This window comes from Mycolicibacterium insubricum (assembly GCF_010731615.1).
In the GTDB taxonomy this organism is placed as follows: domain Bacteria; phylum Actinomycetota; class Actinomycetes; order Mycobacteriales; family Mycobacteriaceae; genus Mycobacterium; species Mycobacterium insubricum.
In genome coordinates, this window is the sequence record NZ_AP022618.1 from 2,738,096 (window position 1) to 2,795,766 (window position 57,671).

General features: G+C 68.9%; 50 protein-coding genes (2 of these 50 running past the window's edge). 31 read left to right on the forward strand and 19 right to left on the reverse strand.

The annotated features are described in order from the left end of the window. Together G6N16_RS13045 and uvrA are read left to right on the forward strand one after the other, a co-directional pair. Positions 1–705: the 3' portion of a hypothetical protein gene (locus tag G6N16_RS13045; protein ID WP_083030984.1), read on the forward strand. Its footprint begins 126 nt before the window's first position; 705 of the gene's 831 nt are visible here — the last part of the coding sequence; the start codon falls outside the window, past its left edge; its stop codon occupies positions 703–705. Positions 706–859: 154 nt separating this feature from the next. Next, on the forward strand, positions 860–3,889 hold the full coding sequence (gene uvrA, locus G6N16_RS13050; protein WP_083030983.1) for an excinuclease ABC subunit UvrA: 3,030 nt from the start codon (positions 860–862) through the stop codon (positions 3,887–3,889). 14 nt (positions 3,890–3,903) lie between these two features. On the opposite strand, the gene G6N16_RS13055 is transcribed toward uvrA, so the two are convergent. Genes G6N16_RS13055 through G6N16_RS13065 form a run of 3 tightly spaced genes read right to left on the reverse strand, consistent with a single transcriptional unit; the run spans position 3,904 to position 6,927 of the window. Further along, entirely contained in the window at positions 3,904–4,968 is a 1,065-nt protein-coding gene (locus G6N16_RS13055; protein ID WP_083030981.1) for a prenyltransferase, read from the reverse strand. Continuing rightward, the gene (locus tag G6N16_RS13060; protein WP_083030980.1) at positions 4,958–5,695 is read right to left on the reverse strand and encodes a class I SAM-dependent methyltransferase; all 738 of its coding nucleotides are present in this window, start codon (positions 5,693–5,695) and stop codon (positions 4,958–4,960) included. Before G6N16_RS13060 ends, G6N16_RS13055 begins: the two co-directional genes overlap by 11 nt. Further along, complete coding sequence (locus G6N16_RS13065) at positions 5,689–6,927, reverse strand: MMP alpha-(1->4)-mannosyltransferase (RefSeq protein ID WP_083031008.1); 1,239 nt, start codon at positions 6,925–6,927, stop codon at positions 5,689–5,691. Before G6N16_RS13065 ends, G6N16_RS13060 begins: the two co-directional genes overlap by 7 nt. Before the next feature lie 123 nt (positions 6,928–7,050). Between G6N16_RS13065 and G6N16_RS13070 the strand changes: the two genes are divergently transcribed. Then, positions 7,051–7,848, forward strand: a complete 798-nt coding sequence (locus tag G6N16_RS13070) for a ketosteroid isomerase family protein (protein ID WP_083030978.1) — start codon at positions 7,051–7,053, stop codon at positions 7,846–7,848. Between the two features lie 75 nt (positions 7,849–7,923). Here the strand turns inward: G6N16_RS13070 and G6N16_RS13075 are convergent, their stop codons facing one another. The 4 genes from G6N16_RS13075 to G6N16_RS13090 are packed head-to-tail and all read right to left on the reverse strand — an operon-like array spanning position 7,924 to position 11,808. Continuing rightward, positions 7,924–8,703: an ABC transporter permease gene (locus tag G6N16_RS13075; RefSeq protein ID WP_083030977.1), complete on the reverse strand. Its 780-nt coding sequence runs from the start codon at positions 8,701–8,703 to the stop codon at positions 7,924–7,926. Then, positions 8,700–9,578, reverse strand: a complete 879-nt coding sequence (locus G6N16_RS13080; RefSeq protein ID WP_083030975.1) for an ABC transporter permease — start codon at positions 9,576–9,578, stop codon at positions 8,700–8,702. Before G6N16_RS13080 ends, G6N16_RS13075 begins: the two co-directional genes overlap by 4 nt. Before the next feature lies 1 nt (position 9,579). Next, positions 9,580–10,752, reverse strand: a complete 1,173-nt coding sequence (locus G6N16_RS13085) for a polyamine ABC transporter substrate-binding protein (RefSeq protein WP_083030973.1) — start codon at positions 10,750–10,752, stop codon at positions 9,580–9,582. 33 nt (positions 10,753–10,785) lie between these two features. After that, on the reverse strand, positions 10,786–11,808 hold the full coding sequence (locus G6N16_RS13090) for an ABC transporter ATP-binding protein (protein WP_083031006.1): 1,023 nt from the start codon (positions 11,806–11,808) through the stop codon (positions 10,786–10,788). Positions 11,809–12,143: 335 nt separating this feature from the next. Here G6N16_RS13090 and G6N16_RS13095 point away from each other — a divergent pair, with 335 nt between their 5' ends. The 7 genes from G6N16_RS13095 (at position 12,144) to G6N16_RS13125 (ending at position 18,845) form a co-directional block, all read left to right on the forward strand. Further along, on the forward strand, positions 12,144–12,983 hold the full coding sequence (locus G6N16_RS13095) for an SDR family oxidoreductase (RefSeq protein ID WP_083030972.1): 840 nt from the start codon (positions 12,144–12,146) through the stop codon (positions 12,981–12,983). Positions 12,984–12,992: 9 nt separating this feature from the next. Next, positions 12,993–13,820, forward strand: a complete 828-nt coding sequence (locus G6N16_RS13100) for an acyl-CoA thioesterase domain-containing protein (protein WP_083030970.1) — start codon at positions 12,993–12,995, stop codon at positions 13,818–13,820. After that, positions 13,820–15,208: a purine-cytosine permease family protein gene (locus tag G6N16_RS13105; RefSeq protein ID WP_083030969.1), complete on the forward strand. Its 1,389-nt coding sequence runs from the start codon at positions 13,820–13,822 to the stop codon at positions 15,206–15,208. Before G6N16_RS13100 ends, G6N16_RS13105 begins: the two co-directional genes overlap by 1 nt. A gap of 66 nt (positions 15,209–15,274) precedes the next feature. Then, on the forward strand, positions 15,275–15,838 hold the full coding sequence (locus tag G6N16_RS13110) for a hypothetical protein (RefSeq protein WP_083030967.1): 564 nt from the start codon (positions 15,275–15,277) through the stop codon (positions 15,836–15,838). A 10-nt stretch (positions 15,839–15,848) separates the two neighbouring features. Beyond that, complete coding sequence (locus G6N16_RS13115) at positions 15,849–16,403, forward strand: YceI family protein (protein WP_083030965.1); 555 nt, start codon at positions 15,849–15,851, stop codon at positions 16,401–16,403. A gap of 1 nt (position 16,404) precedes the next feature. After that, the gene (gene deoC / locus G6N16_RS13120; protein ID WP_083031003.1) at positions 16,405–17,058 is read left to right on the forward strand and encodes a deoxyribose-phosphate aldolase; all 654 of its coding nucleotides are present in this window, start codon (positions 16,405–16,407) and stop codon (positions 17,056–17,058) included. Continuing rightward, positions 17,055–18,845, forward strand: a complete 1,791-nt coding sequence (locus G6N16_RS13125; RefSeq protein WP_110810841.1) for a phospho-sugar mutase — start codon at positions 17,055–17,057, stop codon at positions 18,843–18,845. The genes deoC and G6N16_RS13125 overlap by 4 nt, the downstream gene beginning before the upstream one ends. A 53-nt stretch (positions 18,846–18,898) precedes the next feature. Here the strand turns inward: G6N16_RS13125 and G6N16_RS13130 are convergent, their stop codons facing one another. Next, positions 18,899–19,516, reverse strand: a complete 618-nt coding sequence (locus G6N16_RS13130) for an NHL repeat-containing protein (RefSeq protein WP_163787877.1) — start codon at positions 19,514–19,516, stop codon at positions 18,899–18,901. 1,240 nt (positions 19,517–20,756) lie between these two features. On the opposite strand from G6N16_RS13130, the gene G6N16_RS13135 reads away from it, so the two are divergent. Continuing rightward, entirely contained in the window at positions 20,757–21,038 is a 282-nt protein-coding gene (locus G6N16_RS13135; protein ID WP_083030962.1) for a hypothetical protein, read from the forward strand. A gap of 8 nt (positions 21,039–21,046) precedes the next feature. On the opposite strand, the gene G6N16_RS13140 is transcribed toward G6N16_RS13135, so the two are convergent. Further along, positions 21,047–21,847 (reverse strand): siderophore-interacting protein, encoded by an 801-nt coding sequence (locus G6N16_RS13140; RefSeq protein ID WP_083030961.1) that lies wholly within the window; start codon positions 21,845–21,847, stop codon positions 21,047–21,049. 551 nt (positions 21,848–22,398) lie between these two features. Here G6N16_RS13140 and G6N16_RS13145 point away from each other — a divergent pair. After that, positions 22,399–24,357, forward strand: a complete 1,959-nt coding sequence (locus G6N16_RS13145) for a flavin-containing monooxygenase (RefSeq protein WP_083030960.1) — start codon at positions 22,399–22,401, stop codon at positions 24,355–24,357. 31 nt (positions 24,358–24,388) lie between these two features. Then, positions 24,389–25,165 carry a glucose 1-dehydrogenase gene (locus tag G6N16_RS13150; protein ID WP_083030959.1) on the forward strand — a complete coding sequence of 259 codons (777 nt, stop codon included), beginning with the start codon at positions 24,389–24,391 and terminating at the stop codon, positions 25,163–25,165. A 1-nt stretch (position 25,166) separates the two neighbouring features. On the opposite strand, the gene G6N16_RS13155 is transcribed toward G6N16_RS13150, so the two are convergent. From G6N16_RS13155 to G6N16_RS13165, 3 genes are read right to left on the reverse strand one after another with little or no spacing between them, the layout of a single operon-like run. Then, on the reverse strand, positions 25,167–26,090 hold the full coding sequence (locus G6N16_RS13155) for an amidohydrolase family protein (RefSeq protein WP_407663692.1): 924 nt from the start codon (positions 26,088–26,090) through the stop codon (positions 25,167–25,169). Further along, positions 26,087–28,312, reverse strand: coding sequence for a 6-phosphofructokinase (locus G6N16_RS13160; protein ID WP_083030958.1), 2,226 nt, complete (start codon positions 28,310–28,312; stop codon positions 26,087–26,089). The genes G6N16_RS13155 and G6N16_RS13160 overlap by 4 nt, the downstream gene beginning before the upstream one ends. A 21-nt stretch (positions 28,313–28,333) precedes the next feature. Beyond that, positions 28,334–28,780 (reverse strand): DoxX family protein, encoded by a 447-nt coding sequence (locus tag G6N16_RS13165; RefSeq protein ID WP_407663646.1) that lies wholly within the window; start codon positions 28,778–28,780, stop codon positions 28,334–28,336. A 103-nt stretch (positions 28,781–28,883) separates the two neighbouring features. Here G6N16_RS13165 and G6N16_RS13170 point away from each other — a divergent pair, with 103 nt between their 5' ends. After that, the gene (locus G6N16_RS13170; protein ID WP_083030956.1) at positions 28,884–30,917 is read left to right on the forward strand and encodes a heavy metal translocating P-type ATPase; all 2,034 of its coding nucleotides are present in this window, start codon (positions 28,884–28,886) and stop codon (positions 30,915–30,917) included. Positions 30,918–30,922: 5 nt separating this feature from the next. Here the strand turns inward: G6N16_RS13170 and G6N16_RS13175 are convergent, their stop codons facing one another. Further along, positions 30,923–32,206: an acetyl-CoA hydrolase/transferase family protein gene (locus G6N16_RS13175; RefSeq protein WP_083030955.1), complete on the reverse strand. Its 1,284-nt coding sequence runs from the start codon at positions 32,204–32,206 to the stop codon at positions 30,923–30,925. Positions 32,207–32,386: 180 nt separating this feature from the next. On the opposite strand from G6N16_RS13175, the gene G6N16_RS13180 reads away from it, so the two are divergent. From G6N16_RS13180 to G6N16_RS13205, 6 genes are all read left to right on the forward strand, one after another. Then, the gene (locus tag G6N16_RS13180; RefSeq protein WP_083030954.1) at positions 32,387–33,832 is read left to right on the forward strand and encodes an aldehyde dehydrogenase family protein; all 1,446 of its coding nucleotides are present in this window, start codon (positions 32,387–32,389) and stop codon (positions 33,830–33,832) included. 4 nt (positions 33,833–33,836) lie between these two features. After that, positions 33,837–34,862, forward strand: a complete 1,026-nt coding sequence (locus G6N16_RS13185; protein ID WP_083030953.1) for a TIGR03617 family F420-dependent LLM class oxidoreductase — start codon at positions 33,837–33,839, stop codon at positions 34,860–34,862. Further along, positions 34,859–35,656, forward strand: a complete 798-nt coding sequence (locus tag G6N16_RS13190; RefSeq protein WP_083030952.1) for an enoyl-CoA hydratase/isomerase family protein — start codon at positions 34,859–34,861, stop codon at positions 35,654–35,656. Before G6N16_RS13185 ends, G6N16_RS13190 begins: the two co-directional genes overlap by 4 nt. 55 nt (positions 35,657–35,711) lie before the next feature. Further along, on the forward strand, positions 35,712–35,951 hold the full coding sequence (locus G6N16_RS13195; RefSeq protein WP_083030951.1) for a hypothetical protein: 240 nt from the start codon (positions 35,712–35,714) through the stop codon (positions 35,949–35,951). An 88-nt stretch (positions 35,952–36,039) separates the two neighbouring features. Continuing rightward, a complete protein-coding gene (locus tag G6N16_RS13200) occupies positions 36,040–37,050 on the forward strand; it encodes a phosphotransferase (protein ID WP_083031000.1) in 1,011 nt (336 codons plus the stop codon). 203 nt (positions 37,051–37,253) lie between these two features. After that, positions 37,254–37,580 (forward strand): hemophore-related protein, encoded by a 327-nt coding sequence (locus G6N16_RS13205; protein ID WP_083030950.1) that lies wholly within the window; start codon positions 37,254–37,256, stop codon positions 37,578–37,580. Positions 37,581–37,614: 34 nt separating this feature from the next. Here G6N16_RS13205 and G6N16_RS13210 read toward each other — a convergent pair whose 3' ends face one another. Genes G6N16_RS13210 through G6N16_RS13220 form a run of 3 tightly spaced genes read right to left on the reverse strand, consistent with a single transcriptional unit; the run spans position 37,615 to position 42,078 of the window. Next, positions 37,615–40,275: a multicopper oxidase domain-containing protein gene (locus G6N16_RS13210; RefSeq protein ID WP_083030948.1), complete on the reverse strand. Its 2,661-nt coding sequence runs from the start codon at positions 40,273–40,275 to the stop codon at positions 37,615–37,617. Continuing rightward, on the reverse strand, positions 40,272–41,372 hold the full coding sequence (locus G6N16_RS13215; RefSeq protein ID WP_083030947.1) for a DUF8744 domain-containing protein: 1,101 nt from the start codon (positions 41,370–41,372) through the stop codon (positions 40,272–40,274). The genes G6N16_RS13210 and G6N16_RS13215 overlap by 4 nt, the downstream gene beginning before the upstream one ends. Further along, the gene (locus G6N16_RS13220; RefSeq protein ID WP_083030945.1) at positions 41,365–42,078 is read right to left on the reverse strand and encodes a helix-turn-helix transcriptional regulator; all 714 of its coding nucleotides are present in this window, start codon (positions 42,076–42,078) and stop codon (positions 41,365–41,367) included. The genes G6N16_RS13215 and G6N16_RS13220 overlap by 8 nt, the downstream gene beginning before the upstream one ends. 60 nt (positions 42,079–42,138) lie before the next feature. On the opposite strand from G6N16_RS13220, the gene G6N16_RS13225 reads away from it, so the two are divergent. Both G6N16_RS13225 and G6N16_RS13230 read left to right on the forward strand, forming a co-directional pair. After that, the gene (locus G6N16_RS13225) at positions 42,139–42,954 is read left to right on the forward strand and encodes a DUF2249 domain-containing protein (RefSeq protein ID WP_083030943.1); all 816 of its coding nucleotides are present in this window, start codon (positions 42,139–42,141) and stop codon (positions 42,952–42,954) included. 69 nt (positions 42,955–43,023) lie between these two features. Further along, a complete protein-coding gene (locus G6N16_RS13230) occupies positions 43,024–44,529 on the forward strand; it encodes a GMC family oxidoreductase (protein WP_083030942.1) in 1,506 nt (501 codons plus the stop codon). Here G6N16_RS13230 and G6N16_RS13235 read toward each other — a convergent pair. Beyond that, positions 44,521–45,690, reverse strand: coding sequence for a MalY/PatB family protein (locus G6N16_RS13235; protein ID WP_083030940.1), 1,170 nt, complete (start codon positions 45,688–45,690; stop codon positions 44,521–44,523). The genes G6N16_RS13230 and G6N16_RS13235 overlap by 9 nt on opposite strands. A gap of 185 nt (positions 45,691–45,875) precedes the next feature. On the opposite strand from G6N16_RS13235, the gene G6N16_RS13240 reads away from it, so the two are divergent. Then, positions 45,876–47,471, forward strand: coding sequence for a cation:proton antiporter domain-containing protein (locus tag G6N16_RS13240; protein WP_083030938.1), 1,596 nt, complete (start codon positions 45,876–45,878; stop codon positions 47,469–47,471). Between the two features lie 4 nt (positions 47,472–47,475). Here G6N16_RS13240 and G6N16_RS13245 read toward each other — a convergent pair whose 3' ends face one another. Further along, a complete protein-coding gene (locus tag G6N16_RS13245) occupies positions 47,476–48,006 on the reverse strand; it encodes a TetR/AcrR family transcriptional regulator (RefSeq protein WP_083030998.1) in 531 nt (176 codons plus the stop codon). Positions 48,007–48,184: 178 nt separating this feature from the next. On the opposite strand from G6N16_RS13245, the gene G6N16_RS13250 reads away from it, so the two are divergent. Genes G6N16_RS13250 through G6N16_RS13260 form a run of 3 tightly spaced genes read left to right on the forward strand, consistent with a single transcriptional unit; the run spans position 48,185 to position 50,608 of the window. After that, complete coding sequence (locus G6N16_RS13250) at positions 48,185–49,015, forward strand: mycofactocin-coupled SDR family oxidoreductase (protein ID WP_083030937.1); 831 nt, start codon at positions 48,185–48,187, stop codon at positions 49,013–49,015. After that, a complete protein-coding gene (locus G6N16_RS13255; RefSeq protein WP_083030935.1) occupies positions 49,012–49,824 on the forward strand; it encodes a mycofactocin-coupled SDR family oxidoreductase in 813 nt (270 codons plus the stop codon). The genes G6N16_RS13250 and G6N16_RS13255 overlap by 4 nt, the downstream gene beginning before the upstream one ends. Then, complete coding sequence (locus G6N16_RS13260) at positions 49,802–50,608, forward strand: carboxymuconolactone decarboxylase family protein (protein WP_083030934.1); 807 nt, start codon at positions 49,802–49,804, stop codon at positions 50,606–50,608. The genes G6N16_RS13255 and G6N16_RS13260 overlap by 23 nt, the downstream gene beginning before the upstream one ends. Here the strand turns inward: G6N16_RS13260 and G6N16_RS13265 are convergent. Next, complete coding sequence (locus G6N16_RS13265; protein ID WP_163787878.1) at positions 50,605–51,888, reverse strand: cytochrome P450; 1,284 nt, start codon at positions 51,886–51,888, stop codon at positions 50,605–50,607. The two genes, G6N16_RS13260 and G6N16_RS13265, sit on opposite strands and share 4 nt — an antisense overlap. Before the next feature lie 258 nt (positions 51,889–52,146). On the opposite strand from G6N16_RS13265, the gene G6N16_RS13270 reads away from it, so the two are divergent. The 5 genes from G6N16_RS13270 to G6N16_RS13290 all read left to right on the forward strand — a co-directional run. Beyond that, entirely contained in the window at positions 52,147–52,986 is an 840-nt protein-coding gene (locus tag G6N16_RS13270; protein WP_083033963.1) for a mycofactocin-coupled SDR family oxidoreductase, read from the forward strand. Between the two features lie 148 nt (positions 52,987–53,134). Next, the gene (locus G6N16_RS13275; RefSeq protein WP_083033965.1) at positions 53,135–54,340 is read left to right on the forward strand and encodes a DUF1214 domain-containing protein; all 1,206 of its coding nucleotides are present in this window, start codon (positions 53,135–53,137) and stop codon (positions 54,338–54,340) included. 96 nt (positions 54,341–54,436) lie between these two features. Beyond that, complete coding sequence (locus G6N16_RS13280) at positions 54,437–55,597, forward strand: cytochrome P450 (RefSeq protein WP_163787879.1); 1,161 nt, start codon at positions 54,437–54,439, stop codon at positions 55,595–55,597. 17 nt (positions 55,598–55,614) lie between these two features. Then, positions 55,615–57,249, forward strand: coding sequence for an AMP-binding protein (locus G6N16_RS13285; RefSeq protein WP_083032810.1), 1,635 nt, complete (start codon positions 55,615–55,617; stop codon positions 57,247–57,249). 56 nt (positions 57,250–57,305) lie between these two features. After that, on the forward strand, positions 57,306–57,671 hold the start of the coding sequence (locus G6N16_RS13290) for a sulfotransferase family protein (protein ID WP_083032812.1). 780 nt of this gene lie beyond the right edge of the window; only the first 366 of its 1,146 coding nucleotides appear in the window; it begins with the start codon at positions 57,306–57,308; the stop codon falls past the right edge of the window.

The window sequence follows — 57,671 nt, forward strand, 5'->3', positions numbered from 1 at the left end:
GACTTGTCGCTGGCGACACCGACTGAGCAGCGCGCCGACGCGGTGATCACCTTGCATGACGAGACGGGCGCGACGGCGCTCGGGATCGTTGCCGAGGTCCAGTTGGCCCGCGACATACGAAAACCGACCCGCTGGCTGAGCTACCTGGCCTCTTTGCATGTTCGGCTGGGTTGCCCGGTGATCCTGCTGATCATCTGTACCGACGACGCAACCGCGCGATGGGCGGCGGGCTGTGGTGATCTCGGCGGTTCGGTACTGCTGAGGCCGGCGGTTGTGGGCCCGTCCGACATACCGGTTATCACCGATCCCGATATTGCCCGCGCGGACCTGGAGATGGCGATGCTCTCTGCGTTCGTTCATGCCGATGAGCACCGGACGCTCGACGCTGTGTTCGCCGCTTTGACCCCCGATGACGACCGCAGCCCGCTGTACACTGACTTTCTACAGTCAGCGCTGCCGCCGGCCGCCTTGACCCACCTGGAGCACCTCATGACCGCCACCGACTGGCAGTACAAAGGCGAGTTCGCCCGCACCTACTTCGACCAGGGTAAAGCCGAAGCCCTGTTGGCCGTCCTGACCGCCCGGGGAATCACCGTCCCCGATGATGAGCGGGACCGCGTGCGCCGATGCACCGACCCGAACCTACTGGACACCTGGCTGGTCAAGGCGGCCACCGCTACAACCCTCACCGAAGTCTTCGGTTAGCTCTTCGCGGCTCGTTGCTCGCCGCTCGACTTGTCGGTGTCCTCCGGCCCGCCAAGCTCTTCGTGGCTCGTTCCTCGCCGCTCGACTTGTCGGGGCCGCCACCTACGATGGACGCTGGCCTGTTTTCGGCCCGACAAGAATCGGAGAGTGACCGGTGGCTGACCGCCTGATCGTCAAGGGCGCGCGCGAACACAACCTGCGCAGCGTCGACCTTGACCTGCCCCGCGACGCCCTGATCGTCTTCACCGGGCTGTCCGGCTCGGGCAAGTCCTCGCTGGCGTTCGACACCATTTTCGCCGAGGGCCAGCGCCGGTATGTGGAGTCGCTGTCGGCCTACGCGCGCCAGTTCCTCGGCCAGATGGACAAGCCCGACGTCGACTTCATCGAGGGCCTGTCACCGGCGGTGTCCATCGACCAGAAGTCCACCAACCGCAACCCGCGCTCGACGGTCGGCACCATCACCGAGGTCTACGACTACCTGCGCCTGCTCTACGCCCGCGCCGGATCGCCGCACTGCCCGGTGTGCGGCGAAAAGATCGCCCGGCAGACCCCGCAGCAGATCGTCGACCAGGTGCTCGCGATGGACGAGGGCCTGCGCTTCCAGGTGCTGGCACCCGTCGTCCGCACCCGCAAGGGCGAGTTCGTCGACCTCTTCGACAAGCTCAACTCCCAGGGCTACAGCCGCGCCCGGGTGGACGGCGTCGTCTATCCGCTCACCGACCCGCCGAAACTGAAGAAACAGGAGAAGCACGATATCGAGGTGGTCGTCGATCGCCTGACCGTCAAGGCGAGCTCCAAGCAGCGGCTCACCGACTCGGTGGAGACCGCGCTGAACCTCGCCGACGGCATCGTGGTGCTGGAATTCGTCGACCGCGAAGACGACCACCCGCACCGCGAACAGCGGTTCTCCGAGAAGCTGGCCTGCCCCAACGGGCACCCGCTGGCCGTCGACGACCTGGAGCCGCGGTCGTTCTCCTTCAACTCGCCCTACGGCGCCTGCCCGGAGTGCACCGGCCTGGGTATCCGCAAGGAGGTCGATCCCGACCTGGTGGTGCCCGATCCGGAACTGACGCTCGCCGAGGGTGCCGTCGCACCGTGGTCCATGGGCCACACCGCCGAGTACTTCACCCGGATGATGGCCGGGCTGGGGGAGTCGATGGGCTTCGACGTCGACACCCCGTGGCGCAAACTGCCGGCCAAGGCCCGCAACGCCATCCTCAACGGCTGCGACGAGCAGGTCCACGTCCGCTACAAGAACCGCTACGGCCGCACCCGCTCCTACTACGCCGACTTCGAAGGCGTGCTGGCGTACCTGCAGCGCCGGATGGAGCAGACCGAATCCGAGCAGATGAAGGAACGGCTCGAAGGCTTCATGCGCGACGTGCCCTGCCCCGAGTGCAACGGCACCCGGCTCAAGCCGGAGATCCTGGCGGTCACCCTGGCCGCCGGTGACCTGGGCGCCATGTCCATCGCCGAGGTCTGTGCGCTGTCCATCGCCGACTGCTCGAACTTCCTCAACGCCCTGACCCTGGGCCCGCGCGAGCAGGCCATCGCCGGGCAGGTGCTCAAGGAGGTGCAGTCACGGCTGGGATTCCTGCTCGACGTCGGCCTGGAGTACCTGTCGCTGGAGCGCGCGGCGGGCACCCTCTCCGGTGGTGAGGCCCAACGCATCCGGCTCGCCACCCAGATCGGCTCCGGTCTGGTCGGGGTGCTGTACGTGCTCGACGAGCCGTCCATCGGCCTGCACCAGCGGGACAACCGGCGGTTGATCGAGACGCTGACGCGGCTGCGTGACCTCGGCAACACCCTCATCGTCGTCGAGCACGACGAGGACACCATCGCCTCCTCGGACTGGGTCGTCGACATCGGGCCGGCCGCCGGCGAACACGGCGGCACCGTCGTGCACAGCGGCCCGTACGACGAGCTGCTGACCAACCCCGCCTCCATCACCGGCGCGTACCTGGCCGGACGGGAAAGCATCGAGGTCCCGATGGTGCGGCGCCCGGTGGACCATTCCCGGGTGCTGACCGTCGTCGGGGCCCGCGAGCACAACCTGCGCGACATCGACGTCTCGTTCCCCCTCGGTGTGCTGACCGCGGTCACCGGCGTGTCCGGGTCGGGCAAATCGACCCTGGTCAACGACATCCTGGCGACGGTGCTGGCCAACAAGCTCAACGGCGCCCGGATGGTGCCCGGCCGGCACACCCGGATCAACGGTCTCAACGAGGTGGACAAGCTGGTGCGGGTCGACCAGTCGCCCATCGGGCGCACCCCGCGGTCGAACGCCGCCACCTACACCGGGGTGTTCGACAAGATCCGCACCCTGTTCGCGGCGACCACCGAGGCCAAGGTGCGCGGCTACCAACCCGGCCGGTTCTCCTTCAACGTCAAGGGCGGACGCTGCGAGGCCTGCTCGGGTGACGGCACGCTCAAGATCGAGATGAACTTCCTGCCCGACGTGTACGTGCCGTGCGAGGTGTGCCACGGCGCCCGGTACAACCGGGAAACCCTCGAGGTGCACTACAAGGGCAAGACCATCGCCGAGGTGCTGGATCTGTCCATCGAGGAGGCCACCGAGTTCTTCGAACCGATCAGCTCCATCCACCGCTACCTCAAGACCCTGCTCGACGTTGGCCTGGGCTACGTGCGCCTCGGGCAACCCGCGCCGACGCTGTCCGGCGGCGAGGCCCAACGCGTGAAACTGGCCGCCGAGCTGCAGAAACGGTCCACCGGCCGCACGGTGTACATCCTCGACGAGCCGACCACGGGTCTGCACTTCGAGGACATCCGCAAGCTGTTGAAGGTGATCAACGGGCTGGTCGACAAGGGCAACACGGTGATCGTCATCGAGCACAACCTCGACGTCATCAAGACCGCCGACTGGCTCATCGACATGGGCCCCGAGGGTGGATCGGGCGGCGGGATGGTCGTCGCTCAGGGCACCCCGGAGGATGTCGCGGCGGTGCCGGAGAGCTACACCGGCAAGTTCCTGGCCGAGGTGCTCGACGGGCGCGGAGCCCCGGCTCAGCTCACCCGGGCACCGGCGAAGAAGGCCCCGGCCAGGAAAGCCCCCGCCAAGAAGGCCGCCGCGCAGAAGCCGGCTGCGCAGAAGGCTGCCGCCCAGAAAACGACAGCGAAAAAGGCGGCGCCGGCGCGGGCGAAGAAGGTCACCGCGCGCGGCTGAGCGCCCGCCGCAGGTCAGCGCGCGCGAGCCCTCGCGCAGTCGCAGCCGTCCACCGGGACCGTGGGCAGCTCGTCGCAGCGGAACAAGCCGGCCCCGCCGGTGGCATCCGACAGCGCGTCGGCGGCCAGGATCACCGCGGCCGCCGTCCAGGTGGTGCGCTCCACCGGCCAGCGCTTCCCGTCGGCGTAGACCAGCCCGGTCCAATACGAGCCGTCCCGCTCACGCAAGTGCTGCATGTTGGCCAGCAGCTCGGTGGCCCGGTCGACATCGCCGATGGCCTGCAGCGTGAGGGCCAGCTCGCAGGTCTCGGCGCCGGTCACCCAGGGCCGGTCGTCGACGCAGCGGATACCCAGGCCCTCGACGACGAACTCCGACCAGCGGTCGGTGATTCGTTCCTCGGCCGCCGCGCCGCGCAGCGCACCGCCGAGCACCGGGTAGTACCAGTCCATCGAATGGTGCGGCTTCTCGGTGAACAGCTCCGGGTGATCGGTCAGCGCGTGGCCGAGTCGGCCGGCGGCCAGCTCCCAGTCCGGCTGGGATTCGCCGAGCGTGTCCGCCAGTGCCAAGGCGCAGCGCAGGCTGTGCTGGATGCTGGCGCTGCCGGTGACCAGGGCCTCCGGGATGGGGCCGGAAACCGAATGTGCCCAGCAGATCTCGCCGCCCGGGCGCTGTAGATCGAGCACGAAGTCGATGGCGCGCCGTACCGTGGGCCACATGGTCGCCGCGAAATCGCGATCACCGGTGACCAACAGGTGGTGCCACACCCCGGCGGCGATATAGGCGCAGAAGTTGGTGTCGCTGTGCGGGTCCTCGACGACGTCGCCGCGCAGCTGAATCGGCCACGACCCGTCCGGCCGCTGGGTACGTCGCGACCACTCGTAGGCCGCGCGCGCGGCGTCGAGCCGGCCCGCTGCCGTCAGGGCCATCGCACATTCGACGTGATCCCACGGGTCGGTGTGCCCGCCGGCCGACCAGGGGATCGCGCCGGACCGATGCTGCACCGCGACAATGGAATCGGCGGTGTCGCGGCACTGCTGCGCGGAGAGGATCCCGGGGACCGACGGGGTGTCAGGAAGCACCGTCGGTCCCTGGCGCGGCTGGTTTGCGGAAGTACAGGGCGACACTCTTTCCGATCAGCGGATTGAGCGCGGTCTCGGCGACCCGGGTGGCCAGCGGCGCGGACATCATGTCCCATACCAGCAGCCGATGGTAGGCGGTCACCGCGGGGTGCTCGTTATTCTCCACTCCCACAGCGCATTTCAGCCACCAGTAGGGGGAGTGCAGAGCGTGCGCGTGATGGGTGTGGGTGCAGGCCAGCCCCCGGGCGGTGATCTTGTCCCGCAGTGCGTCGGCGCGGTAGATCCGGACGTGGCCGCCCTCGTTGGCGTGATAGTCGTCGGAGAGCAGCCAGCACAAGCGCTCCGGCAGCCAGCGGGGCACCGTCACCGCCAGCAGCCCGCCGGGGCGCAGTACCCGGACCAGCTCGTCGATGGCCGCGTCGTCGGCGGGGACGTGCTCGAGGATCTCCGAGGCGATCACGACGTCGAAGTGCCCGTCGGGGTAGGGCAGTGCCAGGGCGTCACCGGCCACCGCCTGCGCCTGCGCACTCGCCGGGGCCTCCCCGACATCGGCCATCGCCCCGAACATCGTTGCCACACCGGCCAGCTCGGCCTCGTCCTGGTCGAACGCGACGATGTCGGCGCCCCGGCGGTAGGCTTCGAAGCTGTGCCGGCCCGCGCCGCAGCCGACGTCGATGACCCGCATGCCGGGCCCGATGCCCAGCCGGTCGAAGTCGACGGTCAGCATGGGGCGCACCGGTCCATGGCCCGCCGGTACACGGCGGCGGTTGCAGCGGCCACCGCCGGCCAGGAGAACACCTCGACTGCGCGTTTGCGGCCCGCCGCCCCCATCCGCTGGCGCCGCGCGGGGGAGTCCAGCAGCTCACCGAGGTTGTAGGTGAGTTCCTCGATGTCGCCCGGGGCCACCAGCACCGCGCAGTCGCCGGGCGTGCCGAGCACCTCCGGGAGGGCACCGGCACGGCTGGCGACGATCGGGGTTCCGCTGGCCATCGCCTCCACCGCGGGCAGCGAGAACCCTTCGTAAAGGGAAGGGATGCAGGCGATTTCCGCGGATGACAGCAACCCGGCGAGTTCGTCGTCGGACAGGCCGCTGGAGATCCGCACCACGTCGGAGATACCGAGCTCGGCGATCAGCTTCTCGGTGGGCCCGCCGTTCTCCAGCTTGGCCACCAGTTGCAGCTCCACCTGGCGGTGGCTGCGCAGCTTGGCCACCGCGTGCAGCAGATTCGACACGCCCTTGAGCGGCACGTCGGCACTGGCGATGGCGATGATCCGCCCCCGGACCCGGGGCTGATCACCCGGGGCGAACAGCCGGGTGTCCACGCCGAGGGGTACCACCTGGAGTTGGTCGCGCCCGACGCCGAAATCCTCGGCGATGTCGTCGGCCGAGGCGGTGGACACCGTGAGCAGGTCGGGGATCTGGCGGGCGACTTTCTTCTGCATCTCGGCGAAGCCGTACCAGCGGTGCACCAGCGGTTTGCGCCACCACCGTGCTGCGGCCAGGTCGACCACCCGGTCCCGGGTGATCGGGTGATGCACGGTGGCCACCACCGGCAGGCCCGCGCGCGCGATGCGCAGCAGCCCGGTGCCCAGGCACTGGTTGTCGTGCACGACGTCGAAATCCGCGCGCCGGTCGGCCAGCAGCCGGGCCGCCCGCAGGCTGAACGTGCGGGGTTCGGGGAAGCCGGCCGTCCACATGGTGGCCAGCTCCAGGGCGTCGATGGGGGTCCTGATCTCGCTGGGCCGCGGAGTCCGGAACGGATCCGGCTCGCGGTAGAGGTCCAGGCTGGCGACGGTGGTGAGCCGCACGCGCGGATCCAGGCCCTCCGGATAAGGCGGCCCGGAGAACACCTCGACGTGGTGTCCGAGGTCGACCAGCCCGCGGGACAGGTGCCGCACGTAGACGCCCTGGCCACCACAGTGGGTCTTGCTGCGATACGACAGCAAGGCGATGCGCAGCGCGTCCTCCGGGCGCGCGCCAACCCCCTTGGCAGAATTTCTGGACATGTGTCCAGACTTTAGTTCGATCACCGGGGCGATGCAACGCCGAGCCCCCGGCCTGCGACGCGATACGGTGACGGGGTGAGTGTCCCCGCGCCGGCCGAGCTGCTGGCCGTCGTCGAACAGTCTCCCGCGTTCGCCGCTGCGCACGATCGCAGCGGCTGGGTGAACCTGTTCAGCGACGACGGCAGCGTCGAGGATCCGGTCGGATCGCGGCGCCACACCGGGCACGCCGCGATCGGGCGGTTCTACGACACGTTCATCGGGCCGCGCGACATCGTCTTTCACCGCGACCTCGACATCGTGGCCGGATCCACCGTGCTGCGCAGCCTGACGCTGCAGGTGGGCATGGGCGGCGGGGTCACCATGGAAATCCCCGCCTACCTGCGCTATGTCGTCGTCGAGTCCACCGGCGAGCCGAAGATCGCCGAGCTGCAGGCGTTCTGGGAGCTGCCGGCAATGGTGTGGCAGTTCGCCAGCAACGGCATCGCCGCGCTCGGGCCCGGACTCCGACTGACCCGCGCGCTGCTGACCAATCAGAATCCCGTCGGCGCCCTCGGTTTTGCCGCCGGAGCCCGACGTCCCGGAGCCCGGCAGCGCGCCGCGCTGAACACCCTGACGACGGCGCTGACCCGCGGCGACGAGCTGGCCGTCCGCCGGATCCTCGGCCGCGGGGTCGCGGTGAACCTCGGCGATGACACCGCGGTCAGCGCCGACGGGATCGGTGCGCTGCTGCGCGGGGCGACCTGGACCAAACACATCGCCGCCGGCCGCTATATCGCCGTCGCCGTCCGCACCGACACCGCCCGGGGTGTGCTGATCGCCGAGTTCGGCGCCGGGGCGCAGGTCGTCGGGCTGCGGTATTTCACGCCCAGCTGACTGCGGTCGCTCCCACCTCGCCGACCGTGGTGCTTACTGGCGTGCCGAGTTGATTCCGGCCCACGTTCGACCCGACTAGAGCCGCTTGCGGCGGTAGAGCGTGCCCAGCGCCAGCAGCACCAGGCTCACCACCAGGATCGCGGTGGCCAGCACGTTGATCTGCGGCGGCACGGCGGCCTTCACCGCGGCGTTGACATACAGCGGATAGGTGACCGTCGACCCGCTGACGAAGTAGGTGATGATGAAGTCATCCAGCGACAGGGCGAAGGACAGCATCGCCGCGGCCACCACACCGGGTACGACCATCGGCAGCGTCACGGTGGCGAAGGTGCGAACCGGGCCCGCACCCAGATCCAGCGCCGCGTCCTCCAGCGACCAGTCGATACCGCGGGCTCGCGCGCGCACCGTCATCGCGATGAAGCTGATCTCGAAGGCGACGTGCGCGATGACGATGGTGACCGGCCCCGATGCCCAGCCCAGATCCAGAAACAACGTCAACAACGACGCGCCCATCACCACTTCCGGCGCGGTCAACGGCAGCACCAGCAGGGTTTCCACCAGCGAGCTGCCCCGAAAACGCCGCCGCGCCATGGCGATCGCCATCAGCGACCCCAGCACCAGCGCAATCGCCGTCGATATCCCGGCGACCAGCAGGCTCATCTTCAGCGCCTCGGTCAGCGCCGGATACTTGAACGGGTCGGCCCAGTTGTCCAGGGTGAAGCCCTGCCAGGTGTAGTTGAACTTGCCCGACGGCGCGTTGAACGAGAACGCCACGATCACGAAGATCGGGGTGAAGATGAACAGCAGCACCAACGCCGCACTGACCCGCAGCGCCAGCGTGCCCAGCCCCCTCACACCAGGTCCTTGGTGCCCAGCGCCCGGGTGTAGAGCAGCACCCCGGCCAGAATCGAGGCCATCAGCACGAAGCTCAGTGCGGCGGCCACCGGATAGTCTTTCACCACCAGGAACTGCTTCTGGATGACGTTGCCGATCATGGTGGTTCGCGGTGAACCCAGGTAGTCGGCGTTGATGAAGTCACCGACGGCGGGGATGAACACCAGCAGACTGCCGGCGACGATCCCGGGCATCGACAGCGGCAGGACCACTTTGCCGAACACCCGCGGCCCGGTCGAATACAGATCGCGCGCGGCATCGAGCAGCCGCACGTCGATCTTCTCCAGGCTGGCATACAGCGGCAGCACCATGAACGTCATCGAGTTGTACACCAGGCCGCCGATCACCGCCCAGCTCGTGGAGAGCAGCCGGCCCTCCGAGGGCAACAACCCGACGCTGCCCAGAGCGCCCACCACAAACCCGTCGTCGGCGAGGATGGTCTTCCAGGCCAGGGTGCGGATCAGGAACGTGACGAAGAACGGCAGCACCACCAGGCCCAGCAGCAGGTTCTTGTACCGTCCGGCCTTGAACGCGATGGTGTAGGCCAGCGGGTAGCTCAGCAGCAGCGAGATCACCGTCGCGGCCAGCGCATAGCCCAGCGAGCGCATGATCTGTTCGGAGTAGGTGTCCAGGGCGCGTGTGTAGTTGTCGAACTGCCACGAAAACGTCAGCGTCGGAAGGAAAACCGATCCAGAGCTGGTCGACAGCGAGGTGCGCAGCAGGGAGAACATCGGCACCGCGAAGAACACCGTCAGGTAGATCAGCGCCGGGGCGATCATCAGATACGGCGCGAACCGGCTACCGCGGCGGGCGGTGCCGGTGGCGATACCGGCCACCTCAGCCGCCGGTTACCGCGGCATAGGCGGTGTTGTATTCCTGGGTCTGCTCGTCGGTCAGCGCCGCCCAGCTGACCAGCCGGTCACGCACCTGCTGGCTGGGGTTGATCAACGGGTTGGCCGACAACTTCGGATCGACCTTGTCCAGCGCACCGGTCATATCGGAGAGCACCGGCACCGACGGGTTCATCTCGATGATCTTGGCGTAATTGTCGCGATCGTAGATGTAGTTGATCCACACCTCGGCGGCCTTCTGGTTGGCCGTGGTGTACGGGATCACCATGGTGTCGGTGTACCACATCCCGCCGGTGTCCGGGATGATGAATTCCAGGTTCGGGTTGTCCCCGCCGAGTCCGGCGATGTCACCCGAATACGCCTGGGCGACAACCACATTGCCGGAGGCCAGATCGTCGAGGTAGTCGTTGCCGGTGAACCGGCGGATCTGCCCGTTGTCCTTCTGCTCCCGGATGGCGTCGACGGCCTGCTGCACGGTCACCGTCGACGGGTTGGCGGGGGAGTTGCCCTGGGACTGCATGACCATCCCGACGCCGTCCTGCATGTCGGCCAGCATGGTCACCCGGCCGCGGAACGCCGGGTCCCACAGGTCGGAGACGGAGGTGATCGGGCGTTTGGTGGCAGCCTTGTTGTAGGCCAGTCCCACCATCCCGGTCAGATACGGCGCGATGTGCGTGCGGCCCGGGTCCGCGGGACTGTTGATCAGGTCGGCGCGCAGGTTGGCCAGGTTCGGCACCCGCTCGCGGTTGATCTGGTTGAGCCAGCCCAGGTTCATCAGCCGCAGCGCCATGAACTCGGTGGGCACCACCAGGTCGGCGCCGATGTCGCGGTGGGCGGCCAGGTCCGCCTTGTACTTGGAGAACCACACCTCGTTGTCGTTGAAGTCCTCGCGGTACTGCACCTGCAGGCCGGTGGCGTGCTGGAAGGCGTCGACGAACCCGGCCGGCATGTAGTTCGGCCAGTTCGACACCCGCAGCAGCCCGGCGGCCGGGGTGCCGTCGTCGGGCACCACGGTGTTGGCGGTCCCCGCGGGGGTCTTGTTGTCGGAGCTGCAGGCACTGAGCAGCGACGGGCCCAGAGCGGCGGCGGCGATCGCCGCGGCGCCACCGCCGAGGAAGGAGCGACGTGACGCCGGCCGTCGGGACGACTGATCAACCATGGCGGTGGGCCTTTCTCGGCGGGGTCACACGGGTCATCGGGGCGCCTCGGGGACGCCGGGCAGGATCAGTGCGGCTTCGGGCGCCCAGCCGATATGGACCGGGTCGCCCGGGCGCAACAGCGGCAGCTGTTGATCGGGACCGACATGCGCGACGACGGGTGATCGGTCGCCGGCGGCCAGCGCCAACCGCACCACCGGGCCCTGGAACGCCAGGTCGACGACGGTGGCCGGGACCGGATGCGCGGGATCACCGGACTCCGACACCCGCACCCGCTCGGGGCGAACCATCAGCGTGGCGGGCCCGTCGGGCACCGCGCGGCCGGCGACCGTCGCAGCCAGTGCGGTTCCCCAGGGCGCCGGCCACAGGTTGGCCTGCCCGATGAACCCGGCGACGAACACCGACGCGGGCCGCTCGTAGATGTCGGTGGGGGTGCCGATCTGCTCGATCCGGCCGCCGTTCATCACGGCGATCCGGTCGCTCATGGTCAGCGCCTCTTCCTGGTCGTGCGTGACGTAGACGAAGGTGATGCCGAGCTCACGCTGTATCCGCTTGAGTTCGAACTGCATCTCGTGGCGCAGTTTGAGATCGAGCGCGCCCAGCGGCTCGTCGAGCAGCAGCGCGGTCGGATAGTTGACCAGCGCCCGGGCCAGCGCGACGCGCTGCTGCTGGCCGCCGGACAGATGTCCCGGACGGTGACCGGCGTACTCGGTGAGCTGCACGACGTCGAGCATCTCGTCGACGCGGCGGCGGATCTGCGCCTTGTCCAGGCCCTGGCTGCGCGGCCCGTAGGCGACGTTCTTCCACACCGTCATGTGCGGGAAGAGGGCGTAGTGCTGGAAGACGGTGTTGACGTTCCGCCTGTGCGGCGGCACATGGGAGACGTCGCGGCCGTCGAGACGAACGGATCCCCCGGTGGGGCTGTCGAATCCGGCGATCATCCGCAGCGTGGTCGTCTTGCCGCAGCCGGAGGGCCCCAGCAGCGAAAAGAACTCGCCGGGGCCGATCGACGCGGTGACGTCGTCGACGGCCAGACGCTGCCCGAACCGTTTGCTCAGATGATCGATCTCGATGACCGGCCGGTCTGTCGGCGTGGCCGGGGACTGCGGTGCGGCCGCGCGGGCCTCAGCCCTGTCGGTACTGGTCAGCTCCGGTCCTTTACGCCGTGATGGCCGCCCTGCGTGCGGATGGTCAAAACTGCCCGCCGGCGGTACTCGGCGCCGACGATGCCCAATGGTAGACACCCGCGTCCCGGGATTCTCGCCGAACCGTGGGTGCGCCGCCTCATTTCCCCGGCACCCGCCACACCGGCAACTTCGGGAACGTGTTTTGGTTAACTGTCACCCGGACAGTTGTCCGGCCGTCGTACCTCGTTGAAGCGGGAGTGCCTATCGTGGATATTTCGTTGACCGACCGCAACTATCTGGTCACCGGAGCCGGCAGCGGCATCGGCGCCGGCGTGGCCGAGGCGATCGCGGCCGCCGGCGGCAACGTCATCCTGCTGGGCCGCAATGCCGAGAAGCTGGCGGCCGCGGCCGAGGGGGTCGCCGCCGTCTCCCCGCGCGGAGCCGCCGCGACGCTGGTGCACCCCGCCGACGTGACCGACGAGGACCAGGTGGCCGCCGCCGTCGCCGCCGCTACCGGTTGGCACGGCCGGCTCGACGGCGTGGTCAACTGCGCGGGCGGGTCGGAGACCATCGGCCCGATCACCCAGATCGATTCGCAGTTGTGGCGCAACACCATCGACCTCAACATCAACGGCACCATGTATCTGGTCAAGCACGCGGGCCGGGAGATGGTGCGCGGCGGCGGCGGGTCCTTCGTCGGGATCTCCTCGATCGCCGCGACCAACACCCATCGCTGGTTCGGCGCCTACGGTGTCGCGAAGCTCGCGATGGATCACCTGATGCAACTGGCCGCCGACGAGCTCGGCCCGTCGCGGGTGCGGTTCAACTCGATCCGGCCCGGGCTGACCCGCACCGAGATGGTCGCCGCGATCTTCGCGATGCCGGAGCTCTCCGAGGACTACCGGGTCAACACCCCGCTGCCGCGGGTCGGTGAGGTGGTCGACATCGCCAACCTCGCCGTGTTCCTGCTGTCGGATCAGGCGGGCTGGATCACCGGGCAGGCCATCAACGTCGACGGCGGCCAGATGCTGCGCCGCGGCCCCGACTTCTCCCCGCTGGTCTCGTTGATGTTCAGCGAGGACGCCCTGCGCGGTGTGGTGGAGTAGCGCGCAGTCATGGCCGGACGCAGGGACAAGATCTTCTACTTCACCGCCGACGGGGACGCCTTCGCGCCCACCGGATTCGCCCGTAGCCACTGGGGCCCGGACCATCTCAACGGCCCGGCGATCGTCGGCCTGGCCGCCCGCGAACTCGAACGCCGGCACGGCAGCCCGGACTTTCGACCGGCCCGACTGACCGTCGACCTGTTCCGCGCCGCGCGGGAACGGCCCACCACCGTGCGCACGGCGCTGGTGCGCGACGGCCACCGGGTCCGCAACGCCACCTGCGAGGTCATCCAGGACGACACCGTCGTTGCCGCGGCCACCCTGGTGCTGTTCCGGCATTCCGTATCCCCACCGGGACAGCTCTGGTCGGCCGAGCAGCGGTTCGATCCGCCCGTCGCGCCGGTGTTCTCCCCGGACTCGCTGCGCCCGTACACCAACAGTGCCGACGCCGGCTGGACCGACACCGTGTCCGCGCACCAGAACGCCTCGCGCAAGGCGTTTTTCAACCACAGCATCGATGTGGTCGGCGGACACCGCAACACCGCGTTCGTCAACGCCGCCGTGCTGGCCGAGGCCACCAGCCTGGTCACCAACATGGGCACCGCCGGGGTGGGCTTCATCAACGGCGACCTGACCGTCGCGCTGGCCCGGATGCCCGTCGACGACTGGATCGGGGTGCAGGCCGATTCGCACGTCGACGCCGACGGGATCGCCGTGGGCACCGCCACCCTCTACGACCGGGCGGGAGCCTTCGGCTCCGGGATGGTCACCGCGATCGCCAACCCGGCCGCCCAGATCGACTTCACCCGATCCGAGTTCGAAGGGTTCCGCATTTGATGGAACCCGCCGCAGGAGCCCGGATCTGGACCGTCGAGGCGTTCACCGGCCGCCGTCCCGCCGGGGCGGGTGACCTGTCGGTGGAAACCCACGGTATCGCACCGATTCCCGAACAGGACCGCTACGGCCGCCCCGGCCGGATGTTCACCGTCTGGTTCGCGCCGCAGATCACCATGACCGGTGTCTTCACCGGCACCCTGGCCATCACGCTGGGTCTGGGCCTGTGGTTGGGCCTGGCCGCCGTCGCGATCGGGACCATCATCGGGTCGCTGCCGGTGGCCTATCTGTGCACCTGGGGGCCGCGGACCGGGACCGCGCAGCTGCCCAACTCCCGGATGGCGTTCGGCCCGCTGGTGGTGCTCCCCGGCGTCTTGCAGTGGCTGTCCTCGATCGCCTGGGACGGCCTGGTGGGACTCTTCGGCGGCGAGGCACTGGCCCTGCTGCTCGGCATCCCCTTCTGGCTCGCCGTGCTGATCGTGCTCAGCGCCCAGGGCATCGTCGGATTCTTCGGCTACGAGGTCATTCACCGGGTCCAGGCGGTACTCACCGTCGTGCTGTTCGCGACGTTCCTCACCCTGGCGATCAAGCTGATCACCGGACACCAGATCAACACCCCGGCCACCGCCGAAGGCGCCGACCTCGCCGGTTCCTTCGTCCTGATGGTCTCCATCTCGCTGAGCCTGGCGATCTCCTGGTCCACCTACGCCGCGGACTTCAGCCGCTACCTGCCGGCCACCACACCGCCGCGGCGGGTCTTCGGGTTCACCTTCGCCGGACTGGTCGGCGCCTATCTGTTCGTCCAGGGCATCGGCATCGCCGGGGCCTCGCTGCTGGGCAACCAGACCGCCGAGGGCGTGCGCACGGTGATGGGTGGCGGACTGCTCGGCGTCATCGCCCTGCTGGCCATCACCCTGGCCTCGATCGGGTCCAGCGCCATGAACGACTACAGCGGCTCCCTGGCGCTGCAGACCATCGGAGTGCGGGTGCGCCGGCCGCTGTCGGCCCTGGTGGTCACCGCCGCCGCGTTCACCCTGATCACCTGGCTGCACGCCAGCGACACCGCGACCCGGTTCACCGACGTGCTGCTGCTGGTCGACTACTGGATCCCGGCGTTCGTCGCGATCGTCATCATCGACTGGCTGCCCCGGATCCGCGGCCGGGCGACGCTGGACCCCACCGTCGAGCACACCGACCGTCGCGACGCCGTCGCCGCCGTGGTGGCCTTCCTGCTGGCCTACGCCGCCTCGGTGCCGTTCATGAACACCACGCTGTGGCACGGTCCGGTGGCGGTCGCCTGGCACGGCGCCGACCTCGCCTACTTCGTGAACTTCGCCGCCGCGGCGCTGCTGTACGGCGGATGGCGGCTGCTCGGCCCGACCCGGGCATGACGCAGCCGGTGACATCGACGGCAAATCCCGCGCGCCACCCCGACGACATGAGACGGTGAACGCACCATGAACGACTTTGAGTACATCAGTTACCAGGAGTGGGGCCGCAGGTTCTTCGAGGTCGCCGTCACCGAGGCGCGGGTGGCCTCGGCCTTCCATGCGATCGCCGGCGACCAGTTCGAGATCGGTCCGATGGCGCAGGGACCCGGCCGTATCGCCAAGGTGCACGCCAAGGTCAAGATCCGCGAACCGCAGGCCACCCGGCACCTGGGTGACCCCATCACCTTCGCCATCCGCATCCCCCTGGAGATCGAGCTGGTCGTCGACCTCCGGCTGGACAAACAGCGCTTCACCGTCGACGGGGAGGTGTCGCTGCGCGCCACCGCACGCGGCGCCGAGCCGCTGCTGCTGATCCTCGACGTGGCCAAGCCGCGTCCGTCGGACATCAGCGTGCACGTCTCCTCGAAGTCGATCCGCGGCGAGATCGTCCGCATCATCGGCGGCGTCGACGCCGAGATCCGTCGCTTCACCGCCGCGCACGTCTGCGACCAGATCGATTCCCCCGAGTCCAAGGCCGCTCAGGTCATCCACGTCGCCGACATGATCGACGAGACCTGGACCGGCATTTAAGGTATTCGGCGTGAGCACTGACACCTGGAAGCTGGGTCCCGACGACGGCACGCTGACCATCCACACCGGCGTGGGCGGCCGCGCCGCGCGGATGGGCCACCGGCTGACCATCGCGATGAACTCCTGGCAGATCGACGTGGACTGGGCCGACGGCGCCCCGGCGCGGGTGGCGCTCGGTGTCGACGTCGACTCGCTGACCGTCGTGACCGGCGAGGGCGGGGTCACCCCGCTGTCCGGTCCGGAGAAGGTGGTGGTGCGGTCCAACGCGCTGAAGGTGCTCGACGCCGGCAAGTTCCCCCGCATCGAGTACGTCGCCGAGGACATCACCGCCGTCGACGGCGGCTACCGGCTGAACGGCACCTTGACCCTGCACGGGGTCGCCAAGCCCGTCGAGGTCGACGTGACGGTTACCGAGGACGGGGACAACTGGCAGCTTGCCAGCCGAACAGAGTTGGCGCAGACCGATTTTCGGCTCAAGCCGTTCTCCATGTTCGTCGGTTCGCTCAAGGTCGCCGACGTGGTGACCGTCGCCGCCGACGTCACCCACGCCAAGCACGGTGGGTGAGCTGAACCGGGCCGCCGTTGCCGCCCTGATCGATCACACCCTGCTCAAACCCGAGGCCACGCCCGCGCAGGTCGACGCTCTGGTCGCCGAGGCCGCCGCACTCGGGGTCTTCTCGGTGTGCGTGTCCCCGAGCATGCTGCCGATCCGCGCGCCGCACGGACTTGCGGTGGCCACCGTCTGCGGATTCCCCTCCGGAGCGCACCAGGCCGGGATCAAGGCCGCCGAGGCCGCCGATTCGGTGGCCCGCGGCGCCGACGAGGTGGACATGGTGATCAACCTCGCCAACGCCGTCACCGGTGACTTCGACGCCGTCCGCGACGAGATCGCATCGGTCCGCCGCGCCTGTCCCGCGCCGGTGCTGCTGAAGGTGATCATCGAATCCGCGGCGCTGACCGATGCGCAGATCGTCGGCTGCTGCCGCGCTGCCGAAGCCGCGGGCGCCGATTTCGTCAAGACCTCCACCGGTTTTCACCCCTCCGGCGGCGCCAGCGTGCACGCCGTCGCCCTGATGGCCGACACCGTTGGCGGACGGCTCGGGGTGAAGGCCTCCGGCGGCATCCGTACCGCCGCCGACGCCCTGGCCATGATCGACGCCGGAGCCACCCGGCTGGGCCTGTCCTCCTCGGCGGCGGTGCTGGCCGGGCTGGCGGAGTGAATCCGGGCGACCTGCCGACCCGGGCCGCCGACTGGGCGGCCCACGACCCGGACCCGACCACCCGCGCCGAGCTCACCGCGCTGATCCGCGCTGCCGGCGCCGGTGAACCCGGTGCCTACGACGATCTCGCCGACCGGTTCCGGGGCCCGCTGGAGTTCGGCACCGCCGGGCTGCGCGGCGCCGTCGGCGCGGGGGAGACCCGGATGAACGTCGCCGTCGTCAGCCGTGCCAGCGCCGGGCTGGCCCGCTACCTGCTCGACGTCGTCGGCCCCGATGCCCGGGTAGTGCTCGGCTGCGACGCCCGCCGCGGCTCCTCGGAGTTCGCGGACGCCGCCGCCGCGGTGCTGGCCGGCGCCGGCGTCACGGTGGTGGCGCTGCCCAAGCGGCTACCCACCCCGCTGGTCGCCTACGCCGTGCGGGCCCTGGACGCCGATGCCGGGGTGATGATCACCGCATCGCACAACCCGGCCGCCGACAACGGCTACAAGGTGTACCTCGGCGGTCGCGCCGTCGCCGACGACAATGCCCGCGGCGTGCAGATCGTCGCGCCCGCCGACACCGAGATCGCCGCCCGGATCGCCGCCGCACCGCCGGCCGATGAACTCCCGCGCGGAGACGCGGTCACCGAGGTGAGCGACGAGCTGCTGGCGTCCTACCTCGACCGGGTCGCCGGTTACCGCACGACGTCCGGCGTTTCTCCCATTCGAGTGGTGCTCACCGCCATGCACGGCGTCGGCGGGCCGACCGCGCTGGCGGCGCTGCACCGCGCCGGGATCACCGACGTGCACCCGGTCACCACCCAGCAGGACCCCGACCCGGACTTCCCGACGGTCCCGTTTCCCAACCCTGAGGAGCCCGGGGCCCTGGATGCCGCAATCGGGCTTGCCGAGCAGGTGAACGCCGACGTCGTCATCGCGCTGGACCCCGACGCGGACCGGTGCGCGGTCGCCGTGCCCGGGCCCGGCGGTTCAGCGAGGCTCGGCGGAGTGGACGCGGGCGGAGCGAGTGGCCGCGGAGCCGAGGGGAAGCTGGGACCGCCGCATGTACCGGGTGGTTGGCGGGTTCTCACCGGAGATGAAACCGGGGCGCTGCTGGGGATCCACGCCGCCACCGACTCGGCCCGCAGCGGCGACACGCTGGCCGCTTCGGTGGTATCCAGCCGGCTGCTGGGCCGCATCGCCGCCGCGCACGGGCTGCGGCACGCCGTCACGCTGACCGGGTTCAAGTGGATCGCCCGGGTGCCCGGGCTGCGTTTCGGCTACGAGGAAGCCATCGGCTACTGCACCGACCCGGCCGCGGTGCGCGACAAGGACGGCATCGGCGCGGCGGTGCGGATGGTGACGCTGGTCGAGGAACTGCGCTCGACCGGCCGCGGACCGCTCGATCTGCTCGACGAGTTGGCTTGCGCCCACGGACTGCACGTCAGCCAGACACTGAGCTTCCGGTTCGACGACCTCGACGAAATCGCGACGACTATGGACCGTTTGCGCCGCAACGGAATTGACGAGTTAGCAGGATCGATGGTGCGGGTGCGTCACGATCTCCTCGAGCCGGTGGCCGCGCGGGAGGTCGACGGTATCGCGGCCCTGGCCGGTCTGCCGCCCACCGACGCGCTGCTGTACCTGACCAACGATGGCGACCGGCTGATCGTCCGCCCGTCGGGCACCGAACCCAAACTCAAGTGCTACCTCGAGGTGGTTCTGTCCTGCGGCGACGAGGTCCCGCACGCAGCGGCCGCGGCCCGGTTGGCCGCGCTCGGCAACGAAGTGCGGGCGCTGCTGAACTGAACTGCTAGCCCGACGATTTCATTGCACGCCGTCTCGATCAGCGTTTCGGTGCACTAACTCTCCGCGAGTCTCAGGACCTGCCCACCGTCGGACGTTCCGTTGGTGACCGTGATGTAGACGGCGCCGGCGGTGTCTACGGCGACGCCGGACGGGTCTTGTTCGATGTGCAGGGCGGCGAGCTCGTCGGTGCCGGCCGTGAGACGCCAGACACGCGAGATCGCGTCGCTGGCATAGACGTTGCCGCCGGAATCGACGGCGACGCCGTTGAGAGTAATGCCGGTGAACACTGGTGTCGGCGTGGTGGTTTCAGGCTTGAGCATCGATAATTGCTCGGCGTTACCTCCGGTCACGTACACAGAGCCAGTGGCGTCCACGGCGATCCCGTTCGGAAAGTCGAGGTCGGGGAAGGGCAACTCGGTGGGGTGGTCAGCGCCGGCGGCGAGTTTGAGTACGCGACCTCGTTGATGTGACGAGATGCGGTCGCGGTCAAAGTCGATCACGAAGACGTTGCCGGCGGTGTCCACCGCGACGCCGCGCGGGCCGTGCAGCTGGCCGAACGGCAGTTCCCTCTGTTGTGCTCCCCAGGCGGGTATGCCGGGCTGGGACACCTTCACGGTGAGGACACCGACGACGGCAGCGACCACGGCTGCGGCAACGGCGACAGCGGCCACGATGGCCAGCGTGCGCCTGGTGCGTCGACGTCCGTGATCTGCATCGGGGCTCGGGGGGGTTGAGGTGGGACGGGGATCGGTGCCGCTGGCGGTCCGAGGATGACTGGTGATGCCGGCGGGCCCGGATGGATCGGGGGTCTCGGCCGTTCCGGTGTCGTTGCAGGTGTCCATTGGGACAGGGGAGCGGCATCGCCCTGGGCGGGTCCGCCCAGGGCGTCCCGGGCGGCGGCCACCAGGTCGTCGGCGGTGGGATACCGAGCGTCGGGGTTCTTTGCCAGTCCGCGGGTGAGGATCTCGTCGAACGCTGCGGGTAGTCCTGCTACGTGCTGGTTTGGGGACGGAACCGGGGCGGTCTGTAACGCTGCGATGAGTCCGGCTAGGCCGTCGGTGACGGAGTAGGGTCGTCCCGGTGAGGCATTCGTAGAGCACACCGGCCAGCGCGTATACCTCGGTGCGTTGGCTGGGTGCCGCCTTCGCCAGCAGTCGCTCCGGCGCCATATACGCCACCTGATCAATGTCGTTCGCGGCTACCGCGACTCCGGCGTCATCGGTGGATGCGGTCGTCAGGTGGGCCGCGCCTTCAGCCGTCAGGATGATCTCGTTGGGCGAGATCGCCGCTCGATACGGGATGCCTTCTGAGTGGCCGGTCGCCAGTTCGCCGGCTATCTGGGTTACCACTGCGACCGCGCGTTCCGGAGCCAGCCGTCCTGACTGCGTCAAAACCGTCCGCAACGTTGTTCCACCGGCTGCGTCGACCACCTTCACCGCCTACTCCGCCCGCAAATACCCTTATCTACCCGGGTGCCACCCTAACCTTCGTGCCTTCGTCGAGACCTGCTGTGGCAGCAAGGACCTCGATATGCGACCCGAACGGGTAACGGACCGCTGGTGCCCGGGAGCCCGGAGGGCCTACCGGCCGGGGTCGTCACTGGTGAAGACCTGATAGAAGTACTCGAGACTGTCGGCGCCGCCGTTGTCGATCCGCTTGAACGCCTTGTTCATTGGGCTTGCATGTGAACGGGTTTCGGGCCGGTAGACACTCAGGGGTTCTTCAGACCAACGGGCATAGGTTCTGGCGTTGTCACGACTATCTACGGTAGTCGGCCCACACCGTGGTGACTGACGGGAATCCTGCGAGCGGCGCTGCCAGGCTCACCCCGGCGACAGAGGAAGGGGCCCTTCGTGTGTCGCCGAAGATGGTGTCGCAACACGCCCCGGCATCCAACTAGACTCGATAACCATGGGTGGCTGGGACTGGTTGTGGATTCCGGCGATGGCGCTGTACCTCGTGGGGTACGTGCTGCTGTTGTCGAGGGCGGCCAATCGCGGGTCGCTGCGGGGACCGGTGAAACTCGCCCTGACGAACATCAGCGTGATCATCCTGCTGTTGCCCTTTTGTCACACGCCCTACAGCTATGGCATCGCGGTCCTCGCTGTGATCAATGTGGTGATCACTTACCGGCTGTATTTGGCACCGGTGCTCGTACCCTGCAAACACGCCGCCGATTCTATCGAATCGTGAACGGGCCCCTATAGCCCTTCCCGCTCCAATGCCTCGTCAACGGCCTCCATGGCGGCCTGCTCGCTCATGCCGTCGGCCCGCGCGCGGCGGTACACCGCCATCATCTCGTCGGCGACCGGCGCGAACCGCGCCTCCCAGTGCGCCGCGTCGTGGCGCCAGTAGCCGGTGATGTCGTAGTCCTCGCGTCCCCAGCCGAGGGAACGAAGATATTTGCGCACCGCGCGGGTCTGGCCGGCCTCCCCGGCGCACCAGCAGTAGCCTTGGCCAACCGGCAGCGCAGTTTCGGCCACCAGGAACGCCAGCCGGCTCGGCTGAATTCCGTTGCCGCCCAATGCTATCTGCAGGGTGTGGTTGGGTCGCGCCGGCAGCAGCGCGAGATCCTCCTCGTCGAGTATCTCCGCGACGACGATCGCCGGGACCTCCGCAGGTAGCTCCTCGAGGATCCGGCACAACGCGGGCAGGCCGGACGCGTCGGCGGCCAGTAACTGCCAGGCCACGCCAGAGCCGGGGGAGTACCAACCGTTGGGGTGATCCAGACGAACCCGGTCACCGGGCGAAGCGGCTTGCGCCCACGCAGTGCCGGGTCCCGTTCCATGCAGGAAGACCTCGATGTCCAGCTTCCGCCCATCCGGATGAACTAGTCGTACCGAGTAGCTGCGCCCGATCTCGTCGCCGAAGTAGACGCCGACGGTCGCATCGGCCACCGTGGGCACGGTCAGCATCTCCGGGTCGTCGACCGCCAGGGTGATCCTGCGGAAACGCGGTGTCGACGCAGCGCTGGCGACCACGACGGCCGGCGAGGAGTTCATCGCAACTGACACTAATCGCGGTGCTGCGACGATTCGGTCAACTCCACTCCGCCGAGTCTCGCCGAACCGCCCGGTTGGTTGCGGGCGCTCCCGGTTTCTCCTCGGCTCGGCTGCTGGTCAAGACCTCAGATCTGCACGTAACTGGTAAATCGAAGGTCGGGTGGATATTGATGTACCAGTTACGTGCGAGATCGGTTGTTTGGTGGGCCGTCGACCTGGGAGTTTCCCCGTGGTTAGCGGCTATGGCCGTTCGTAAGTGGTAAATCAACGCGTCGTCGGGGGTCGAGGTACCAGTTACGTGCACGCTTCGACCGCCGCAGCGGGCAAACCCACTCGCTGCGCTCGCGTCTGCGCCATCTGGATGGCCGATGCGGCCAGCGCAGGCTCCGCCAGCTCGGCCTTCTCCTCCGCCGAGCATCGCCGAACCGCCGTGCTTGATGGGGCGGTCCCAGCTTCCCCTCGGCTCCGCGGCCACTCCCTTCGCTCCCGTCCACTCCGCCGAGCATCGCCGAACCGCCCTGTACACATTTACCAATCTGTACAGTGCGGGCATGGGCCAGGCTTCCCCCGTCCGCGACGACCCGGATCTGCAGCGCCTGCTGGGCCTGCCGTTCACCGATTCCGACGAGGTCATCGCCGAAGCTCTCCAACACGTCAGCATCCCGGCGCTGCTGATGTCGCTGGTGCACATGACGGGCGACCTGAGCCTGTTCGACCAGCTGCCCACCCCGGCCATGCTCATCCCGATGGACGTCCAGGGCGCGATGAGCGAGCCGGACAAGGAGACCGTGCGCAAACGCGCACTGGAGATCATCGCCGACTACCGCGACCGGGGCTGCCCGCCGGCGTGGACACCCGACGACAATCAGTTGCAGCAGATGCTGGCTGTGCTGATGGCCGGCGACATCGACGCGAAGTTCCTCGACTACATCGCCGCGGACCTGCGCCTGTCCGACGCCGACCAGTACGGCCCGGAGCTGGCGTCCACCGCCGAGCAGCGCGCCGGATTCCCGGTGCTGATCATCGGCGCGGGGGAGGCCGGCATCGTCGCCGGGGTGCGGCTGCAGGCGGCGGGCATCCCGTTCACCATCGTCGACAAGCAGGACGGCGTCGGTGGTACCTGGCTGGCCAACCACTATCCCGGCTGCCGCGTCGACATCACCAACCAGTACTACACCTACTCGTTCGAACCCACCGACCACTGGACCCACCACTACGCCAAGCAACCGGAGATCCTGCGGTATCTCAACGACGTCACCGACCGGCACGACCTGCGCCCGCATCTGCGGCTCAACACCCGCGTCGAATCCGCGACGTGGGACGATGACGCTGCCCGGTGGAACGTGGAAACCGTTGATGCCCAGGGTAATCACGAAACACTCACCGCGGCGGCGGTGATCTGCGCGGTCGGCCAGTTCGGCAACGCCCAGATTCCCGACATCCCCGGCGCCGCGGACTTCGCCGGCCCGGTCTGCCACACCGCGGCCTGGCGCGACGACTTGGCCCTGGCCGGCAAACGCGTCGCCGTCGTCGGCGCCGGAGCCAGCGGATTCCAGCTGGTCCCGGCTATCGCCGACACCGCAGCCCACGTCGACGTCTACCAACGCACCCCGCAGTGGTTCGCGCCCAACATCGCCTACCACGACGCGATTCCCGACGGCGCCCGCTGGGCGATCCGGCATCTGCCGTTCTACGGTCGCTGGCTGCGACTGCTGTCCTGGTGGCCGCTGGCCGACGGCGGCACCGAAACCGCGCGCATCGACCCCGACTGGGACGACGGCGGGCTGTCCTGCGGCCCGGCCAACCGGGCGTTCCGCGACCTGCTGGTGGCCTGGATCCAGGCGTTTACCAGCGACGCCGACCTGCTGGCCAAGGTCGTTCCCTCCTACCCCCCGATGGGCAAGCGGCTGCTCCAGGACAACGGCACCTGGCTGAAAACCCTGCAGCGCGACGACGTCGAGCTGGTCACCGATCCGATCGCGGCGATCGACGCGACCGGCATACGCACCGCAGACGGGATACACCGCGACGCCGATGTACTGATCTGGGCCACCGGCTTCGATGTCAACCATCAGCTCGGCCCGATCACCATCCGCGGCGTCGACGGCGTGGATCTCGCTGCCGCGTGGGGTGATTCGCCGTATGCGTACCTGGGCGTGACGGTGCCCGGGTTCCCGAACCTGTTCTGCATGTACGGCCCGGGCACCAACGCCGTCAACGGCGCCAGCATCATCTACAACTCCGAATGCCAGATGCGCTACGCCCTGGCCTGTATCGACCTGCTGCTGGCCAGTGGTGCCCGACGGCTGGAACCACGCGCCGACGTCTGCGCGCAGTACACGGACTGGAACTCCGAGCAGCTACGCGGTTTCGTCTACACCCACCCGGCGGTGGTCAGCAGCTACTTCCGCAACTCCGCCGGCGACGTGCCCACCCTGTACGGCGGGCTGATCTCCGACTACTGGCGCCGGACCAGCACCGCCGATGCGGCCGACTACGAATTCCACTGACAATCAACCACATACGATCACAGGAGGACTCATGGCAGGACGGCTCGCCGACAAGGTGGCACTGATCAGCGGCGGCGCCCGCGGCATGGGCGCCTCGCACGCCGAAGCGATGATCGCCGAGGGCGCACAGGTGGTGATCGCCGACCTGCTCGATGACGAGGGCGCCGCTACCGCCGAACGACTCGGCGACGCCGCCCGCTACGTGCACCTGGACGTCACCTCGCCCGAAGATTGGGCGGCCGCCGTGGCCGCCACCGTCGATACATTCGGCAAGCTCAACGTCCTGGTCAACAACGCCGGAATCATCAACGTCGGCACCGTCGAGGACTACGACCTAAACGACTGGCACCGGATCATCGACATCAACCTCACCGGGGTCTTCCTGGGGATGCGGGCGTCGGTGAAGGCGCTGCGCGAGGCGGGCGGCGGATCCATCGTCAACATCTCCTCGATCGAGGGGCTCGGCGGCACCGCCATGACCCACGGCTATACGGCCGCAAAGTTCGGCGTCCGGGGCATCACCAAGTCCGCGGCCTGGGAGCTGGGGCAGTGGGGGATACGGGTCAACTCCGTGCATCCCGGGCTGATTCGCACGCCGATGATCGCCGGGGTGCCCGAGGACATCTTCCAGACGGCGCTCGGCCGGGCCGCCGACCCCGTCGAGGTATCGAACCTGGTGGTCTACCTGGCCAGTGACGAGTCGTCGTACTCGACCGGATCGGAGTTCGTCGTCGACGGCGGCACCGTCGCCGGCCTGGCGCACAAGGACTTCGGCACCCTGGATGCCGGGGACTGGCAGGCCCAGTAGCTCAGGCCGGGAACAGGCGGCGGCCGTTTCGGTACAGCACCCCGGACAGCCAGCGGTCCCCGAGATCCAGGTCGATCAGGGCCTGTATCGCTTCGGAGTAGCGGTAGGGGATGTTGGGGAAGTCGCTGCCGAACACGATCCGGTCGCCCAGCTCCAGCAACCGGGCGCGCTCGGCGTCCGGGAACGGGAACATCGCCTCGGCGAAGCCGGTGAACGCCATGGTGGTGTCCAGATGGACATTCGGGTACTGCTGCGCCAGGTCGAAGAATCCGCCGTACTCGGGCATGCCCATGTGTGCGATCACCAGCCTCAGCGCCGGGTGGCGTTCCAGCACCTGGGCGACCGGCGCCGGACCGGTGTAGGGCCCCGGCTCGGGACCTGATCCGGCGTGGATGATGATCGGGGTGCCGGCGGCCTCCAGTGCCGACCAGACCGGGTCCAGCAGCGGGTCCCGCGGGTCGTAGGCGCCGACCTGGATGTGGGACTTGAAGATTCGTGTCCCGGCGTTCAGCGCGACCGGAACATACCGGGCGGCTTCGGGTTCCGGGTAGAACGTTGCGCTGCGCAGGCAGTCGGGGGTGCGGTCGGCGAACTCCGCGGCCCACGTGTTGAGCCACTGCGCCATGTCCGGCTTGTGCGGATAGACCAGCGAGCTGAAGGTCTGCACCCCGAAGCTGCGCAGCGTCGCCAGCCGCACGTCCTCGTCGTGCCGGTAGGTGATCGGCCACGGGGCGGCCCGCTCGGCGACGCCGTCGAAGTAGTGCCATACCTTGCGCATCACCCGATCGGGCATGAAATGCGTGTGCACATCGACGATGCCCGGAATGCCGAGCTCGTCGATCACCGCATGTATTCGGTCGGCCTCGGCCACCGTGTCGGGGTGGTCGGCGCCGAGCGCGGGGGCGGCGTCGCCGCACACCCTCAGCTGCCCATGATCCGGGCCAGCTGCCGGCGCTGCATCCAGCGTTGTTCGATGGGCCGTTGGGCGTTGCGGTCGACCAGTACCGGGTAGGTGGTCAGGTCGGTGAACTGCAGTCGGCCGGACTGGAATCCGATCATGGCGCTGGCCCGGCGGCCGGACTGCAACTGGTCGGCCAGGTATTCGATGCAGTGCGCGGTCAGGCTGGTGGCGTGGATGCGGTCGAACGGCGACGGGTCGCCGCCCTCCTGGATGTGCCCGAGGATCGCCTGGCGCGCGTCGAACAGCTCACCGCCCTCCTTCTCGAACAGCGAGGTGATGAATCCCGTCGTGTACACCGGATCGGCGCCCTCGCCTCGAATGATCAGGCCCAGCCGTCGTCCGGCGCGGAAGTTCTCCTCCATCGCGTGCACGTCGGCGGTCAGCGTGTCCAGCGTGATGCCCTCCTCGGGCAGATAGATGCGTTCGGCGCCGGCGGCCAGCCCGGACAGCAGCGTCAGGTATCCGGAGTCGCGACCCATGACCTCGACGATGAACACCCGCCGCGTCGCCACCGCAGACTGGCGGATCTTGTCGACGTCGGAGACGATGCTGTTCAGCGCGGTGTCGCTGCCGATGCTGAGTTCTGTTCCTGGGACGTCGTTGTTGATGGTCATCGGCAGACACACGATCGGGATGTCGAGCTCGCGGAACGTGTCGCGGTGCGCGTGCAGCATGTGCGCGGCCTCGTACCCGGTCCAGCCGCCGGCCATCAGCAGCGCGTCGATCCGGTGTGCGGCAATCTGTTCGGCGATCGCCGGAAGGTCCTCGACGCCGGGTACGAAACGGTTGGTGCCGATCTCGGCGCCGCCTTCGGACACCCAGCCGCTGACGTCCATCCAGTTCATCTCGTGGATGTCGCCGCGGCGCAGGCCGCGGAACCCGCGCCGGATGGCCAGCACCGAGTATCCCCGGTCCAGGCCGAGCCGTACCGCCGCGCGCACGGCGGCGTTCATGCCCGGTGCCGGTCCGCCGCCGTGGATGACGCCGATCCGGAACCGGCGCCCGACGGCGGCGGTTCGCCGGGGCGCGGCCTGCTGGATGGTCTGCAGGATCTGGTAGGACTGGTGAAAACTGCCGCTGCGCAACTTCATTGCGCCGTCGAAGTCGCGGGCCTGGATGTGCTCGGAGACCGCGCGGGTGCGTTGCACGCATTCCATCAGCGGTGAGGTCACCACCCGGTTCTCCCGCAGCCCGATCAACTGTGGTTCGGCGTCGGGCGTTTCGTTGAGCAGTTGCTCGACGGCGGCATCCCCGAGCAGGGTGGCCAGGTAGCGGTCGAAGGCGCTCGGTGCCCCGCCGCGTTGCACGTGGCCGAGGATGGTGATCCGCGCGTCCTCGCCGAGTTCGGCCTCCAACAGATTGCGGATCGATTCGGCAGTGATCGGGTTGCCCTCGCGGTCGCAGGCTCCCTCGGCGACGATCACGATGCTCTGCCGGCGACCGATTTCGCGGCCTGCCTTGACGTCTCGGCACATCTGGACGTCCCAGTCGTCCGCCGGCGGCTGTTCGGGCAGGAGCACCCAGTTGGCGGCGGTGGCGATCGAGGCCATCAGGGCGAGATAGCCGCAGTGCCGGCCCATCACTTCCACCACGAAGGTGCGCTGATGGCTGGACGCGGTGCTGCGCAGCGCATCCATGGCCTCGACGATGCGATGCAGGGCGGTGTCCGCGCCGATCGTCATATCGGTGCCGGCCATGTCGTTGTCGATGGAACCGACCAACCCGACCAGCCGCAGCGCCGGGTGCCTGGCGGCCTTTTCGGGGGCCAGTTCCCCGGCCTCCACCAGCTCGGCGAGCAGCTCGGGCCATTCCCGGCGGAAGATGTCGCAGCCGGTGAGGCTGCCGTCGCCGCCGATGGCGACCAGGGCGTCGATGCCGCGGTCGACCATGTTGCGCGCGGCGGCGCGTCGGCCCTCGCGGGTGCGAAATTCTTTGCAGCGGGCAGTGCCGATGACGGTGCCGCCCTTGTGCAGGATGCCGCCGGTTTCGGCGGGTTCCATGGGCCGGATCAGGTCGCCGCCGTAGACCAGGCCGCGCAGTCCCTCGTGGACGGCGTAGGTGACGACGCCGTGATAGGCCGCGGAGCGGACGACGGCGCGCACCGCGGCGTTCATGCCGGGGGCATCGCCACCGCTGGTGAGGACGCCGATGCTGGTCGGTCGCGATGAGGCGGGAGCCGCAGACATGCCGACGAACTTACCGGTGACTCAGCGGCGCAGCAGGGCGATCGGGCCCGGCCCGGTGAACACCAGCAGAAACAGTGCGAAACAGTAGAGCGCCGCGAGTTCACCGTTGTTGAGGATCGGCCAGAATCCGTCGGGGGCGTGCGCGGTGAAGTAGGCAACCGCCATGGTGCCGGAGCCGAGGAACGCCGCGGGGCGGGTGAACAGCCCCAGTGCGACCAACGCCCCGACCACGACCTCGATGACGCCGGCCCACCAGGGGGATCCGGCGGACATGTCCAATGCGGGTCCGGCCGGGTAACCGAAGATCTTCGAGGTGCCGTGGACCAGGAAACCCAGCCCGACGATGATCCGGAAGACGCTCAGCACCACCGGCGCGAATGCGTCGAGGCGATCAGTGAAGGAGTCCGACATGGCCGGGAGGCTACCGCGGATGGCGCGGGTGCGCGGGATCTCCGAGGTTCCACGCATGCTGGATCACGGTTACGCGGCACACCTACCCACAAAGCATTGACATATTGCAATACATGCATGAGTATGGTCGGTGAACCCCACGACAAGAGGAGGCGCCGCGATGACCGACCATGCCGCCGGCACCCAGGTCGTCGACCGCGCCGAATCCGCACATCGGGCCGACGACGGGCACGTGCACGACCACGCCCGGGGGATGATCTTCGGCGAGCGCTCCGAACTGATCTTCGCCGGGCTGTCCGGACTCTTCCTCGGCACCGGGTTCATCCTGGCCACGTTCACCGACAGCCCGCGTGCCGTGGAGATGGCGTTCTACTGGCTGGCCTTCGGCTTCGGCGCCTTCTTCACCGTCCAAGAGGCCTACCGCAGCGTCCGGGCCGGTCGCTTCGAGATCGATTTCCTGATGATCGCCGCCGCCGTCGGCGCGGCGGCGCTCGGCGATGTCGGCGAGGGCGCCCTGCTGCTGTTCCTGTTCGGTGTCGGCCACGCGCTGGAGGGCTACGCGATGGGCCGCGCGCGCCGTGCCATCGAGGCACTCGCGGAGCTGACGCCCAAGACCGCGCTGGTACGCCGGCCCGGCCGCGACGTGACCGCCGAGATACCGATCGAGCAGCTGGCCGTCGGGGATGTCGTCGTGGTACGCCCGCACACCCGCATCGCCGCCGACGGCTTCGTGATCACCGGATTCAGCAGCGTCGACGAGGCCTCGGTGACCGGCGAGAGCATGCCGGTGGACAAGCGGGCCGTCGACGACCCGGCGGCCGCGGCCGCCGCCCCCGAGCAACTGCCCGCCAGTGCCCGGGTCTACGCGGGCACCATCAACGGTGCCGGGGCCCTGGAGATCGAGGCGACCCGGCGCGCCGAGGATTCCACCCTGGCCCGGGTGGTCAAACTGGTGTCGGAGGCCAAGGCCGACACGTCGTCGTCGCAGCGCTTCGCCGAGAAGTTCCAGCGCATCTTCGTGCCCGCGGTGCTGGTCCTGATCGTCGCCCTGCTGTTCGCCGGAGTCGTTGTCGAAGAACCGTTCTCGGCAACGGTATACCGGGCGCTGGCGGTGCTGGTGGCCGCGAGCCCATGTGCGCTGGCCATCGCCACCCCGTCGGCGGTACTCGCAGCGGTCGCCCGTGCGGCCCGCGCGGGCATCCTCATCAAGGGCGGGGCTGCGCTCGAGCAACTCGGCCGGGTGCGGGCGATCGCCTTCGACAAGACCGGCACCCTGACCCGCGGCCGACCGCAGCTGACCGACGTGATCCCCGCCGAAGGCGTCGGCGAGACGCACCTGCTGGCCACCGTCGTGGCCGTGGAGGCGCACAGCGACCACCCGCTGGCCCGTGCGATCACCGAGGACGGCCGGCAGCGGCTGCCGCACACTCTGCTCCCGACCGTCGTGGATGTCCGCGGCGTCATCGGCCGGGGTATCACCGCCGAGGTGGACGGCACGACCGTGCAGATCGGTAGCCGCGCCCTGTTCACGGACGACGGCGTTGCGCTACCCGCCGCGCTGGAAGTCACCGTCGCGGAACTGGAGGCCACCGGGCGCACCACCATGGTGGTCCGGGCCGACGGACGCTGGCTCGGCGCGATCGGCGTGATGGACACCGCGCGACCCGAATCGGCCACCGTCATCGAACAACTCGCGGGCTCGGGGATCCGCGCGACGGTGCTGCTGTCCGGAGACAACCAGCCGGTGGCCGACGCGGTGGCGGCCGAGGTCGGCGTCACGCAGGCGCGCGGCGGGCTGCTGCCCGAGGACAAGGTCACTGCGATCGACGAGCTGCGGGGACGGTTCGGCCGCGTCGCCATGGTCGGCGACGGCGTCAACGACGCCCCCGCGCTGGCCCGCGCCGACGTCGGGATCGCCATGGGCGCAGCGGGTTCGGCCGTCGCGCTGGAGACCGCCGACGTCGCACTGATGGCCGACGACCTGCGTGCGCTGCCGTTCGCCGTGCAGATCGGCCGTCGTTCCAATCGGGTGATGGTGCAGAACCTGCTGGTCAGCCTGGGCATCATCGCGATCCTGATCCCGGCGACGATCCTGGGCTTGGGCATCGGTCCGGCCGTGATCGTGCACGAGGGATCGACCCTGCTGGTGGTGTTCAACGCCCTGCGGCTGCTGGCGGTGCGCCCCCGGACCTGAACCGCCTAGTGCAGCAACCCGGCCCTGCGGGCGTCGAATCGAAGCTCGTCGCGGTGGTCGGGGTGGGCGATCGCGATCAACCGCTTCGCCCGCTCGCACAGGCTGGCGCCGCGCAGCTCGGCCACCCCGTATTCGGTCACGACGTGGTCGACGGTGTTTTTCAAGGTGGTGACCACGCTGCCGGAGGTCAGGGTCGCGCGGATGCGCCCGATGCCCTTGCTGGTGGTCGAGTGCAACACCAGAAACGCCTGGCCGTTCTCGGAATACATTGCACCGCGGGCGAAGTCGGCTTGACCACCCGAGGAGGACCAGTACCGGCCGGCGATGGTCTCGCTGGCCGCCTGACCCATCAGGTCGACCTCGGTGGTGGCGTTGATCGACACGAAGTTGGGTTCCTCGGCGATGATCCGCGGGTCGTTGACCCAGTCCACCGCCGACATCCCGACGGCGGCGTTGCGGTGCAGCCAGCGCAACAGCTCCGGGGATCCGATGGCGAACGTCGCCACATGCTTGTTGCGGTGGTGGTGCTTGCGGGTGCCGGTCGCCGCGCCGGATTCCACTAGCTTCATCAGGCCGTCGGCCATCACCTCGGTGTGGATGCCCAGGTCGTGGTGGCTGTGGAGCGAGCCCAGCAGCGCGTCGGGCACCGACCCGATGCCGACCTGGATGCACGAGCCGTCGGCGATGCGCTCGGCGACCAGCGCGGCGATGGCCTGGTCGGTGGGCGACGGGTCGCGGTGGATGTGCTCGGGGAACGACGCATCGGTCTGGATCCAGCCGGCCACCTGGCTGTGGTGAATCATGTTGCCGCCATAGGTGAACGGCATGTCCGGGGTGACCTCGAGGAAGAACGGGACGTTGCCGATGAAGGTGGCGGTGTAGTCGGCGTTGGTACCGAGGCTGAAATAGCCGTGCTCGTCGGGACCCGCGGCGCGCGCCAGCACCAGATCCGGCTTGACCCGACGGAGAATCAGCGGCATCTCGGAGAAATGGTTGGGCACCAGGTCGCAGGTGCCCTCCCAGAAAGCCCTGCGGGATCCGGGCCCCAGGTAGTAGCCGACGTGGCGGAGCCGGTCGCCGAACTCGCCGCGGATGTAGCGGTGCTCGCCGAGGGGGTCCATCTGGTGGATGCGCACCCCGGTGAACCGGTCCGCGTTGTCCTCGAGCGCCCGGATCAGCGTCGGCGGCTCGCCGAGGGCCAGTGGGACCACCAGCTGACTGCCGTCGGAGACGAAGTTCAGGACGTCCTCGGGGACCCCGGGAGCCGGGGTCGACGCGGGTACTGACATGCGGAGGAGCTCCTATCGGCATGGGTGCACTCGGTGCGGCGGTCCACTGTGACACAGCCGCGGCGGGCCGCGGGCCGGGATAGGCACAGTCGCGCATCCTTGACACCCCCCGAGAGCAGCTGCTAAGCAAGTGCTCAGCAGCTGGCGTCCGGGAGTGCCCGGCGAAAGGATTGAGTGGCAGTGACCAACACCATCGACATCGATTCCACCGTCGAAAGCTCGGGCATCATCCCGGTCTTCAACCCGTCCAACGAGGAGCAGATCGCCGAGGTGCCCGATTCGGATCGGGCGACCGTCGACGCGGCCGTGGCCCGGGCCCGGGAGACCTTCGAGTCGGGCGTGTGGCGCAAGCTGCCCGCCCAGCACCGCGCCGAGGTGATGTTCCGCGCCGCAGAGATCATCAAGGAGCGCACCGCGGAGCTGGCCGAGATCGAGGCCCGCGACAACGGCATGAACGCGATGGCCGCCCAGCAGATCATCAAGGTCGCCAACGAGATGCTGATCTACTACGCCGGATGGGTCGGAAAGATCCACGGCGAGTCGGCGAACCTCATCTCCGACGGCCTGCTCGGCCACTACGAGGAGTACCACACCTTCACCCAGCTGGAGCCGGTCGGCGTCGTCGGCCTGATCATCCCGTGGAACGGCCCGTTCTTCGTCGCGATGCTCAAGGTCGCACCCGCACTGGCCGCCGGCTGCAGCGCGGTGCTCAAGCCCGCCGAGGAGACCCCGCTGTCGGCGCTGAAGTTGGAGGAGATCTTCCGCGAGGCCGGACTGCCCGACGGGGTGCTCAACGTGATCACCGGCTACGGGGAGACCACCGGCGCGCTGCTGACCGCCCACCCCGACGTCGACAAGATCGCGTTCACCGGATCGACCGAGGTCGGCCGATTGATCGTCAAGGCCGCCGCCGGCAACCTCAAACGACTCACCCTCGAACTCGGCGGCAAGTCGCCGCTGATCATGTTCGACGACGCCAACCTGGACAAGGCCATCATGGGCGCCGGAATGGGCCTGCTGGCCGGGTCCGGACAGAACTGTTCCTGCACGTCACGCATGTATGTGCAGCGCGGAATCTACGACCGCGTGGTAGAGGGACTGGCCGCGTTCGCCCAGATGCTGCCGATGGGCGGCTACGAGGACCCCACCTCCGTGCTCGGCCCGCTGATCAGTGAGAAGCAGCGCACCCGCGTCGAGGGCATCGTCAGCGACGGGGTGGCCGGCGGCGCGGAGATCATCACCGGCGGCAAGCGGATGAATCGCCCGGGGTACTTCTACGAGGCGACCATCGTCACCAACACCACGCCGGATATGCGGCTGATCCGCGAGGAGATCTTCGGGCCGGTCGGCTGCGTCATCCCCTTCGACGAAGAGGAAGAGGCCATCGCCGCGGCCAACGACACCGAGTACGGGCTGGCCGGCTCGATCTGGACGGAGAACCTCTCCCGAGCGCACCGGGTCGCCAATGCGCTTCGCGGCGGCCAGATCTGGGTGAACACCGCACTCGCCGCCGACCCGTCCATGCCGATCTGCGGGCACAAGCAGTCCGGCTGGGGCGGTGAGCGCGGCAAGAAGGGCCTCGAGGCCTACTTCAACACCAAGTCGGTGTACATCGGCCTAACCTGAGCGGGTGAAGGTCCACCTGCAGGTCGACTCCGCCCCGCAGCGCGTCGCCGGGCACGCCGCTGCCATCGCCGCGTCAGGGGTCGACGGCCTGTTCACCTTCGAGGGCCAGCACGACGTCTTCCTGCCGCTAGTGGTGGCCGCCGGCGCCACACCCGGCATGGACCTGATGACCAACGTGGCGATCGCCGGTCCACGCAGCCCACTGCACCTGGCGCACGCGGCGTGGGATCTGCAGGTCTACAGCGGCGGCCGCTTCCGCCTGGGCCTCGGTTCCCAGATCCAGCCGCACATCGAAAAGCGTTACGGCGCAACGTGGGACAAGCCGGCGGCGAAGATGGCCGAAACCGTGTCGGCGATCAAGGCGATCCTGGACGCCTGGGAGGGGAAGTCCCGGCTGAGTTTTCGCGGTGAGTACTTCACCCACACCCTGATGCCGCCGAACTTCAACCCCGGCCCGAACCCGTTCGGGCCGCCGCCGGTGCTGATGGGTGCATTGGGCCCGGTGATGACCCGCACCGCCGCCGAGGTGGCCGACGGATTGCTGGTCATGCCCTTCAACAGCGACCGGCACTTCGCCGAGCGCACCCTGCCGGCGATCGCCGAGGGACTGCACCGCGGCGGACGGCGGGCCGGCGAATTCCCGCTCGTCGTCCAGGTGATGGTCGCGATGGGCCGCACCGGCGCGGAGCAGGCCGCGGCTCGGGCGGCGGTCTCCGGGTTGATCGCCTTCTACGGTTCGACACCGGCGTACCGGCCGGTGTTGGAGGTCGAGGGCTGGGCCGACGCCCAACCCGAACTCAACGCCCTGTCCAAGGTCGGCGACGTCGACCGGATGCGCGCACTAATCAGCGACGACATGGTGGCCAGAATCGGGGTGACCGGTACACCGGAGGAGTGCGCCGCGGAGATCGGCCGTCGCTACGGCGCGCACGCGGGGGAGGTCTGCTGCTATTTCCCCGGCTACCGCCCGCCCGCGGACCAGATCGCCGCGCTGACCGCCGCGCTGCACGACCTACCGGCGCGGCCGTGACCGATCTGGAGGTCGACGTCGCCGACGGCGTCGCGATCCTCACCCTCAACCGGCCCGAGCAGCGCAACGCCTACACCCGCGCGATGGGCGAGGCGCTGAGCGCGGCCTACCGCGCCTGCGACGAGGACGACGGCGTGCGCGCGATCGTGCTCACCGGGGCCGGTGATGCGTTCTGCGCCGGGGCGGATCTGGTCGCGGACCCGTTCGACGCCACGGATGGGGCCTTCACCGCATCGCCCATCGACCCGGCGGCCTTCAACCTGCGCACCCCGGTGATCGCCGCCGTCAACGGTCACGCCATCGGCATCGGATTGACCATCGCACTGCAGGCCGACATGCGGATCATGGCCGCCGACGCGAAGTACGCCGTCGCCCAGGCGCGCCGCGGGGTCATCGGCGACTGCACCTCGCACTGGACGCTGCCGCACATCGCGGGCGTCTCGGTGGCCGCCGAGCTGCTGCTCACCGGCCGCACCTTCGACGGGCACGAGGCCGTGACACTGGGCCTGGCCTCGAAATGCCTGCCCGCCGGTGAGGTCCTCGATCACGCCGTCGCACTGGCCACCGACATCGCCGTCAACGTCGCGCCGATGTCGGCCGCGTTGAGCAAACGACTCCTGTGGGACACGGTGAGCAGGGGTTACAGCCCGCGGGAGGTGGCCGAATTGGAGACCGAGCTGCATCACCGGCTGTTGGGCGGTCCCGACGCCGCCGAGGGGGTCGCGGCATTCCGGGAGCGCCGCGCACCCCGGTGGACCGGCTCGCCGGCACGGGACTGGGAGCCCCTGCCGTGACGGTCTGGGCTAAACTTTGGATGGCTAACTTCCTACGACCGGGGTGGGGTTTCGTATGACCTTGATCAACATCGCCAAGCTGGCCGTCGCGGGCGCACTCGTCGGTTCCGCCGTCGGCCTCGCCGCGGGCGTCGCCACCGCGGACCCGTGGGGCAATCCCGATCCCGTCGCACCGGCCAATGCGCCGCGCAAGCCCGCCGATACCTTCCTGAACGAGCCCGTCGTGTGGTGGTGGGGACCGTCCGGCGGCCACTGGGGCGTCTGGATCAACGGCCAGTTCCTGACGCTTACATAGTCGAGTCGCGATGTAACGGTTACGCTCACCGATTGTGAGCGCAACCCCCGTCGTTCCCACCGGTTGGGACGAGATCGACCCGAACTGGATGACCGCCGCGCTGGCGGCCCGCAACCCCGGCGTCCGGGTGGACACCGTCACGGTGCTGATGCGCGACGACGGCACCAACCGCCGCGCCCGGCTCGGCCTCACCTACCGCGACGGCGACGGTCCTACAACGGTTTTCGTCAAGGGTGTCGATCCCGACCACCGCGAGCTGATCAAGATGACCAGCGGGCTGTTCCACGAACCGCGGCTGTTCGCCGCCGACATCGAGCTGCCGCTGGAGCACCCGGTGGTCTACGCCAGCGTGATCGACGAGGACGCCGAAGACTTCCTGCTGGTGATGGAGGATCTCACCGCCCGCGATGCCGATCCCCGCGATGCGCTGCGCCCGTTGACCGTCGAGCAGGCCGCCGCCGGAGTGCGCGGGCTGGCCCGGCTGCACGGAAAGTACTGGGGCGAGCGGCTTTCCGCTCCCGAGCTGGACTGGGTCGAGCCGTTCGAGCCGTGGGACGGTATGCAGTGGGCGCCGCTGCCGGCCGCCCAGCAGCGGTTGTCCGCCGACACCCCGGCGGAAGTCCTCACCATGGGCATCGACCGGCTGGTCGAAGGTATCTGGAAGCCGTATATCCGCAGCCTCACCCGCAACCCGCAGACCCTGCTGCACGGGGACCCGCACATCGGCAACACCTACGTGCTGCCCGACGGGCGGGTGGGCTTCCTGGACTGGCAGGTACTGCGCCGCGGCAACTGGTCACTGGACCTCGGCTACTTCCTGCAGGGGGCGCTGACCGTCGAGGACCGCCGGGCCCACGAGCGCGAGCTGCTGGCCGTCTACCGCGACGGGCTCGGCCTGCCCGCCGACGAGTTACCCGGCGCCGACGAGATCTGGCTGCACTACCGGGCCTCGGTGGCCCACGGCCTGTGCACCTGGCTGGCCACGGCCAGCGCGGGGGAGCTGTGGCAGCGCCCGGACATCGCGCTCGAGCTGGCCCAGCGCTATTCGATGGCATACGGCGATCTGGATACCGCTGCCGCGATCGCGGAGATCGGTTGATCGGCCGATAGACCGCGCCGAGGCGCCGGGGTGAAGATAGCGCGGGGGCACGAAAAGGAACGTCACAGCGGTCCGGCAACTGCTGGTAGCCTGGCTAACAGATTCTCCGTCGGTTCCGATAGGAGTAGTGACACGTGACATTGCAGTCACGTGACACCACATGACATAGGACAGAACAACCGCGCCATCAGAGGGGTAGCACCATGAAGAAGACTGTTTTCACCGCCTGTGCCGCGCTGACGATCGGCAGTTTCCTGGCACCGGCGCTGGCCTCGGCCTCCCCGGACGTCGACGCGATCGCCAACTCCACCTGCACCTATCCGCAGGTCATCGCCGCGGTCAACGCCGAGGCGCCGGAGACCGCCGCGGAGCTCAACAGCAGCCCGCTGGTCAACATGTGGCTGCAAGGCCTGATGGCCGCGTCGCCCGATGAGCGCCGGGCCAAGATCGCCGAGGTGTCTGGCTACCCGCAGATGCAGCAGTACGCGCCGGTCATCAACCAGGTCGCCTACTCCTGCAACAACTACTGATCGGAAACCCGGGCACGACGGCTGAATCCGGCCGTCAGCGCCCCACCCTGATCACCCCGTGCGCGCCGCGCTCGGCGTCGATCATCGAGTGCGAGACGAACGGGTAGTTACCGGGCTCGGGAAGACTCAGCTCGACGAACCCGCCCTGGGCGGGGAACAGCCCCAGGGTCTGCGCGCCTCCGGCGCCCGGCCGCAGCCGGTAGGCGCCCTCGGCCCACACCGTGTCGAACTGTCCGCCGACCACGTGGAACGACGTGCCCCGGTTCGGGCCGGCGGCCAGCACCCAGATCCGCACCCGCTCGCCCACCCTCGCGGTCAGCGGCGCATGGTCGTACTGCTGCGCGTAGCCGTTGAACACCACCAGGTCGGGGCGGTCGGCCAGCACCTTGTCGGCGTCGGCCTCGCCGTTCTGCGGCCCGAGGTACAGCTCGGACTGGACCGCGATGTACTCGTGGTCCACCCGGGGCAGATCCAGCGGATCGATGACGACGGCGCCGAACATACCGTTGGCGATGTGCAGCGACATCGGCATCGTCGAGCAGTGGTAGAGCCAGATCCCGGCCCGGGTGGCGGTGAACCGGTAGACCAACCGCTGGCCGGGCTCGATGGTCCGCATCGGCACGTCTGGGGCCAGCGCGCCGGCGTGGAAGTCGATGGAATGCCCGATGCTGCCGTCGTTGACCAGGGTGATCTCGAAGGTGTCGCCGATCCGCCCGTGCAGCGTCGGGCCCGGCGCGGTCCCACCGAACGTCCACAACCGCTGGGTGATCCCGGGTGACACTGCGAGGTCGGTGTCGGCGGCGATCAGCGTCAGCCGGTGCACCGGACCGGTGGCGGCGGGCAGCCGGGGATCTCGGGCGACGAAATCCGGGCCCGGTGCGCTGCCCAGGCTGCGCACGATATCGGCAGCACCGAGGGCCGGCTGCGACGCCGGATCGTGGTGGTGGCCCGCACCGCCGGCGGGCTGGGAGCCCGCGGCGCGCACCTTCAGCGTCATGCCCATCTGCCGGTGACCGGCCACCGAGCACCAGCCGTCAAGGTCGGATCCGATGATTCCGGCGTCGAGCACCGCGGTCTCTCCGGGTGCGACGCGCTGGGTCCGGGTGCCGTTGGCCAGCACCAGGTCATGGCGGTCGACACCGGTGTTGACCAGGGTGATCCGGAGCCGGTCGCCGGCGTTGACGTCGATGACGTCGGGCACATACCGCATGCCCTCCACACGCACCGTCGCCTCGACGGTGTGTCCGGTAGCCGTCACCGCGACATTCGGTACGGTGGCGATCCCGACGGCAGCCGGATCGACAGCCACCGCCCCGGCGGTGGTCAACACCACCACCGCCAGCCCGGCCGCGGCCGACCCGAGGCGCTGGGCCGCGGGGGCGGCCTGCAGCGGTCCCTTCTTCGACGGCACGCCGCGGTTGCGCAGGCACACCCGGACGGACCGAGCCAGCAGGATCAGGAAGGCGACGTAGGCCACCAGCACCAGCACGGATGCGGCTACCCGGACCAGGCTGGGCACCGGAAGAACGCACAGCAGCAGCGCGGCGTTGGCCACCGACAGCCGCCACGGGGCACCGCGCTCCAGGACGGCGATGCCGGCGAGCATCGACGCCCGGCCGCCGATCATCACCGGCACCAGATAGGCCAGCGAGCCGAACAGCACCTGCGCCAGGAATCCGGCCAGCAGCGCCGGTGCCGCCGCCGAGGTGACGTCCACGACGGACAACCAGTCGGGCGCGGTGAGCAGGCCCACGGCCAGATAGGCCAGCGACCCCAATAACCAACCGACACCGCACAGCACCGAGAGCGTGGGGAAGTCGGCCGGGTGCTTGCGCCGGATCTCGTCCAGGTGCGGCCACAGCAGGTACCCGGCGGCCGAGAGGAAGACCAGCGCACCGATCCCGACAACCGCCGATACTCCGGTCAGCGCTCCAGCGACCGCGATCAGCAGCGCCCCCACCAGTCCCGGCAGTGCCCGCCGCGCATGTCGCTCGACACCTTCGGCGATCCGGGTGCGCAGCATCGTCGGCCAGAAGGTGATCAGCGTGCCCAGCACCGTCAGCGCAATCCAGCCGAACAGGTTCAGCACCGCGTGCGCAGTCCGGAACCGCTCGTCGAGAATCCCGGGCAACGCCGAATTCGCCATCACCACACCGAGTCCGGCGCCCAGCAGCAGGGTCAGCGCTGCGGCGACGTAGTAGTACACGGTGATGGTGAACCGGGCGGTTCGGCGAGGTTCGGTGGAGGTGACGCGAGCGGAGCCAGTGTCGGCGGAGCCGAGGGGAAGCCGGGACCGCCCGCGACCAACCCGGGCGGGCAATGAGATCAGCAAGGCCCGGGTCAGATCGACGGCGTGCAGCCCAACGGCGATGGCGGCCAGTGCACCCCCGGCCGCGACGACCGACCACCGATCGACCACCATCCCGGTGATCACGGCAACCGCGCCGATATTGAACACCGCGAGTCCGATGACCTGACCCGGGAACGGCGGGCCGGCCTTGCGACGCAGCAGGGCGTCGGTGAAGTGCCGGCTCCAGATCAGAATCGCGTTGCTCGCCGCCCCCAGGCCCAGCAGATGCACCAGCAGCCAGCCGGCCAGCGGCACGAACCGGTGTGCCAGCGCCACCGCCACCACCGCCAGCAACCAGGCGAAGACCACCGATCCCGCCCGCAGATGCCACGACCCCCGGTTCATGACGGTGTCCGTCCTGCCGAGCGGCGGGAACCGCGCACCACCGCGATCACGGCGATCACGATGAATCCCAGGATCGCCACGATGTTGAGCACCCCACCGGCCCGTACGGCGTACTCGACGTCACGGGCGTCGCCGACGGCCACCCGCAGCAGCAGCGAGGCGTGCAGCAGCACTACCGGGGCATACATCCACGGGGTGTACGGCAGCGGCCGCCGAACCACGGCGGGCAGGATGACCGGCGCGTGCGCCATGATCATCGACATCACGAAACCGAGCATGACGGCGTGCACGACGGCGTCGTACCCACGGCCGGCCGGCACCGGGCCGACCAGCAACCACAGCGTCGCGGGGACCAGGAGCCAGCCGTAGCCGGCCAGCAGGCACACCGCCATATAGCGCGGTAACCCGTTGCTGCGCACCGTCCGTCGCGCCACGTCGTGCCAGGCCAGCCAGCCGGTCATCGCCAGCAGCGAGCCACCGAGCAGGACGTAACCGGGACCGGGCCACAGCAGCGCGGCCGGCGCACCGGCGGCCAGGGCGACGGCGGTGGCGGCCAGCACCGATTGGGTGCGGGGGCTCATCATGACGACCCGGGCCAGTTCCAGGCGCTCGCCGGCGATGGTCAGGATCAGGAAACCCGAGAGCCACGGAATCAGCTGTGGCACCGGGAGATCGGCCCACCACAGCAGCGCCGCGCCGACCGCGAGCACCGCCCCCGCGGCCTGAATCAACACGGCCAGATCCGCGCTGCGACGCCACAGCACGACATAGAGGCCCAACAGCGCGGCGGTTCCGAGCACCAGCAACGGGTCGGACACCGAACGCGGTACCGGTGAGATGAGCGCCAACGCACCGGCACCCAGCGCGGCCGGCGCCAGATAGCCCGCCGGGCGTGCTGCCGCTACGGCACGTTCCAGGGACACCACGGTGCCGACGAAGCCGAGCACCAGCAGTACACCGTGCACCTCGGAGATCCGGGTGATCTGTACCGGAGCTGGCAGCCCCAACAGCATCAGCGCGGCGTCCAGGCCCGCCAGCAGCGCCAGGGCACCCGGAATCAGCAGCAGGGACCGCGCCGGCAGCGCGACGTCACTCATCGCGCGTCCCGCCCGGGATGTCCGGGTCCGGCAGAAACAGCCGGCAGGCGCCCGGTTCGGCGAAGGCGATCAGGTCCAGCCCGGGTCCGGTCCTGGCGCCGAGCGCGTCCAGCATGCCTTCGACGAGCCCGAGGTGCACCTGGCAGACGACGGTGGGGTAGCGGCGGGCGGCGTCGAGCAGCGGGCAGGTGCGCAAAGCGATCCCGGGCTCGTCGCCGCCGGCACATGGCTGCGGGCCGAAACCGAGCCGGGCGAGGATCTCGATCACCCGGGTGTGTGGATCCGGGTTGCCGTCGTCGCCGGAGCCGACCAGCTCGCGGCCCCAGTCGATGCCCGCGGCGCGCGCATCGGCTTCCGGGTGGGCGCTGGTGCGGGCCAGGTGGCCGGCCAGTGCGGTGGCCAGGCCGGCGTAGTCCTGGGCGCCGATGGCCGGATCGGCCGGTGCCGGCTGGTAGAGGGTGGCGGGGCGCCCCCGCCCGGCGGGTGCCTCGGTGGTGGTGTCGACGAGTCCGGCCTGCGCCAGTTCGTCGAGGTGCTCGCGCACGGTGTTGACGTGCAGGCCCAGTCCGGTGGCGACCTCGCTGACCCGCGCGGGCGCATGCCCGCGGATGAAGTCGAGAACGGCCAGCCGTTGGCGGGACAGCGGCGGATAACCCGCCGCAGGCGGGGTCGGCCGCGGTCCCAGTCGCACCCGCCCTTTATTCACGGAATAAACCGTAGTAAATTGAGGGCCGGTTCGCAAAACCCTCGACAACAGGAGCCCGGCATGTCTCTCGATGGCGTCATCGTCTCGTCCACCGCCGCCGACGCGGAAGCCGTCGACAACATCAAGAACCACCACGCCCAGCTGGCCGGCAGCCTCGACACCCTGGCCGAGTCGGTGCTGTCCGCGGCCGACCGGGGCACCGAGATCGACCTCGCCTGGTCGGCGCTGGTGGAGTTCCTGACCGGCGAACTCCTCCCGCACGCCGCGGCCGAGGAGGACCGGCTGTACCCGGCCGCGGCCCGCACCGAACGCGCCCGGCCCCTGATCGAGTCGATGATCGCCGCGCACCGGGTGATCGCGACGCTGGTCGAGCGGATCCGGCGGGAACGCTCTCCGGTCCGGGCCGCCGCCGAGGTGGAGGCGCTGCGGGTGGTCTTCAACGCCCATCTGGAAGACGAGAACGAGCGGATCCTGCCGATCGTCGCCGCCGATCCCGAGGTGTCGCTGGCGGAGGTGACCGAGGGCATGCACGAACTGCTCGGCGGCGGGGGTGGTTGCTGCGGCGGCCATGACCACGGCCATGATCACGGCCACGCCGCGGCGGAGGGCCCCGGTGAACCGCATGTCTGCGCCTGCGGCGAGCACGACCACGAGGATCCGGTGCTCGACGTCCGCGAGGTTCCCCATGCCATTCGGCACGCCACCGTTTTCGGTGCGTTCGACGCAGTTCCCGAAGGCGGTGCGCTGGTGCTGATCGCCCCGCACGACCCGATCCCGTTGCTGCATCAGCTCGGCGACCGTTCCGGCGGGCGGATCGCCGTCGACTACGAGCAGCGCGGGCCGGACGCTTGGCGGTTGCGGCTGATCAAACTCTGAAGCCGGGTCCCGGGACGCGTTGTCCCGGGACCGCCGACGCAGCGAGCTGCCGTCGGGCAGGATGGCCCAATGAACGACAGCGACACCGCCGACTACGTGGTGGTCGGGGCGGGCTCGGCCGGATCGATCGTCGCGTCGCGGCTGGCCGCGGCGGGCGCTGACGTCGTCCTGCTGGAAGCCGGCGGCACCGACCGTCGGCCCGACGTCCGGATTCCGGCCGGTGTGGTCGCGCTGTACATGACGGCGAACTGGAAGCACCTGTGCGCACCCGATCCGACCAAGGGCGGCGCCGTCGACCGATTCGCCGGCGGCCGCATCGTCGGCGGCAGCGGCTCCATCAACGCGATGGTCTACGTGCGTGGACGCGCCGGTGACTACGACGGCTGGGCCGAATCCGGCGCCGCCGGTTGGTCCTACGACGACGTTCTGCCGCACTTCAAGGCAATCGAGAGCTGGGTGGACGGCGCCGATGAGTACCGCGGCGGCGCCGGCCCGATCCCGGTGTCCTGGTGCGGCCACCGCCACCAGATCGACGAGGCGTTCATCGAGGCGGCCGTGCAGGCCGGGCATGAGCGCAACCCCGACCAGAACGGCCGCACGCAGGTCGGGGTATCGCGGACCCAGTTCAACCAGCGCCGGGGACTGCGGGTCTCCTCGGCCCGCGGCTACCTGCGGTCCGCGCCTCGGGACCGCCGTCCGCGTCTGCTGACCCGCACGACGGTGTCACGGCTGCTGGTGGAGAACGGACGCGCGGTCGGCGTCGAATGCCGGGGCCGCCGGATCCGCGCCCGCTACGAAGTGATCCTGTGCGCGGGCGCGATCGGTTCACCGGCGCTGCTGCTGAAATCGGGCATCGGTCCCTCGGGGACGACGCTGAACCTGCCGGGTGTCGGGGCGAACTTCCAGGACCACCTGGTGGCCGGTCAGGTCTGGGAATCGAAGGTGCCCACGCCCAATACCCTCGGTCCGATCGGCGCGCTGCAAGGTGTCGGTTCCCTGCTGGCCCGGGGCGACGGCCTGCTGACCCTGTCCCCGTTCGAGGCACAGATATTCACCGATGATTTCCAGATCGCCGTGGGCCCAATGCATTACGAGCTCAACTCGGCCACCGGACGGACCGGGATCGAGCGGGTGAACGGCTTCACCGTGTACACCGTGTTGATGCATCCGCGAGGCCGCGGGCACGTCAGGCTGCGCAGCGGCGCTCCGCTGGTGGAGTTCGAGCGCCTCGGTGACGACGACGACGTCGAACGGCTATTGAAGGGCACCCGGCAGGCGCGCGAGATCGTCGAGGGCACACCGGCCATGCGGGCGGTGGCCGGCGCCCACCGCACCCGCGGCGAACAGGACCGCAGTTGGCTCGCCGGGCGGGAGACCAGCATCTACCACGCCGTCGGAACCTGCCGGATGGGCGTCGACGACACGGCGGTGGTGGACCCGGAGCTGAGGGTGCACGGCGTGGCCGGACTGCGCGTCATCGACGCCTCGGTGATGCCGACCCTGACATCGGGAAACACCAACGCGCCCACCATGATGATCGCGCACCGCGGCGCGGACCTGGTGCTCTCAGATTGAGCGCAGCGCCTCACCCATCCGGGCGACGGCTTCGGTGAGGATCTGCGGACTGGTGGCGAAGTTGAGCCGGACATGGCCGGCGCCACCGACGCCGAACGACTCCCCGGGACTCAGCGCCACTTTCGCCCGGTCGCCGAAGAATGCCCCCGGCGTGCCCGCGGACGCCGGGATCCCGAGACCGCGGCAGTCCAGCCAGGCGAGGTAGGTGCCCTCCGGCTGCCGATAGCCGACGCCGGGAAGATGCTCGCCCAGCAGATCGGCCAGCAGCGCGCGGCTGGCGACCAGATCGGCAAGCAGCAGATCGAGCCAGTCACCGCCGTCACGGAAGGCCGCGGTATGTGCGATCACGCCGAAATGGCTGGCGCCGTGGCTGATCTGCATCGGTATCCGAGCCAGGTCTGCCGCCGCGGCCGGCCCGGCGACCACCACCGCGGCCTTGATCCCGGCGAGGTTCCACCCCTTGGATGCGGACATCACCGAGAATCCGGTCTCAGATCCGTCGACGGATAGGTATGGGGTGAAGGGCGCCTCGGGGAAGACGACGGGAGCGTGAATCTCGTCGGCGATCACCCGTACACCGTGGCGACCGGCCAGTGCCGCCACCGCCTCAAGTTCGCCGCGCGTGTGCACCACCCCGGTCGGATTGTGCGGATTACAGAGCAGGAAAACCGGATTGGCACACATCGCGCGCGCCCGCCCGAACGCTTCGTCCAGCGCGTCCAGGTCTAGCCGGCCGTCGTCGCGCAGCGGCACCTCGACGATGCGCCGACCCGCGTAGCCGACGTAGGCGAAGAACGGGGGATAGGCCGGGACGCAGAGGACCACGACGTCCCCGGGCTCGGACACCAGGTGCAGCAGGGTGGCGATGCCGTTCATCACGTCTGGCACCGCCGTGGTGCGCCCGACCGACAGGTCCGTCCAGTTCCATCTCGCCGCCGCGAAGGCCGCGAGCGCCTCGGCGTACCCGGTTCCGGCGGCGTAACCGGTGTCACCGAGCGCGACCGCTTCGGCGAGTGCGGCGGCCACCGGCGGCGCCAGCGGAACGTCCATCTCCGCCACCCACAGCGGCAGCACGTCGTCGGGGTAGACGCGCCATTTCGCGCTGGTCCGGCGGCGCAGTTCGGCGAGCGTCAGTGTGGTCAGCGGCGTATCGGCGGCCATCGGCCCAGCCTATGCGGCGGGCCGCCGCGAGCCCGGCATCGCGTCGCGGCGCATTGGGGGGTGACCCGCGGAGATCACCGGCCCGGGATAATAGGGAGGTTCAGCGAGACTCGACGCAGCCGAGGTGAAGCTGGGACCACCGGGAAACGGAAGGTTCCGAACAACCGCAATGGAGGGGAAAGCGTGTGACGGTCGTCGCCCTGTACCTGATGATCACCTTCGGCCTCGGCGGTGTCGCCCTGGCGTTGCGGTTGCCTCCGCTGGTGGGATTTCTGGCGGCCGGGTTCGTCATCAACGCCCTGCACCTGGACAAGGTGCTGGAGGTGGTGGCCGGGCTCGGTGTGACGCTGCTGCTGTTCGCCATCGGCCTCAAGCTCGACGTCCGGATCCTGCTGCGCCGCGAGGTGTGGCTGACCACCTCCGTGCACCTGGTGATCAGCGTCGTGCTGGGCAGTATCGCGCTCTGGCTCGCGGCGGTGGTCGGTGTCTCGATGCTTTCTGGTCAGAGCGTGCGGACCATAGTCCTACTGGCATTCGCGCTGTCGTTCTCCAGCACCGTGTTCGTCGTCAAGGTGCTGGAGGAGCGCGGCGAATCCCACGCCCTCTACGGCCGCGTCGCGATCGGCGTCCTGGTGATGCAGGACATCGTCGCCGTGGTGTTCCTGACGGCGACCAGCGGGCACCTGCCCAGTGTGTGGGCGCTCACGCTGGTGGCGTTGTGGCCGATCACCCGGGCGCTCCGCAAGATCTGGGGGCAGCTGGGCCACGGCGAGATGCAGTCGCTGTTCGGCATTGTGATGGCGTTCGTCCCCGGCTACGCGTGGTTCTCCGTCGTCGGTCTCAAGGGCGATCTCGGTGCCCTGGTGGTCGGCGTGCTGCTGGCATCGCACCCGGCCGCCACCGAGCTCGCGCGCTCGCTGTTTCACATCAAGGAACTGCTGCTGGTCGGGTTCTTCGTGTCGATCGGGCTGACCGGCCTGCCCGACCTGCCGACCGTCGGGGTGGCCGTGCTCATGGTGGCGCTGCTGCCGTTCAAGGCAGGCTGGTACGTGGTACTGCTGGCCATGATGAAACTGCGATATCGCACAGCGATACTGGCCGGGCTGAGCCTGATGAACTACTCCGAGTTCGGTCTGATCGTGGTGTCGGTCGGTGTGTCGGTCGGGCTGCTGACCCAGGCGTGGCTGGTGGAGATCTCCATCGCGGTGGCGCTCAGCTTCGTGGTGTCCGCACTGGTCAACGGCCGCGGGCACCTGATGGTGGAGAAGATCGCGGCCCGGCTACCCGCCCAGGACGAGACCAAACTGCAGCCCGAGGAACGCCCGGCCGACGCCGGCGACGCCGAGGTGGTGGTGATCGGCATGGGCCGGGTCGGATTCGCCGCCTACCAGCGGATGACCGAGCACTACGGCCTGAAGGTCCTCGGCGTCGACTACGACGGGCCCCGGATCGCCCGGCTTTCCGCCAAGGGTGTGCACATCGTGGAGGGTGACGCCACCGACCTGGATTTCTGGAATCGCCTGCGCCGCTCGGACTCGGTACGAGTCGCGGTGCTGGCCATGCCGCGCAACGTCGGTGCGCTGGAGTCGTTGCGGGAGTCCGGGTTCAGCGGGGAGGTCGCCGCGGTGCTCCGCTACGAGGACGAGGTGGCGTGGGCCAAGGACCACGGGGTCGACATCGCCTTCAACGTGTACACCGGTGCGGGACTGGAACTCGCCGATCAGATCAGCGGCGATATCGCGCGCGGGTCCATCGGATCCGACAACGCCTCGCCGGGCTGAGCCGTCACGCGTCGCCCGGGTGGGCGGCGTCGTATCCGGCGGTGAGCCAGTACACTGCGCGGTCCAGCGTGGTGAGAATGTCGGTGACGGCGATCTCCCCGGTGGCATAGCGACCGAGCAGTCCGTACGCCAGCCCGGCGATGATGTTGTCGAGGTCGGCCACGAAGTTCTCGTCGATGCCGCTGAGCAGTTCGCGACCGGCCGGTGCCACGGCGTCGATGCCCCGGCGCAGCAACCGCTGCCCGCCCGGCGCCGAGCGTGCCCGGAAGAACGCCGTCAGCATCTCTGGATGCCGTTCCCACGGCTCGAAGATCGTTCGCAGCAGCCGCATGTAGGCGGTGTGCAGTGATTCGCCCGGTCGGCGGGGGGCGATCGTGATCCCGGCATAGCGGTGCTCGTCGGTCCAGGCTTGCAGGGCCGCGAGGATCAGCTCGTCGCGCGTGGGGTAGCGCTTGTAGATGGTGGCCAACGACGTGCGGGCGCGGCGCGCCACCTCCCGCAGCTGCACCGCGTCGTAACCCTCGTTCTCCAGCATCCCGACCACGATCGCCAGCACCGGATCCCGATTCGGCACAACCGGTTCCGCGTCGTCACCGGGAACTGCGACCACTGGAGAGGACCTTTCTGCTCACCCTTGCCACCATCTGGTAACGACGTTACTCTACGTCAAGTAACCAAGTTACCGAGTTGCCGCACCGACGAAGCGAGGATCGATGGGTTCACTGGAGGGCCGGGTGGCCTTCATCACCGGAGTGGCGCGCGGCCAGGGACGCAGCCACGCGGTAAGGCTGGCGGGCGAGGGCGCCGGCATCATCGGCATCGACATCTGTGCCGACATCGCCTCCAACGGATACCCGATGGCCTCCCTCGAGGAGCTCGAGGAGACCGTCGAACTGGTGGAATCCGCGGGCGGGACGATGCTCGGCGCGGTCGCCGATGTCCGCGACTACCACGCCTTGGATGCCGCACTGAAAGCCGGCGTCGAGCACTTCGGCCGACTGGACATCGTCCTCGCCAACGCCGGCATCGCCACCATGAGCTTCCGCGAACTCACCATCGACGAAGAGCTCGAACAGTGGAGCGACGTGCTCAACGTCAATCTGGTCGGGGCCTTCCACACCGTCCGGGCGGCGATCCCGCACTTGATAGCCGGTGGGCGAGGCGGTTCCATCGTGCTGACCAGCTCGACGGCCGGACTGCGCGGCTTCGGCGGGACGGGCGGTGGCGGCCTGGGCTACGCCGCCTCCAAGCACGGCATCGTCGGACTGATGCGCACCCTGGCCAATGCGCTTGCCTCGCAAAGTATCCGGGTCAACACCGTGCACCCGACCGCGGTGAACACCATGATGGCGACCAATCCCGCGATGACGGCGTTCCTGGAGGCCTATCCCGACGGCGGCCCGCACCTGCAGAACCCGATGCCGGTGAGCCTGCTGGAGCCCGAGGACATCAGCGACGCCATCGCCTTCCTGGTGTCCGATGCCGCCAAGTACGTCACCGGGGTCACCTTCCCCGTCGACGCCGGCTTCTGCAACAAGCTGTGAGCGTCCGCGACGGCCGGGTGGCCGGCAAGAAGGTACTGGTCACCGGTGCGGCCCGCGGCATGGGCCGAAGTCACGCGGTCCGGCTGGCCCAGGAGGGCGCCGATTTGATCCTGGTCGACGTCTGCGCCACTCCGGAGGGCCTGGAGTACCCCCTGGCGACCGAGGAGGATCTGCGGGAGACCGAGCGGCTGGTCACCGAACTGGGCCGCACGGCGGTGGCCCGGGTCGCCGACGTCCGTGACGAGACCGCGCTGCGGGCCGCTGTCGACGAGGGCGTCGAGATCATCGGCGGGCTCGACGCCGCGGTCGCCAACGCCGGTGTGCTCACCGTCGGCACCTGGGACACGGTCACCACCGAGCAGTGGCGACTGGTTCTCGAGGTCAACCTGATCGGCGCCTGGCATACCTGCGCGGTGGCTCTGCCGCACCTGGTCGATCACGGCGGCAGTCTGATCAACATCAGTTCGGCGGCCGGCATCAAGGGCAACCCCCTGCATATTCCCTACACCGCGTCCAAGCACGGGATCGTCGGGATGAGCAAGGCCCTGGCCAACGAGCTTGCCGCCCAGAGTGTCCGGGTAAACACCGTGCACCCGACCGGTGTCGCCACCGGTATGGCGCCGCCGTCGCTGGCCACGGTGTTCGGCGAGAAACGCCCGGACCTGGTGCCGCTGTTCATGAATGCGCTGCCGGATCCGATGATCGAGGCCGTCGACGTCAGCAACGCGGTGCTGTTCCTGGTGTCTGACGAGTCCCGGTATGTCACCGGCCTGGAGTTCAAGGTAGATGCCGGTGTCACCATCCGCTGAAACACCCGACGGCGCCGCGGCGTTCGCCGAGATCATGACGGTCCCGGCACCGGCGGGCGACAGTCCCACTACCTCGATGCTGCTCGATCTGGTGTACGGCGACATCTGGCAGCGACCCGGCCTATCCCGGCGTGACCGCCGGTTCATCACCCTGTCGTGTGTCGCGGCGGCGGACGCCGAAGGGCCACTCGACGATCACGTGTATGCCGCGCTGAACAGCGGTGATCTGTCCATCGTGGAGATTCAGGAGATGGCGCTGCATTTCGCGGTGTACGCCGGGTGGCCGAAGGCATCCCGGCTGAACATGGCGATCGATGCGCAGTGGTTCCGCATCCACGAGGAACGCGGTGAGCCGGTGCCGCCGCCGGCGCCGCTGTTGCCCCTGTCCACCCCCAGCGATCCCGAGGCGCGACTGGCGGGCGGGGAGCAGGCGTTCAAGGAGATCAACTGCATCCCCTACACGCCGATCCGGGACAACGCCTATCACGGCGGCGGGATCCTGAACTTCGTGTTCGGCGAGATGTGGCTGCGTCGCGGCCTGGGGATGCGGGAACGGCGGCTGGTGACCGTCACCTGCGTGGCGTTCCAGGATGCGCCGTACCCGATCCTCAGCCACGTCTACGCGGCACTGAAGAGCGGGGATCTGTCGTTTGACGAGATGGACGAGGTGGCACTGCATTTCGCGGCGTACTACGGCTGGGCCAAAGCGGCCAACCTGCAGCAGGTGATCGACGAGCAGAAACTTCGGGTGCGCGACGAATGGGCCGCCGAGCAAGAGCCCTAACCGCCGGCGCGGGTGAATTCGATGTTCAGCTCGGTGAGCCCGCGCAGTAGGAAGGTGGGCTCGTACGAGTAGTGGCGGGTATCGGCGGGGCCGTGGGGCTCGGCGTCGATCCGGATGTCGTCCATCCGGTCCAGCAGCCGGTTGATCGTGACGCGGCCCTCGACCCGGGCCAGCGGAGCACCCGCGCAGGTGTGGATGCCGCGGCCGAACGCGATGTGTTCGCGCACGTTCTTGCGGTCGATCCGGAACTCGTTGGGGTTTTCGAACTTCCGCGGGTCGCGGTTGGCCGCACCGAGGCACAGCATGAGCACCGTGCCGGCCTTGATCGGCACCCCGCCCAGCGTCGTCGAACGGCGGCAGAGCCGGAAATCCACCTTGGTCGGGCTTTCCATGCGCAGCGTCTCCTCCATGAAATTGCCGACCAGGCTTCGGTCCTCGCGCAGCAGTCGCTGTAGGTCCGGCTGGTCACCGAGGATCTGCACGGCGGCACTCAACAGCTTGGTGACGGTCTCCTGGCCCGCGGCGAACAGGAACGTTGCCGGGCGTACCACCTCGAGAAGGGGAGGCGTCGAGCCGTCCGGGTAGGTGGCGGTGGCCAGACCGGTCAGCACATCTTCGCGGGGGTTGCACCGGCGGTCGGTGATGTATTCGCTGAACAGATCGTCGAGGTACCGCAGCGGATTCCTGCCGACGGGCTCGTGATCGAGAGACCCGACCATGGACCCCGGCGCGTCGCCGGCGCCGAGGTTGCGGCGCAGCCGCGGGCGATCCGCTTCGGGCACGCCCAACAGGTCGGCGATCGCCAGGGTGGCGAATGGCTTCGCGTACTCGCCGAGGAACTCGCAGCGCCCGTTGCCGATGAACTCGTCGATCTGCTGATCGGACAGTCGCCAGATGTAATCCGCGTTCTCCTGCAACCGCTTCGGGGTGAGCAGGCGCCCCAGCAGCGACCGGGCCTTCTCGTGCTCGGGCGGATCCATCACCACCATGTGCTCGTAGATCGGAAACTCGTGTCGATGTGCCTCGATGAGGTCGCCGATGTCGTCACCCTCGGGGGTGAACGGCAGCGGCGGGAACGGCCCACCGATTGCGTTGACCGCGGAAAACGATTCGACGTCCTTGAAGGCGGCGTGCACCTCCTGATAGCCGGTGACCGCGACGACGCCGTAGTGCGGCTCGGTGAACACCGGGCCGCACTCCCGCAGATGGTCCCAGTATTCGTAGGGATCCTGGGCGACCTCGGCGTTGGTGAAGTAGTCGACGTCGGCGAGTTTGGTCATTTCGTTGGCCTCCGGGCTGGGGGTGCGGACCTGTCATCGCCAATCAAGAACTGATCGGTCGATCAGGGCAGCGGCACGTGTCATGGATACCACGCTGCCGATGGGGCGTCAATAATCCGTAGAGAACTCGCGACATGCTGCCGTTGACAGTGCGTCCGATTCGCGGTTAGCGTGCTGATCGATCGATAAATGATCGATCGACCGCGGTGCGCCTGGAGGCCGTCGGCGGATTCAACGAGCGACAACAGCGAGGTGGACATGACCGGACGGGTAGCGGGCAATGTTGCATTCATCACCGGAGCGGCCCGGGGGCAGGGGCGCAGTCACGCGGTACGGCTCGCCGAGGAAGGTGCCGACATCATCGCCGTCGACATCTGCGCCCCGGTCAGCAGCAACACACAGATCCCGCCGGCAACGGCCGACGATCTCGCCGAGACCACGGATCTGGTCAAGAACCTCGGCCGGCGGATCGTCGCCGCCGAGGTGGACGTCCGCGACTTCGATGCGCTCAAGGCGGTGGTGGACGCCGGCGTCGAGCAACTGGGGCGGCTGGACATCATCTGCGCGAACGCCGGGATCGGCAACGGCGGCCAGACGCTGGACCATACCAGCGAAGAAGACTGGACCGACATGATCGACGTCAACCTGTCCGGTGTCTGGAAATCGGTGAAAGCAGCGGTACCGCACCTCATCTCACAGGGGGAGGGTGGCTCGATCATCCTCACCAGCTCGGTCGGCGGCCTCAAGGCGTATCCGCACACCGGGCACTACATCGCCGCCAAACACGGGGTCGTCGGCCTGATGCGCACCTTCGCCGTGGAACTCGGGCAGCACGGCATCCGGGTGAACTCGGTGCATCCCACCAACGTGAACACGCCGCTGTTCATGAACGAGGGCACCATGCGACTGTTTCGACCGGATCTGGAGAACCCGAACGCCGACGACATGAAGGTGGTGGCCCAGCTCATGCACGTGCTGCCGGTCGGTTGGGTGGAGCCGATCGACATCAGCAACGCGGTGCTGTTCCTGGCCTCGGACGAGTCGCGCTATATCACCGGCCTGCCCATGACCGTCGACGCCGGAAGCATGCTCAAGTGAAGCCGGTTCATTGACAGGTCGCACCGGCCGGTGTGATAGTCGAGGCAGTAAAAGCGAAAACGCCGTTTTCGAATAACTCGGCGCCCCGGGTGCCGGCGAAGCTGGAGGACCCGTGCCGGACGAGCAGGTACCCGCCTGGAAGAACCCGATGGCCTGGCTGCCGCACGCGATTGCCGAGGCCGCGCTGTCGGGAACCGGAACACCGGATGCGGAGATGGCCGAGGCCTGGGCCCACCTGCAGGAACGGCTCTCGGCGGCAGCGCAACTCGTCGCGTCGACGCCGGCCAACGGGAACCGGATCGACCACGCCGCCGGCATGCGCCACCTGATGATCCTGCTCGCGGTCGGCATCGACATGGCGCTGCGGGTCGATCCCGACCCCGTCCTCGCGGTCAACCGCGCCAAGATGGACGATGTCGTCACCTGGGGTCTGGAATGCCCCGACTGCGTCTACCTCAACGCCACCATGCGGGCCGGGGAGAGCTACCGGCTCTACGGCAACCGCGGCACCGCACGGTACGTGGGCCTGCAGACGATGGACGGAATGACCACGACCGCCAATGCGCTTGTCGACGAACTCGAGGTCGACGCCGACGGGAACTTCGAAGTGGTGCTCTCTGCCGAGGAGCACCCGGGCAACTGGCTGCGGCTGGCCGGCGAACACCCGGTGCTGACGGTCCGGAACTTCCTCTACGACTGGGACACCGAGACCCTGGCCGAGTTGAAGATCGAGCGGATCGGCGACCCGGTGCAGCCGCCGGATCGCTCGGTCGACCCCGAGACGTCGGTGGCCCGGCAGCTGTATGCGCTGGGCGAGTTCGTCTACGACAACCTGAAGTTCTTCCTCGATTTCGGGGCGATGCCGCAGGCGAACGGTTTCATCCCGCCGGCGGATATGAGCGCCATGGGGGCGGCGGCGGAGAACCGGCCGGTCATCGGGCGTTTCGAGTTGGCCGACGGCGAGGCGCTGATCCTGGAGTTCGACCCGCCCGTCGGCGTGTACTGGAGCATCTCGCTGGGCAACCCGTGGCTGGAAACCATCAACTACGGCCGGCACCAATCCAGCCTCAACGGTCATCAGGTGGTCACCGACTCGGACGGGAAGGTGCGCTTTGTGCTTTCCGCCCGGGATCCGGGGGTGGCGAACTGGCTGGACACCGCTGGGCACAGCAACGGGGCGATGCTGTTGCGCTGCGTGCGGACCGAGACCGCCCCGGTGCCGGGCGTTCGTCGGGTTAGCGCAGACGAGGTACTCCAGCACCTGCCGGCCGATACCGCTCGGTGCACACCCGCCGAGCGCGCGGCCGTCGTCGAAGGCCGTCGCCGGGCGGTGCACGATCGGTTCTACCGGTAGCGCCACCGGACTCTCGGGTTACACCTTCTGCATTCTTACCGTATGACATACCGTAATAGCGGTAGGTTGGCGGTAACCGCAAGGAGAGGAGCGTCGATGCCGGTTCCGGACGTCCACGATCCGCAGCTCTGGCTGCGCGAGCCCGATGCCGAACTCGCCGAGTTCCGGCGCTCGTGCCCGGTCGCTCGCCACCCCGACGGCCGCTTCTGGGTGGTGCCGGGCCACCACGAGATCTCCGAGATGAGCAAGGATCCCGAGACCTACAGTTCATCCAAGGGCGTGCTGATCGGCGACCTCAAGCGCACGGTGGCGGGCACCGAGTCCATCCTCTACGTCGACCCGCCCCGGCATGTCGAGATGCGCCGGATCGTCAACCGGGGTTTCACCGTGCGCCGGGTCGCCCAGCTCGCGCCGGTCATCGAACGGATCGTCACCGAGGTGTTCGACGGCCTCGAGCCCACTGCGCCGATCGATGCCGTCGACGCGATCAGCGCGCCGGTGCCCATCCTGATGATCGCCCACATGCTCGGGGTGCCGGCCGAGGACCTGCCGACCTTTCGGGTCTGGTCCGACGCAATCGCCGTTGCGGCAACGGATCCGACTGATCCGCGGGCCATGGCGGCCATCGACTTCTTCGTCTACTTCAACACCAAACTCGATCAGCGGGCCGGCGAGGAGAACCCGCCGGCGGATCTGCTCACCGCGCTCACCGCGGACGCCGAACTCACCCGTGCCGAGCAGCTCGGCTTCTGCATGAGCCTGCTGGTGGCCGGCAACGAGACCACCCGGCACCTGATCAGCGGGGGGCTGGCCCTGCTGGCCGAGCACCCGGAGCAGCGGTCGATGCTGGCCGCCGACCCTTCCCTGATTCCGGCCGCCGTCGAGGAGATGCTGCGCTGGATCACCCCGATCGTGGCGATGGCCCGCACCACCACCTGCCCGGTGACGATGGACGGCGTCGATGTCGACGAGGGCTCCTATCTGGTGATGCTGTACGCCGCGGCCAACCGCGACGAGAGGGTGTTCGGCGATACCGCGGATCGGTTCGACGTGACCCGATCGCCGAACCCGCACCTGTCGTTCGGCATCGGTGAGCATTTCTGCCTCGGCGCGCAGTTGGCGCGGCTGGAGGCGAAGACGGTGTTCACCGAGGTACTGCGTCGCTGGCCCGATTACCGGGTGCTCGACGGGGTCGAAGGCGAAGAGTCGACGCTGTTGCGCGCGACGGCGAAGCTACCGATTCTGTTGCAGCCCTGACACCAGGAGAGAATCACATGGCATCGCAGCCGACGGTGACGGTTGCCGAGTTGGTGCGCCGACGGGCGGACGACGACAACATCGGGTTGGTGTACGGCACGCAGTCCTGGAGCTGGCGCGAGGTGGTCGCCGAGGCGGCTGCACGCGCGGCGTGGCTGAAGGCCACGCTCGATCCGGACCGACCGCCGCATTTCGGGGTGCTGCTGCCGAATGTGCCCGAGTACGTGTTCGAGATCCTCGGAGCAGCGCTGGCCGGCGCCTGTGTGGTCGGGGTCAACGCGACCCGCCGCGGCGCCGAGCTGGAACGCGACATCGAGCACACCGGATGCCAGTTCGTGCTCGCCGACGCCGGATACGCCGACCTCGTCGAGCACCCGGTGCTGATCGAGGATCAACCGTGGTCGGCCCACGCCGGTGCCGCGCTGCCGGAGACGGACCCACCGGCCTCGGCCATCATGTTCCTGCTGTTCACCTCGGGATCCACCTCGGCGCCGAAGGCCGTCATCCGGACCCAGGGTCGGGTCGCGGGAAGTGCGGTACCGGGCTTCACCGCCGACGACGCGCTGTACTGCCCGATGCCGTTGTCACACGGCAACGCGCTGAGTTCGACACTGCTGCCCGCGCTGACCGCCGGGGCCCGGCTGGTCTTGCGGGACAGGTTCTCGGCCACCGCCTGGCTCGACGACGTCCGCGATCACCGGGTGACCTTCACCAACACGGTGGGCCGCGCGCTGGGCTACATCCTGGCAACACCCCCGAGCGATCAGGACCGCGATCACCGGCTGAAAGCTGTTCTGGCACCGGAGGCTTCGCCGCGGGATATGTCGGCGTTCCGGGAGCGATTCGGAGCCCGGGTGGTCGGTGGGTACGGCTCGAGCGAGGGTGCGATCATGCTGTTGCCCGCCAAAAAGCCCGGTTCGCTGGGGACCGCGCCGCCCGGACATGATCTGGTGGTGCTGAACGCCTCGGGCGCCGAATGCGCGACGGCGCAGTTCGATTCCGCGGGGGTGCTGTGCAATGCCGAGGAGGCGATCGGGGAGCTGGTGCGGCGCAACGCCCGGGACGCGTTCGAGGGCTACTGGAACAATCCGGACGCCGAGACGGACCGGATGCGCGGCGGGGCGTTCTGGTCCGGGGATCTGGCCTACCGGGACGCCGACGGCGTGTTCTGGTTCGCCGGACGGGTCGGGGAGTGGCTCCGCGTCGACTCGGAGAACTTTGCCGTCGCGCCGGTGGAGCGCATCATCGCGCGCTATCCGGACGCCGCCGCGGTGGCCGTGGTGGGTGTGCCCGACCCGCTGGCCGGCGACCAGATCCTGGCTGCCGTCGAACTTGCGCCCGGTACCGAGTTCGATCCCGAGGGTTTCGCGGGATTCCTCGCCGCGCAAACCGATCTGGGTACCAAGTGGGCGCCGCGGTTTCTGCGCATTGCGCCGCAGATCCCGGTGCTCGGCAACGGCAAGGTGAACAAGGTCCCGGTTCGCCGGGAAGCCTGGCTGTGCGACGACCCGGTGTGGTGGCGCCCGCCCCGTTCCGAACGCTACCGGCGGATGAGCGACGACGACCGCGCGGCGATCCGAGCGGAATTCGTCGAGCACGGGCGGATCGCCGCCTATCCGGCAGTCGTTGACAACCCGGCCGCGGCCGTGTGAAGGTGGACAGTATCTGAAAATATGGTTTTCAGTTAATGCCGCTGGGAGGCCGCAGGATGACGTTCTCCGCCGACGAGCTGGAAGACGGTGCCCGCCAGGCCACCGGTCTGGACGATTTCGGTTCCCCGTACTACCGCGAAGGCCTCGAGCGCACGGTCGAGGCACTCAACACCGAGGCCGACCTCAACGACCTGGGCCGCGTCATCCAGCACGCCACCGTCTCCAACGCGCTGATCCAGCGACTGAAGATCGAGGAGACCTACAAGCAACACCCCGAGATCGCCGACGAGGTCGTCGAGGGACCGGTTTTCGTCATCGGGCTGCCGAGAACCGGCACCACCGCGCTGAGCCAGCTGGTGGCCGCCGACCCGCAGTTCCGCTCCCTGCGCATGTGGGAATCCCAGCAGCCGACACCGCCGCCG

Bases quoted from the DNA above. Each gene is read 5' to 3' on its own strand.
- G6N16_RS13060 (WP_083030980.1), bottom strand. From the start codon at position 5,695: ATGCTGACCGTCGACTTCGACCGGCTGGGCATCGGGCCCGGCATGCGG.
- G6N16_RS13085 (WP_083030973.1), bottom strand. From the start codon at position 10,752: ATGGTTGATCAGTCGTCCCGACGGCCGGCGTCACGTCGCTCCTTCCTC.
- G6N16_RS13100 (WP_083030970.1), top strand. From the start codon at position 12,993: ATGGCCGGACGCAGGGACAAGATCTTCTACTTCACCGCCGACGGGGAC.
- G6N16_RS13105 (WP_083030969.1), top strand. From the start codon at position 13,820: ATGGAACCCGCCGCAGGAGCCCGGATCTGGACCGTCGAGGCGTTCACC.
- G6N16_RS13110 (WP_083030967.1), top strand. From the start codon at position 15,275: ATGAACGACTTTGAGTACATCAGTTACCAGGAGTGGGGCCGCAGGTTC.
- G6N16_RS13135 (WP_083030962.1), top strand. From the start codon at position 20,757: ATGGGTGGCTGGGACTGGTTGTGGATTCCGGCGATGGCGCTGTACCTC.
- G6N16_RS13140 (WP_083030961.1), bottom strand. From the start codon at position 21,847: ATGAACTCCTCGCCGGCCGTCGTGGTCGCCAGCGCTGCGTCGACACCG.
- G6N16_RS13145 (WP_083030960.1), top strand. From the start codon at position 22,399: ATGGGCCAGGCTTCCCCCGTCCGCGACGACCCGGATCTGCAGCGCCTG.
- G6N16_RS13150 (WP_083030959.1), top strand. From the start codon at position 24,389: ATGGCAGGACGGCTCGCCGACAAGGTGGCACTGATCAGCGGCGGCGCC.
- G6N16_RS13160 (WP_083030958.1), bottom strand. From the start codon at position 28,312: ATGTCTGCGGCTCCCGCCTCATCGCGACCGACCAGCATCGGCGTCCTC.
- G6N16_RS13165 (WP_407663646.1), bottom strand. From the start codon at position 28,780: ATGCGTGGAACCTCGGAGATCCCGCGCACCCGCGCCATCCGCGGTAGC.
- G6N16_RS13170 (WP_083030956.1), top strand. From the start codon at position 28,884: ATGACCGACCATGCCGCCGGCACCCAGGTCGTCGACCGCGCCGAATCC.
- G6N16_RS13175 (WP_083030955.1), bottom strand. From the start codon at position 32,206: ATGTCAGTACCCGCGTCGACCCCGGCTCCCGGGGTCCCCGAGGACGTC.
- G6N16_RS13195 (WP_083030951.1), top strand. From the start codon at position 35,712: ATGACCTTGATCAACATCGCCAAGCTGGCCGTCGCGGGCGCACTCGTC.
- G6N16_RS13200 (WP_083031000.1), top strand. From the start codon at position 36,040: ATGACCGCCGCGCTGGCGGCCCGCAACCCCGGCGTCCGGGTGGACACC.
- G6N16_RS13205 (WP_083030950.1), top strand. From the start codon at position 37,254: ATGAAGAAGACTGTTTTCACCGCCTGTGCCGCGCTGACGATCGGCAGT.
- G6N16_RS13210 (WP_083030948.1), bottom strand. From the start codon at position 40,275: ATGAACCGGGGGTCGTGGCATCTGCGGGCGGGATCGGTGGTCTTCGCC.
- G6N16_RS13215 (WP_083030947.1), bottom strand. From the start codon at position 41,372: ATGAGTGACGTCGCGCTGCCGGCGCGGTCCCTGCTGCTGATTCCGGGT.
- G6N16_RS13225 (WP_083030943.1), top strand. From the start codon at position 42,139: ATGTCTCTCGATGGCGTCATCGTCTCGTCCACCGCCGCCGACGCGGAA.
- G6N16_RS13230 (WP_083030942.1), top strand. From the start codon at position 43,024: ATGAACGACAGCGACACCGCCGACTACGTGGTGGTCGGGGCGGGCTCG.
- G6N16_RS13235 (WP_083030940.1), bottom strand. From the start codon at position 45,690: ATGGCCGCCGATACGCCGCTGACCACACTGACGCTCGCCGAACTGCGC.
- G6N16_RS13245 (WP_083030998.1), bottom strand. From the start codon at position 48,006: ATGCTGGAGAACGAGGGTTACGACGCGGTGCAGCTGCGGGAGGTGGCG.
- G6N16_RS13250 (WP_083030937.1), top strand. From the start codon at position 48,185: ATGGGTTCACTGGAGGGCCGGGTGGCCTTCATCACCGGAGTGGCGCGC.
- G6N16_RS13260 (WP_083030934.1), top strand. From the start codon at position 49,802: ATGCCGGTGTCACCATCCGCTGAAACACCCGACGGCGCCGCGGCGTTC.
- G6N16_RS13265 (WP_163787878.1), bottom strand. From the start codon at position 51,888: ATGACCAAACTCGCCGACGTCGACTACTTCACCAACGCCGAGGTCGCC.
- G6N16_RS13270 (WP_083033963.1), top strand. From the start codon at position 52,147: ATGACCGGACGGGTAGCGGGCAATGTTGCATTCATCACCGGAGCGGCC.
- G6N16_RS13275 (WP_083033965.1), top strand. From the start codon at position 53,135: ATGGCCTGGCTGCCGCACGCGATTGCCGAGGCCGCGCTGTCGGGAACC.
- G6N16_RS13280 (WP_163787879.1), top strand. From the start codon at position 54,437: ATGCCGGTTCCGGACGTCCACGATCCGCAGCTCTGGCTGCGCGAGCCC.
- G6N16_RS13285 (WP_083032810.1), top strand. From the start codon at position 55,615: ATGGCATCGCAGCCGACGGTGACGGTTGCCGAGTTGGTGCGCCGACGG.